This window comes from Salmonella sp. SAL03688, assembly GCF_046551895.1.
GTDB classification, from domain to species: domain Bacteria; phylum Pseudomonadota; class Gammaproteobacteria; order Enterobacterales; family Enterobacteriaceae; genus Salmonella; species Salmonella enterica.
In genome coordinates, this window is sequence record NZ_JBGDVI010000030.1 from 1 (window position 1) to 41460 (window position 41460).

The 41460-nt window shown below is 51.2% G+C and carries 52 protein-coding genes and 5 pseudogenes; 45 read left to right on the plus strand and 12 right to left on the minus strand.

Annotation, left to right across the window (positions count from 1 at the left end):
* The 4 genes from ACLJR2_RS21500 to ACLJR2_RS21515 form a co-directional block, all read right to left on the minus strand.
* The coding region (locus ACLJR2_RS21500; RefSeq protein WP_219828184.1) for a RecE family exodeoxyribonuclease at positions 1-2292 on the minus strand (2292 nt) is incomplete at its 3' end.
* 140 nt (positions 2293-2432) lie between these two features.
* Entirely contained in the window at positions 2433-2603 is a 171-nt protein-coding gene (locus ACLJR2_RS21505) for a YdaE family protein (protein WP_000551856.1), read from the minus strand.
* Positions 2596-2856: a hypothetical protein gene (locus tag ACLJR2_RS21510; RefSeq protein WP_010989055.1), complete on the minus strand. Its 261-nt coding sequence runs from the start codon at positions 2854-2856 to the stop codon at positions 2596-2598. Before ACLJR2_RS21510 ends, ACLJR2_RS21505 begins: the two co-directional genes overlap by 8 nt.
* Before the next feature lie 49 nt (positions 2857-2905).
* A complete protein-coding gene (locus ACLJR2_RS21515; RefSeq protein ID WP_001038966.1) occupies positions 2906-3316 on the minus strand; it encodes a helix-turn-helix domain-containing protein in 411 nt (136 codons plus the stop codon).
* Between the two features lie 119 nt (positions 3317-3435).
* Between ACLJR2_RS21515 and ACLJR2_RS21520 the strand changes: the two genes are divergently transcribed.
* The 16 genes from ACLJR2_RS21520 to ACLJR2_RS21595 all read left to right on the plus strand — a co-directional run bounded on the left by ACLJR2_RS21520 (position 3436) and on the right by ACLJR2_RS21595 (position 10740).
* Positions 3436-3675, plus strand: coding sequence for a helix-turn-helix domain-containing protein (locus ACLJR2_RS21520; RefSeq protein ID WP_000370145.1), 240 nt, complete (start codon positions 3436-3438; stop codon positions 3673-3675).
* Positions 3641-4015 carry a CII family transcriptional regulator gene (locus tag ACLJR2_RS21525; protein WP_001574095.1) on the plus strand — a complete coding sequence of 125 codons (375 nt, stop codon included), beginning with the start codon at positions 3641-3643 and terminating at the stop codon, positions 4013-4015. The genes ACLJR2_RS21520 and ACLJR2_RS21525 overlap by 35 nt, the downstream gene beginning before the upstream one ends.
* Positions 4016-4099: 84 nt before the next feature.
* Positions 4100-4978, plus strand: a complete 879-nt coding sequence (locus ACLJR2_RS21530; RefSeq protein ID WP_043991236.1) for a replication protein — start codon at positions 4100-4102, stop codon at positions 4976-4978.
* A gap of 2 nt (positions 4979-4980) precedes the next feature.
* On the plus strand, positions 4981-5730 hold the full coding sequence (locus tag ACLJR2_RS21535) for an ATP-binding protein (protein ID WP_000800010.1): 750 nt from the start codon (positions 4981-4983) through the stop codon (positions 5728-5730).
* A 10-nt stretch (positions 5731-5740) separates the two neighbouring features.
* The gene (locus tag ACLJR2_RS21540; protein WP_000113629.1) at positions 5741-6088 is read left to right on the plus strand and encodes a DUF977 family protein; all 348 of its coding nucleotides are present in this window, start codon (positions 5741-5743) and stop codon (positions 6086-6088) included.
* The gene (locus tag ACLJR2_RS21545; protein WP_000065108.1) at positions 6085-6396 is read left to right on the plus strand and encodes an ead/Ea22-like family protein; all 312 of its coding nucleotides are present in this window, start codon (positions 6085-6087) and stop codon (positions 6394-6396) included. Before ACLJR2_RS21540 ends, ACLJR2_RS21545 begins: the two co-directional genes overlap by 4 nt.
* Positions 6397-6473: 77 nt before the next feature.
* Positions 6474-6764, plus strand: coding sequence for a hypothetical protein (locus ACLJR2_RS21550; protein ID WP_014343823.1), 291 nt, complete (start codon positions 6474-6476; stop codon positions 6762-6764).
* A 291-nt stretch (positions 6765-7055) separates the two neighbouring features.
* Positions 7056-7289, plus strand: coding sequence for a DinI family protein (locus ACLJR2_RS21555; RefSeq protein ID WP_001217665.1), 234 nt, complete (start codon positions 7056-7058; stop codon positions 7287-7289).
* A 111-nt stretch (positions 7290-7400) separates the two neighbouring features.
* Positions 7401-7622, plus strand: a complete 222-nt coding sequence (locus tag ACLJR2_RS21560) for a hypothetical protein (RefSeq protein ID WP_000807548.1) — start codon at positions 7401-7403, stop codon at positions 7620-7622.
* An 82-nt stretch (positions 7623-7704) separates the two neighbouring features.
* Entirely contained in the window at positions 7705-8307 is a 603-nt protein-coding gene (locus ACLJR2_RS21565) for a DUF1367 family protein (protein WP_000929805.1), read from the plus strand.
* Positions 8307-8513, plus strand: a complete 207-nt coding sequence (locus tag ACLJR2_RS21570) for a hypothetical protein (RefSeq protein WP_001241019.1) — start codon at positions 8307-8309, stop codon at positions 8511-8513. The genes ACLJR2_RS21565 and ACLJR2_RS21570 overlap by 1 nt, the downstream gene beginning before the upstream one ends.
* Before the next feature lie 2 nt (positions 8514-8515).
* Positions 8516-9127, plus strand: coding sequence for a recombination protein NinG (locus tag ACLJR2_RS21575; protein WP_001096550.1), 612 nt, complete (start codon positions 8516-8518; stop codon positions 9125-9127).
* Positions 9124-9270, plus strand: a complete 147-nt coding sequence (locus tag ACLJR2_RS21580; RefSeq protein ID WP_001617856.1) for a YlcG family protein — start codon at positions 9124-9126, stop codon at positions 9268-9270. The genes ACLJR2_RS21575 and ACLJR2_RS21580 overlap by 4 nt, the downstream gene beginning before the upstream one ends.
* The gene (locus ACLJR2_RS21585; RefSeq protein ID WP_001047632.1) at positions 9260-10057 is read left to right on the plus strand and encodes an antitermination protein; all 798 of its coding nucleotides are present in this window, start codon (positions 9260-9262) and stop codon (positions 10055-10057) included. Before ACLJR2_RS21580 ends, ACLJR2_RS21585 begins: the two co-directional genes overlap by 11 nt.
* Positions 10058-10123: 66 nt before the next feature.
* Positions 10124-10441, plus strand: coding sequence for a hypothetical protein (locus tag ACLJR2_RS21590; protein ID WP_010989004.1), 318 nt, complete (start codon positions 10124-10126; stop codon positions 10439-10441).
* 173 nt (positions 10442-10614) lie between these two features.
* On the plus strand, positions 10615-10740 hold the full coding sequence (locus ACLJR2_RS21595) for a hypothetical protein (protein WP_001534733.1): 126 nt from the start codon (positions 10615-10617) through the stop codon (positions 10738-10740).
* Between the two features lie 135 nt (positions 10741-10875).
* On the opposite strand, the gene ACLJR2_RS21600 is transcribed toward ACLJR2_RS21595, so the two are convergent.
* Both ACLJR2_RS21600 and gtgA read right to left on the minus strand, forming a co-directional pair.
* Complete coding sequence (locus tag ACLJR2_RS21600; protein ID WP_000798705.1) at positions 10876-11325, minus strand: hypothetical protein; 450 nt, start codon at positions 11323-11325, stop codon at positions 10876-10878.
* A gap of 360 nt (positions 11326-11685) precedes the next feature.
* Complete coding sequence (gene gtgA, locus ACLJR2_RS21605) at positions 11686-12372, minus strand: type III secretion system effector protease GtgA (protein WP_001141973.1); 687 nt, start codon at positions 12370-12372, stop codon at positions 11686-11688.
* 275 nt (positions 12373-12647) lie between these two features.
* Between gtgA and ACLJR2_RS21610 the strand changes: the two genes are divergently transcribed.
* The 18 genes from ACLJR2_RS21610 (at position 12648) to ACLJR2_RS21695 (ending at position 27672) form a co-directional block, all read left to right on the plus strand.
* On the plus strand, positions 12648-12977 hold the full coding sequence (locus ACLJR2_RS21610; RefSeq protein WP_001574216.1) for a phage holin, lambda family: 330 nt from the start codon (positions 12648-12650) through the stop codon (positions 12975-12977).
* The gene (locus ACLJR2_RS21615; protein ID WP_000984585.1) at positions 12961-13413 is read left to right on the plus strand and encodes a lysozyme; all 453 of its coding nucleotides are present in this window, start codon (positions 12961-12963) and stop codon (positions 13411-13413) included. The genes ACLJR2_RS21610 and ACLJR2_RS21615 overlap by 17 nt, the downstream gene beginning before the upstream one ends.
* Before the next feature lie 17 nt (positions 13414-13430).
* Positions 13431-13910: a lysis protein gene (locus ACLJR2_RS21620; protein ID WP_001534723.1), complete on the plus strand. Its 480-nt coding sequence runs from the start codon at positions 13431-13433 to the stop codon at positions 13908-13910.
* A gap of 207 nt (positions 13911-14117) precedes the next feature.
* Positions 14118-14651, plus strand: a complete 534-nt coding sequence (locus ACLJR2_RS21625; RefSeq protein ID WP_000371784.1) for a DUF1441 family protein — start codon at positions 14118-14120, stop codon at positions 14649-14651.
* Positions 14608-16746 (plus strand): phage terminase large subunit family protein, encoded by a 2139-nt coding sequence (locus ACLJR2_RS21630; protein ID WP_000989241.1) that lies wholly within the window; start codon positions 14608-14610, stop codon positions 16744-16746. The genes ACLJR2_RS21625 and ACLJR2_RS21630 overlap by 44 nt, the downstream gene beginning before the upstream one ends.
* Positions 16743-16949 carry a hypothetical protein gene (locus tag ACLJR2_RS21635; protein ID WP_000196190.1) on the plus strand — a complete coding sequence of 69 codons (207 nt, stop codon included), beginning with the start codon at positions 16743-16745 and terminating at the stop codon, positions 16947-16949. The genes ACLJR2_RS21630 and ACLJR2_RS21635 overlap by 4 nt, the downstream gene beginning before the upstream one ends.
* Positions 16946-18493, plus strand: coding sequence for a phage portal protein (locus tag ACLJR2_RS21640; protein WP_001009206.1), 1548 nt, complete (start codon positions 16946-16948; stop codon positions 18491-18493). Before ACLJR2_RS21635 ends, ACLJR2_RS21640 begins: the two co-directional genes overlap by 4 nt.
* Positions 18417-20498, plus strand: coding sequence for a ClpP-like prohead protease/major capsid protein fusion protein (locus ACLJR2_RS21645; RefSeq protein WP_077905123.1), 2082 nt, complete (start codon positions 18417-18419; stop codon positions 20496-20498). Before ACLJR2_RS21640 ends, ACLJR2_RS21645 begins: the two co-directional genes overlap by 77 nt.
* Positions 20499-20588: 90 nt before the next feature.
* Positions 20589-20912: a DUF2190 family protein gene (locus ACLJR2_RS21650; RefSeq protein WP_001107907.1), complete on the plus strand. Its 324-nt coding sequence runs from the start codon at positions 20589-20591 to the stop codon at positions 20910-20912.
* On the plus strand, positions 20905-21204 hold the full coding sequence (locus tag ACLJR2_RS21655; RefSeq protein WP_000774239.1) for an ATP-binding protein: 300 nt from the start codon (positions 20905-20907) through the stop codon (positions 21202-21204). The genes ACLJR2_RS21650 and ACLJR2_RS21655 overlap by 8 nt, the downstream gene beginning before the upstream one ends.
* Positions 21185-21751: a phage tail protein gene (locus ACLJR2_RS21660; RefSeq protein ID WP_000453192.1), complete on the plus strand. Its 567-nt coding sequence runs from the start codon at positions 21185-21187 to the stop codon at positions 21749-21751. The genes ACLJR2_RS21655 and ACLJR2_RS21660 overlap by 20 nt, the downstream gene beginning before the upstream one ends.
* Positions 21748-22149, plus strand: a complete 402-nt coding sequence (locus tag ACLJR2_RS21665; protein WP_000196703.1) for a phage minor tail U family protein — start codon at positions 21748-21750, stop codon at positions 22147-22149. The genes ACLJR2_RS21660 and ACLJR2_RS21665 overlap by 4 nt, the downstream gene beginning before the upstream one ends.
* Before the next feature lie 11 nt (positions 22150-22160).
* A complete protein-coding gene (locus tag ACLJR2_RS21670) occupies positions 22161-22910 on the plus strand; it encodes a phage tail protein (RefSeq protein ID WP_000132756.1) in 750 nt (249 codons plus the stop codon).
* 45 nt (positions 22911-22955) lie between these two features.
* Entirely contained in the window at positions 22956-23354 is a 399-nt protein-coding gene (gene gpG, locus ACLJR2_RS21675) for a phage tail assembly chaperone G (RefSeq protein ID WP_000478859.1), read from the plus strand.
* On the plus strand, positions 23351-23680 hold the full coding sequence (locus tag ACLJR2_RS21680) for a phage tail assembly protein T (protein WP_010989009.1): 330 nt from the start codon (positions 23351-23353) through the stop codon (positions 23678-23680). Before gpG ends, ACLJR2_RS21680 begins: the two co-directional genes overlap by 4 nt.
* A gap of 79 nt (positions 23681-23759) precedes the next feature.
* Positions 23760-26747, plus strand: coding sequence for a phage tail tape measure protein (locus tag ACLJR2_RS21685; protein WP_010989010.1), 2988 nt, complete (start codon positions 23760-23762; stop codon positions 26745-26747).
* Positions 26744-27076 (plus strand): phage tail protein, encoded by a 333-nt coding sequence (locus ACLJR2_RS21690; RefSeq protein WP_000978295.1) that lies wholly within the window; start codon positions 26744-26746, stop codon positions 27074-27076. The genes ACLJR2_RS21685 and ACLJR2_RS21690 overlap by 4 nt, the downstream gene beginning before the upstream one ends.
* A 98-nt stretch (positions 27077-27174) precedes the next feature.
* Positions 27175-27672 carry an Ail/Lom family outer membrane beta-barrel protein gene (locus ACLJR2_RS21695; protein WP_000725267.1) on the plus strand — a complete coding sequence of 166 codons (498 nt, stop codon included), beginning with the start codon at positions 27175-27177 and terminating at the stop codon, positions 27670-27672.
* A gap of 116 nt (positions 27673-27788) precedes the next feature.
* On the opposite strand, the gene sodC1 is transcribed toward ACLJR2_RS21695, so the two are convergent.
* Complete coding sequence (gene sodC1, locus ACLJR2_RS21700; protein WP_000877926.1) at positions 27789-28322, minus strand: superoxide dismutase [Cu-Zn] SodC1; 534 nt, start codon at positions 28320-28322, stop codon at positions 27789-27791.
* Positions 28323-28411: 89 nt separating this feature from the next.
* Here sodC1 and ACLJR2_RS21705 point away from each other — a divergent pair, with 89 nt between their 5' ends.
* The 8 genes and pseudogenes from ACLJR2_RS21705 (at position 28412) to ACLJR2_RS21740 (ending at position 37424) form a co-directional block, all read left to right on the plus strand.
* Positions 28412-29107, plus strand: coding sequence for a phage minor tail protein L (locus ACLJR2_RS21705; RefSeq protein WP_001152416.1), 696 nt, complete (start codon positions 28412-28414; stop codon positions 29105-29107).
* A 9-nt stretch (positions 29108-29116) separates the two neighbouring features.
* Positions 29117-29854, plus strand: a complete 738-nt coding sequence (locus tag ACLJR2_RS21710) for a C40 family peptidase (protein ID WP_000606354.1) — start codon at positions 29117-29119, stop codon at positions 29852-29854.
* Positions 29752-30456: a tail assembly protein gene (locus tag ACLJR2_RS21715; RefSeq protein ID WP_001576012.1), complete on the plus strand. Its 705-nt coding sequence runs from the start codon at positions 29752-29754 to the stop codon at positions 30454-30456. Before ACLJR2_RS21710 ends, ACLJR2_RS21715 begins: the two co-directional genes overlap by 103 nt.
* 71 nt (positions 30457-30527) lie before the next feature.
* Positions 30528-32976, plus strand: a pseudogene (locus ACLJR2_RS21720) (host specificity protein J).
* A gap of 119 nt (positions 32977-33095) precedes the next feature.
* Positions 33096-33878, plus strand: coding sequence for a phage tail tip protein (locus ACLJR2_RS21725; protein ID WP_231907116.1), 783 nt, complete (start codon positions 33096-33098; stop codon positions 33876-33878).
* Between the two features lie 38 nt (positions 33879-33916).
* Positions 33917-34159 (plus strand): hypothetical protein, encoded by a 243-nt coding sequence (locus tag ACLJR2_RS21730; protein WP_000178826.1) that lies wholly within the window; start codon positions 33917-33919, stop codon positions 34157-34159.
* 53 nt (positions 34160-34212) lie between these two features.
* Positions 34213-36891 (plus strand): prophage tail fiber N-terminal domain-containing protein, encoded by a 2679-nt coding sequence (locus ACLJR2_RS21735; RefSeq protein WP_001534724.1) that lies wholly within the window; start codon positions 34213-34215, stop codon positions 36889-36891.
* A 14-nt stretch (positions 36892-36905) separates the two neighbouring features.
* A complete protein-coding gene (locus tag ACLJR2_RS21740) occupies positions 36906-37424 on the plus strand; it encodes a tail fiber assembly protein (RefSeq protein ID WP_000421115.1) in 519 nt (172 codons plus the stop codon).
* 310 nt (positions 37425-37734) lie between these two features.
* Here ACLJR2_RS21740 and ACLJR2_RS21745 read toward each other — a convergent pair whose 3' ends face one another.
* Positions 37735-37836 (minus strand): PagK family vesicle-borne virulence factor, encoded by a 102-nt coding sequence (locus ACLJR2_RS21745; protein ID WP_223230078.1) that lies wholly within the window; start codon positions 37834-37836, stop codon positions 37735-37737.
* Between the two features lie 35 nt (positions 37837-37871).
* Here ACLJR2_RS21745 and ACLJR2_RS21750 point away from each other — a divergent pair.
* Positions 37872-37982: pseudogene (locus ACLJR2_RS21750) on the plus strand (hypothetical protein); the annotation flags it as partial.
* 78 nt (positions 37983-38060) lie between these two features.
* Here the strand turns inward: ACLJR2_RS21750 and ACLJR2_RS21755 are convergent.
* Positions 38061-38279, minus strand: a pseudogene (locus ACLJR2_RS21755) (tail fiber assembly protein); the annotation flags it as partial.
* A 256-nt stretch (positions 38280-38535) separates the two neighbouring features.
* On the opposite strand from ACLJR2_RS21755, the gene sseI reads away from it, so the two are divergent.
* Both sseI and ACLJR2_RS21765 read left to right on the plus strand, forming a co-directional pair.
* On the plus strand, positions 38536-39504 hold the full coding sequence (gene sseI / locus ACLJR2_RS21760) for an SPI-2 type III secretion system effector SseI (RefSeq protein WP_001534738.1): 969 nt from the start codon (positions 38536-38538) through the stop codon (positions 39502-39504).
* 97 nt (positions 39505-39601) lie between these two features.
* Positions 39602-40020: pseudogene (locus tag ACLJR2_RS21765) on the plus strand (IS66 family transposase); the annotation flags it as partial.
* A gap of 131 nt (positions 40021-40151) precedes the next feature.
* On the opposite strand, the gene ACLJR2_RS21770 reads toward ACLJR2_RS21765, so the two are convergent.
* From ACLJR2_RS21770 to gtgE, 3 genes and pseudogenes are all read right to left on the minus strand, one after another.
* Positions 40152-40778, minus strand: coding sequence for an SOS response-associated peptidase (locus ACLJR2_RS21770; protein WP_000334547.1), 627 nt, complete (start codon positions 40776-40778; stop codon positions 40152-40154).
* A gap of 68 nt (positions 40779-40846) precedes the next feature.
* Positions 40847-41146: a hypothetical protein gene (locus ACLJR2_RS21775; protein ID WP_031603423.1), complete on the minus strand. Its 300-nt coding sequence runs from the start codon at positions 41144-41146 to the stop codon at positions 40847-40849.
* Positions 41131-41370: pseudogene (gene gtgE, locus ACLJR2_RS21780) on the minus strand (virulence effector protease GtgE); the annotation flags it as partial. The pseudogene gtgE and the gene ACLJR2_RS21775, both read right to left, overlap by 16 nt.
* Between the last annotated feature and the right edge of the window lie 90 nt (positions 41371-41460).

Below are 41460 nucleotides of genomic sequence, written 5' to 3' on the forward strand. Positions count from 1 at the left end.
CTGAATCAGATCGGCCTTCGTGCCAGATACTTTCAACGGCGACGATTTTTGCGCTTCCTGAGCGACCAGGTCAGGGTTGATTATTGCCAGTTGCTCCAGCAGCGCGTCACGGCTGCCGCTGGTTTTAACCGGCGCGGGCAGGGTGGCGTTGTACTCTTTGATGCAGGCTTTCATCGCCGTGGCTGTATGTTTGGTGCCGTTTTCAATGCGCTGGAATTCTTCGGGAAGCTGCTCATACGATGCATAGGTTTCATCTACCGAAGCTCCAAGCGGCATCTGCGACGGCAGGGTGGCGTTGTACTCTTCCTGCAGCGCTTTGATATCATCAGCACTCAGCAGCGCTGGCAGGCTGGCGTTGTGCGCGTCGATGAACTCGCGCAGGGTGGCGGTGGTGGTGAAAGCACCCTCAGGGATCTCCGGCTCTACGCTGAACTCCGCTTCGAGGTTTTCCGGCTGTAGAGCCAGAACATGTACCAGGTTGCCCATATCAAGCACTGGAGAGCGCTCTTTGACGATAGTCTTCTCTACGTGACGCGCGTTAAAGTACATCAGCGACACGCGAGCATCTTTCACCTGAGTTGAGCTGATCCCGTTGGCGGCGTGGTAAACCTCGTTTGGTACACCTTCATAGCGGCCCGGCTCGAAGTATTCCGGCCAGGCTGCTTCTGGCTCTTCTTGTTGCGATTCCGGTACGTTTTGTTGCGCCTCAGGTTCAGATTGGCTCACAGAATCGTTGTTCTGGTGCGTCTCAGCCTGATTCTGGTTCTCTACGGTAACTGCTTCTTTACCAGTACCCAGATCGCCTTCGCCTGCCTGCACCGCATCACCAGCCTGTTTTTCATCACTGTCAGCTTTTTGAACCTGCACATTGCTGGTGGTCTCCGGATTCGTTTCTGTGCCATGAGTTGATGAGTTCTGCATTAAAGCGGACACGTCGAAAATACCGTTGCCAACATTTTTAACCAGTTCAGGTTCGGTGGTCGGCTGGCTTGTCCCGGTCTTCACCCATTTTGGGTCGTTCGGGTCGCTGATGCCTTCCACATATTCACCGCGCGCGGCGGCAAGCTGTCGGTTGGCTTCTTCTACCGCGTCTTTTTCCGGAGTGTGTCGGGCAGCCGTGAGAGCTTCCTCGGTGGGGTTCTCGTGATCAGTCTCCGTTAAGTTGGCGTTGATATACCCCTGAAGGCGTCCGGGGTAGTGATAAAACTCAGGGTGTGCGCTTCGGATCAGCGCGAAAATAGCGGCGCGGGAATAATCCAGGATACCGGGCGTTGCGCGAAGTGCTGCGGACCATTCTTTGAACGGACTTTCCTTTTTCTTTACGATTTCTTTTGCGCGACGGTAAACGCTGCCAGGTAGCTCATAGATATTAAAGTCCATAGGCAAAGTGGCCATTGCAATCTCTACGTCCAGAGTATCAAGAGTGTGTTCGTAATCAGGGTTACGGTCAGTCTTATTGCCACCGCCAGCGTTGGCGCCGCTTTCAGTGCGTTGAATAGCCGATACACTGTTGCCTTTCGCCCACTCCTTAACGAGCAAACCGCGATCGATATGCTCCGTCTCGAACCATGTTTTAAGGAACTGGATAACAGTCGCCAGTTCAGGAGTTTTTCCATCGACAGGGAATACTTTTTTAACGGCATTCACTATTTTGTGAATGTCATGTTCAATGGCTTTCTTGAACGCTTCAACATTCTCGGCGGCAAGCAGCAGGTTCTGGACATATGAATTATCGGTGTCCATTTCGAGACGCAGAATTTCTTTTTTCTGGGAGGCGTCGACGTGATAAAGATACTCACCTTCACCTATGTACTGAGCAAGAACGCGGTGACGGAGAGGCATAGTTGCGACAACAGTCAGCTCGTGGGCTGGGGCTGTTGCCTGGGCAGGGCTGTTGCTTTCGTTACCAAAATTTTCGGTGTGGTCTTCCAGCACTTCGCCTGTTTCGGTATCAACACCGTCAACGATGTGCTGGCGGGCCACGGTGGCGGCTTCAGATGATGGCAGGGTGACGCCGGGGATTTGTTCCCAAGTCATGCCATCTTCACCGAGGCGATAATAATTAGTGAAGGTAAAACTTATTTCACCTTCCGGCGGCAGCTCGTTGACTACCGGAAAATTGGTGCGGATCGGCCTTGCATAATCCTTACCGCGGCCGGTTTCAATTTCAGCATCTTCCAGAACGACATCCAGCATAAGGTTGGCGCGCGCTTCTGATTTTGCAGTGAACCAGACCGTCGCATCTTGCTTTCCGGATTTCTGCGTAGCTTTTACTACATAGAAAAATTCCATGTGAGATCCTCTTTTTTAGATGTAAGATCCCCGGGCCAGAGATAGCGCCCATTGGGTGAACTTTGGTTTTTTGTGTAGTTTTCCGGTGGTACTTTGGTCGGTGTCACCGGACGTATGGGCCGCCTTGCGCGGCTTTTACGTTAACTTTCGTGCGCCATCTGGTCGTATGAGGCACAGCGTACAGAGCAGTAATCGCGCTCTTCATGTGTCAGCTGCGCGCCGCGAATCAGCGTCAGCTCGTTTTTTACTTCTTTGCCTTGCTCAATCGGCTTTCCACACAGGTGGTAAGCGCATGTCTTTTGGTTATGCATCCGGATCTCCTTTCTGCGCCAGCAGGTAACAGAGGCGGCGGATTAAAACCTCAATCCGGTTGAGCGGGACGGCCTGCTGTCGAGCTGGTTTACGTGCGAAATCAATCATTCTCACCCTCGTTTGCCTTATCGCCGGCCAGCGGAACGTTTTACACCTGACAACGATGCGCTTGTTGTCGATGAAACTAACAATAAAACCAAAGGTTCGATTTGTAAAGCAAAAAGTGCAACTAAAAGTTCTATCTTGGAGCATAAAAATAGCACCTAAAGAGGTGCTACCTGTATGGATGAGTTCTTTGGTTCTATTTTTTGAGGTCGTTAATTAGATCAAAAACGTTGTTCTTCAGCAGATCCATCTCTTGGAGGACTGCTTTTGTATGGAGGATAACACGCAGTTTCTCTGCTTCCGGGAGTTGATTGAAAAGAGAAAGCAATGTTTCTTCTTTTTCATCAAGGACTCTGGGTTTAGGTTCAGCCCTTTCGCCTTCACTTTCATCCCCTGGCTCCATGAAGAACCAATATTCAGGCCTTCCGGTCACCGCCGATAACCTTTTCAAGCGCTCTCCGCTGGCTACAGACGTGCCAGAGGCCCACTTTCTCACAGATGTGTGAGAAAGCATTACGCGCCGTGAGAGGTCAGCCATAGACCAGCCGTTCTCATCCAGAACTTGCTGGATACGCTTGGCGAAAATGGGATGAAGATTTTTGTTCATATTCACATTTTACAACCTTCAGTTTCTTTATTCATTGGAACTATTAGATTGATTTTTGTTGGAACCTAAAGTTTTACGTGATAATCTCCAGCTACCAACTCGTAGAACTGGAGAGCCAAATGGACAACCAATTAAAAATCAAAATCAGTAACCACATGACTCAAATGAGCATCGGCGAACATTTTGGTATCTCGTCTCAAGCTGTAGGCAAGTGGCTGAGAAAAGGAGTAATTCCTCCCCGTCGCATCCTGCCGTTATGTGAAATTCTTGAATGGAAAGTCACTCCTCACGAGATTGACCCAGCAGCATACCCAAACCCAACCGATGGCTTACCAAGCCAAGAGGCATCAGCCAAATAACCATAGAGGATATTTACCCATGGAGAACGCAATTGCACGAAAGTTAGACCCACCAGAAATCAACCCGATTGAGATAGAGAGCGTCCTGCTCAACCGGCTTGCATCAGTAGGGCAGAAATCATACGCCGAGCATATGGGCATCAGCGAGTCGACAGTCAGCAGGCGTAAAGCTGAGGGATATTTCTGCAACATGGCGAAAGAGCTGGCTTTTCTTGGGATTCAGGCCGCGCCACCGGAAGCGGTACTGGTATCCAGAAACTATCTCACAGCAGTAGAGATTCTCGCTGATGCCGGGCTAAAGGCTGAACGAGCCAGGCCGGATGCGCTGGGGTGGGACTGAAAATGGCAGCAACTAAAAAGGCGAAAGCCGCGGTGAGGGGTCACCAACGGCTTTCTGGTGCAAAAACGGTAGGTAATTGCGGAGATGAGTATGTCAAATACCGCTGAAATATACAAATTCCCTGCGCCGATACCGACGCAACAGGAGTGCCGTATGGCTGATCTGGAAAATGGCTATTTACGTTTAGCTAATCAGATCCAGGACGCCTTGTGTATCGTTGAACTATCGGGGCGTGAGTTCCGTGTTTTGAATGCGATTATCCGGCTGACTTATGGCTGGTCGAAAAAATCAGATCGTATTGCCAACAGCCTCATTGCAGATAAGACAACACTGAAGGTAAAGCATGTATCCGAAGCGGTGCTGAGTCTTGCCTATCGTAACATCATTATCCTGCGCCGTATTGGTCAAACAAGATACATAGGGATTAATACAAACCTGGATAAATGGGCTTATTCCAAGCCACATTGCTCAAAATGTCCGGTGTCTTTTCCTGATGATGAAATTGCCACATGGATTATTTCTGTACCTGAAACCAGGGATAGTTATCCCCGAAAAGAGGGAAGGGCATCCCCGAAAACAGGGAACACCAAAGACATTATTCCAAAGACAAATATAAAAGATCTAACCCCCTTTAATCCCCCTAAGGGAAAAGTGAAGTTTGATCCGTTGAGTATTCCTGTTCCCGAATGGCTGAATGCTGCGTCGTGGAACGAATGGGTCACATACCGCCAGCAATCCGGAAAGCCCATAAAAACCGAACTGACGGTAACAAAAGCTTTCAGGCTTCTGAAGGAGTGCCTGGATGAAGGCCACGATCCGGTAAACGTCATCAACACAAGCATTGCCAACGGCTACCAGGGACTATTCAAACCGAAGTTCGCTCTCAACGACCGAAGAGCTGGCAGAGATGTGAACCACATTTCTGCGCCAGACAAAACCATTCCTACCGGATTCAGGGGGTAACGATGAAAAACGTAATCGGTACTGGCAGTGCGCTTGATCGCCTGAAAAGAATTATCCCAGCCAGTGTGCAGCCGAAATTCTCGACTGCTGATGAGTGGCGGGCATGGCAGGAAGCCGAAGGGCGTAAACGCAGTGAAGAGCTTGACAGGATGAATCAGAAATCCCGCACCGAGAAGATTTTCGGGCGATCTGGCATTCAGGATCTCCATCGTAGCTGTACGTTTGCTAACTACGAAGTAAGCGGGGAGGGGCAGCGAAAAGCGTACACGATGGCAAAAAGTTATGCCCAGAACTTCGGTAGTGGATTTGCGAGCTTTGTGTTCAGCGGTGGTCCGGGAACCGGGAAAAACCATCTTGCGGCGGCAATCGGAAATCATCTGCTGGCCGGCGGTCATAGCGTTCTGGTGGTAACTATTCCTGACCTGATGCTCAGGGTTCGTGAGTGCTACGACGGTGGGCAATCAGAAGCGTCCCTGCTTGATGACCTTTGTAAAGTTGACCTGCTGGTACTGGATGAAGTCGGTATTCAGCGCGGAAGCAGTGGTGAGAAGGTCATTCTCAATCAGGTTATCGATCGCCGTCTCTCATCGATGCGACCTGTTGGCGTTCTGACGAATCTTAACCACGAGGGGCTGTTGGATTCACTGGGCGCGAGGGTTATCGATCGCCTCCAGATGGACGGAGGGATGTGGGTGAATTTTGACTGGGAAAGCTACCGGAAAAACGTTAGCCACCTCCGGATTGTGAAATAAGGGGTTAAAAATGGCCCGACCTAAAACACAAAGCGAACGGATGATTATTCTTGAGCGGATTATCGGTCTGGTGAAAGAGCAGGGGCGCATCACGACGAACGACGTCGTTGCGATTTTTGGCGTGCACCGAACCACGGCGGAGAAATATCTGCGTATCGCGCTGGAGCGAGGCGGCTTCATTCGTCATGGCCGCTGCGGCATTTTCCGAGACCAGCGTGCGGTGATTGATTATGACCTCAGGCGATACAGCAGTAGTCAGGTAACGGGATTTTCAGCGCTGCCGGTGCTGGAGAAAAGCCCGGTAATGCAGGTTTATGGAGCATCCAAAATGAGCATCAACAAGGGGGGAGCCCAATGAGCAACATCGACAAACGGGCGCTTCGTGAAGTGGCTGAGAGGGCTACGCCGGGGAATTGGCGCCGCACCTCATCACTGTTCAATGGCATCACGGTAACGCCATTTTCTCTTTGCGGTGAAGAAGTGACGTTGGCCCATACTGTTGAGAAACGTGACGCGGAATTTATTGCCGCCGCTAACCCCGCCACCGTGCTGGCGCTGCTTGACGTGCTCTATGAGTTTGGAGAGGATGAGGTGGCCATCTCTGAATACGTCACAAATCTTGAAGATGCTTTGCGAGTTGCGGCAGCACCTCAGCAGGAGGAATGATAGCTGGTTAAATCCACAGCAGAAAGCAAAAGCATTATTAGGTACAATCACACTAACTTTTTGTTGTTAATTATTTGATGAATTACGAGGATAAGCTCATGTATCAGCGAATGATTTTTGAAGAAGGAAAAGAGCCAAGGTTGTATTCAAGCCAACATGACTCCAAGTTTATCCCAATAAGTAATAACAATGGAAAAGTTCAAAAGGTTCCTGTTATGGAGTTCAAGGATACCAGAGGAGATGTTTTTTATGCTTACAACTATGCTTATTCTGGTAAAAAACCATCAAATGACGAAATCTATAAGGCTATTGATGAGCTAAAGCCAATCGGTGAAAAATTCGAAATGTCTAAGACTATAAGCGATTAGATAAATCTGTTTTCAACATTGCAGCAAAATCACAGGAAGATCGAGACAAAGTTAGCATGGCGATATATGGAAATGTCGGAGCAGAACACCAAGAAGTAAGCGTAATTTGAATGAATGTGAACCCGCCGAGTACGGGTTTTCTTTTATCTGAACCCGCTGCGGCGGGTTTTTTGCCTAAAATGTGATATGAAACAACACACTAGCCTTTGCAAAAAGTGCTATTCACCCCTTGAATATTCTTTCTAACAGGTATACTGTGTTTATATACAGTGGTTGAATGTAGAGGGAATTATGAGAATTGAACTTGTTATCAGCCGGGCAAAACAGCTTCCGGAAGGTGCCGTTCCTGCGCTTGAAAAAGAATTAATTACCCGTCTCCAGAATCAGTATGAAAACTGCAACTTAACCATCCGTCGAGGCAGTCAGGATGGTCTGAGTATCGTCGGTGCTGCTGATGGCGATAAAAAACGTATACAGAGCATTCTGCAGGAAACGTGGGAAAGCGCTGACGACTGGTTTTATTAACATTGCGCTTAATGCTGGCGCGCATTTTTCAGAATATCGCAATTTGCGTATCCCTTTGATGCTGCTGCCGACAATTTTTAACCGCGTCCGTGTGTCGCTCAGGGGGGTTACGTGGCAGAGGGAGTCCTATCAGATCTTGCTGATAATTTGCGGGTGACTATAACTGATGCTAAGGGAATAGAACTTTTGTCTTTTAGACTTGCATCAGGTGATCGCTATATCCTATCAACCCAAAACGGTTCTGTAACAAACCGAAAGCTATCAAGAGATGATTTGTACTGGTCTAAGGATACCATTATGGAAGTTGTCAGAGAGATGGGCTCTAATAATTGACTTAACAATAAGCACGCAATCATAATTATCGCACTGGCCTGAACAACCAGTAACCTGACAATTATGCGCCACGGAGAATACCATGGCGCACGAATTACAACTCATCAAGCAGTCATCTGGAATTCTGATCCCCGCTACGCCGGAGACCAGCGAAATTCTGCAGTCAAAAATTAAACTCGGTGCCGTGCTGGTGGCTGAGTTCCGTCAGGTTAGGAATCCTGCATTCCATCGCCGCTTTTTCGCGTTGCTTAATCTTGGGTTTGAATACTGGGAACCCACCGGCGGCACCATTTCTGCCAATGAACGCAAACTGGTAAACGGTTATGCAAAGTTTCTCGCTGCATATGGCGGGAATGAGAGCGCATTACTGGATGCGGCTGAACAGTATCTGGAACAGATTGCAAACCGCCGGGTAACAAACGGAATTAGCCTCTGTAAATCTTTCGATGCATACCGCGCATGGGTGACGGTTGAGGCTGGCCACTATGACGCCATCCAGTTACCGGACGGCACCCTTCGCAAACATCCCCGCAGCATCGCTTTTTCCAGCATGGATGAGGTCGAATTTCAGCAGTTGTATAAATCCGCGCTTGATGTGCTCTGGCGGTGGATTTTATCACGTACATTTCGTACTCAGCGCGAGGCGGAGAACGCCGCCGCCCAGCTAATGAGCTTTGCGGGGTGATGGCGATGAAATACTCCTGGTTCCATCATCACGACTGCACAACCGAGCAGGCCGACACGCTGATATCGGATTATCAGAAGCGGGGCGTAAGGACAGAAAAGAGCCTGAACCCTGACTTCATTACCTGGACTGTCAGCGCGAAATTACCTGAATATGCACACCGGGTGCGGACGCCAAAATCCTTACGCCAAAAGGTCTGGGGGTGAACATGGCTAAATTACCGCGCCGTAAGTGCGCAAACAAAGAATGCCGCCAGTGGTTTCACCCGATACGCGAGGGGCAGATCGTTTGCTCGTACCAGTGCGCCAGCGCCGTCGGCAAAGAACAGACCAGAAAAGCTCGCGAAGCCGCGCAACGTAAGGCGCAATCCCTTCAGCGCGCCGCTGAGAAAAAAGAACGCGCCGCCTGGCGCCAGCGGAAAGCCGCGGTTAAGCCGCTGAAACACTGGATTGACTTGACGCAGCGCGCCGTAAATGACATTTGCCGCGAAACCGAACTGGCAGAAGGACTCGGTTGCATCTCCTGTGGAACGAAGACGGCATTCGCATGGCATGCAGGCCATTACAGGAGTACGGCCGCCGCCGGGCATCTGCGCTTCACTCGCTTCAACATCCATCTTCAGTGTGATGTCTGCAACGTCTACAAATCAGGGAACATCGAAGCATATCGTACCGCGCTGGTTGAGCGTTACGGGGAGGCGGCGGTGCTGGCACTCGAGAACAATAACACCCCGCACCGCTGGACGGTCGAGGAGCTGAAGGAAATCAGGCTCGCGGCACTGGCGGATCTGCGTGCGCTAAAAAAGCTGGAGGCCGCATGAAACCAGAACTGATCGAGATACTCCGCATGCGCTGGTTGCGTCTCCGAATTTATCGATACCGGGGATCTTTTCCTGTGGCATATCGCATTCTTCGTAATTACGTCCGCATTGAAGCAAAACGGGAGCATCGAAATGAATCTTGAGTCCTTACCGAAATATTTTTCACCTAAATCCATGATGCCCGGCGCAGTACCATGCGGAATAACGTCTGATACGCTGACTATTACTGACGTAATGGCATCTCTCGGGCTACTTACTGCAAAAGCCGCAGTGGGTATTGAATTGTATCTGGCAAAAGCCGGGGTTTTATCTTCTGAAAATATCATCGCCTACATCAGGCAATTAGCAGAGCAGCGTGCAGAACGGCATGGGGCATTACGGAAAATGGAAAAGGGTAAGCGCTCAAAATTTCTCGACACTATGGCGCGTTATGTATTTCGCGATTATTCCCTCAGTGCGGCCAGCTTGGTGACGTGCAGTAGCTGTCATGGTGCTAAATTAATTGATGCTGAGGTTTTCACGAACAAGGTTACTTACCCGGATGGTAAGCCACCAAAATGGGTAAAAGATACGAAAGGTATTTCTCCGTCCGACTGGGAGGTGTGGAAATCAGTTCGTGAGCAGGTGCGCGTAGTGTGTAAGGCGTGTGATGGCAAAGGCCATGTGAAAAATGAATGTCGTTGCCGGGGACGCGGAGAAATTCTCGATAAGAAAAAATCTGAGTTGCAGGGCGTGCCGGTTTATAAAAAATGCCCAAGATGCAAGGGAAGAGGCTACCCACGTCTCAAAGATACCGAGATTTTTAAAGTACTAGGAGTAACGGAAATGGTATGGCGGTACAACTATAAACTGTTTTTCGATCGGCTGGTGGAGCATTGCCATATTGAGGAATCGTATGCAGAAAAGGTTCTGGGAAACGTGACTCGATGACCAAAATAATTTAGCTATTGCAAAATTAACGGAAAATGGCTAATCTGATTCCAACGATGGGTTATTATGCCTGTGACGTTACAAGAATTAAGAACCTCGCCTCGGCGGGGTTTTTGTTTTTTTTGGTGGTATATTCCCTTGGTGTCAAATCACAGGGGGGGCGATATGGGGTTCTATTACGTTTTTCAATACAAGCCGAAAGGGATGTCGTCGGGTAAGCATTTAAATGTTTCCGAGGAGTTTTCGGACCGGAATGAGGCAAAGAGAGCGAAGTCCAGGCACATGATTAATGATCCAGATTGTGTCTTCTCGGGAATCGTGCAGGCTGATTCGCCGGCAGCGGTACTTCAAGAAGTACAGGCTGAATCTCTTAATAGGCTTTAACGGATTTAACTTGGCAGTATCCACATTACCAATTTCATTAGGTCGCTTCGGCGGCCTTTTTCTTTTTCAGGCACCGGGCATCATCCGCTACGTGCTTGGTTGATAAATCCAGCCCGTGAAGCCTGCCCCTTTCATCACACACTGCGCCATCCGAGCTATCGGAGGTGAGGCTTATGAAAATGCACAACGATCCCCATTCAATGGACTCACAATCTATTTTTGCTGGCTCACAATTACTGCCAATGGAAAAAACTTCTCATTTGGCTCTGAGCGTCGGATTTCGCTCTCACTTAGCGTGAGTCCACGTCCGATTTCAGTTGCAGTTATTGTGAGCCAAAATTTGCGCTGATTGCGAGTCTGACTTTTTTCGATTGTGAGTCGTTACAGATAGCCGCCGGGCCAGACACCACAACGGTACCAGGTGGCGTTATGTGCTAGAAACCGAAATTCTTGAACATCTCATTACTACTCATATCGTTGGCTGGCGCACGGTTCATCGACTCCATCTGCTTAATCAACCCTATGCTAGCACCAACAGGCCCCCCGACGCTGAAACCGACGCTGCTGGAGCGGGTTTTGCTGGTGCTACTGCTGTGGGTTTGACTACGGGTGTTACAGTTGCTTTGGTGTGTCCGTGTGAGACCATTTTCGTTGAGCTGGCTATCTTCACTTTGGGTGCAGTTTCCCTGTGACTGGCTGTGACTGTCTCCTGTGGTGTGGTTGCGGCTATCCGTGTGCCACTCGCTATAGCCTCCCGCCGGCGCAATGATTCCGACCGATGTACCGTGGGTGGCATAGGGAGGCATGACCATGCCACTACAGCCACCGAGCAGTAACGCGGTGCCGACGATAAAAATGAACTTACCCAGAGCGGTGTTTTTCATTAGTTCCTACCTATTTCTTCTCGTTGGTTATTTCTATGCCCTGCCTTGGCAGGGCTCGCTATTATTCATTCTTCAACTGTGAGATCAAGTTATTTTAATTAAATCGGTATTATTCTTAATTGTGTTCTTTATGAATAAATATCCTCCGGCTATGCCGGAGGATATTTATTATTTCCCCTCATAACTGAGAGGCCCCACACAACCAGAGGGGGATGAATGTCCGAATCGATTTCTGGTACTGGGTTAGCAGGTGGCATCCTGACAGGAGCCAGTGTCTATGGACTGCTGACCTGTATTAGCTCAGACCTGAACTGGTTACTGTGTTGTAGCATCGTGGGATTTTGCATTTTTTGATGAGTGTCAATTACTAAATTCGTAGGCGATTCTTGGTGGTGATGTGTGACCCATCTCTTTTAAAATGATATTGGTATACTCGACTACCGGGCCTCTTGGATTACTGTCTTCTTTGTCCTGAAGGTGAGTCAACGCGTGTACAACTTCATGAATAAATGAGCGTGTTGTATCAAATTGTTGTGGGCCATCATTACTTTCATAGTACTCTGGTATTGAATCATCGTCTGTATCATCCAGGTTGAGGGCAATCACTTTTCTGCCTTCTGAACTCTCCAGGTCCTCATCAGTTACGGTAGTACCAAAGTTTTCTCCGGCTCCCAGCAACCAGCGTTGTTCTACATCATGCAATTCCTGGTCGTAGGCATAATTCATCAGTCTGCGGAATGTCCCGCTTTGAGTGTATGCATCTTCAAGTATGCGTGATAGCACCTCACGGCATTCATCATAGGTATCATCATCAATTTCGATATCAGGATCCATTCCTCCTGGTCCAGAGATAAGGTATTCAGCAAGACACATTGGTTCCAGCCTGGCTTTATCATCGGTAGCAAGACCATCATGTTGGAGGCGTAATTGAGAAGGATTATCTTGGTGTTCTGGAAGGTCTGGAAATACCTTGCTGTCATGAGGATGGGATAATCCATATGTTGACATCATATTATTGATAAATATTGGTTTAATTCCCGTTGGCATGATGAGTTACACATCCTTTTTATTACATGGAATTAACATTCTATAAATAGCATGTTTTTGTCAAACAGAATTCACTCAGCACGCAATCAATTAAGCTAAAAGCTAAATTTGCAGTATTTGTGCCTCACCTCCATTAAAATTGTACTCTGCGTGATTTTACTTTCAGATTCTGCAACCACAGGCAATCCTGTTTTACAAGATATTAAACCCTGCAACCCAACCATTTCACTCACTCTAGTTACCATCCGAAATCATCGGAGGTGAGGCTTATGAAAATGAATGACAAGACTCCTGAATTCTGGGCTGCGGTTTTGACCGGACTCAAAAATGCGTGGCCCCAGATACTTGGGGCGTTAATGGCCGGACTCATTGCCTACGGCCGACTGATATACGACGGCGCCACCCGTAAAAATAAATGGCTTGAGGGCGTCCTGTGTGGCGCTCTTTCCTTATGTGTCACCAGTGCGCTTGATGTGGTAGGCCTGCCGGTTTCCATTTCGCCTTTCGTTGGCGGAATTATTGGCTTTGTCGGTGTGGACAAGCTGCGCGAAATCGCAATTAGCGCACTCAAAAAACGTGCAGGGGTTAATGATGAGAATCAGTGAAAAAGGCATTACCCTAATCAAAGAGTTTGAAGGTTGTAGCCTGACAGCTTATCCGGACCCGGGAACGGGGGGAGATCCCTGGACGATTGGTTATGGCTGGACCCACTCTGTTGACGGTAAGCCAGTTAAGCCCGGAATGATGATTGACGAGGCTACTGCCGAGCGCTTGCTTAAAACTGGTTTAGTCGGTTATGAAAATGATGTGTCCAGACTGGTTAAGGTCAAGTTGACGCAAGGCCAGTTTGATGCGCTGGTGTCGTTCGCGTACAACCTCGGCGCCCGGACATTATCCACATCAACTCTGCTGCGGAAGCTAAACGCTGGTGATTACGCTGGTGCCGCTGATGAGTTCCTGCGCTGGAATAAGGCTGGTGGGAAAGCCCTGAACGGGCTTACCCGTCGGCGTGAGGCGGAGCGTGCTCTGTTCCTGTCATGATGTTCAACTGGAAAACGATGTTTGTTGGCCTGTTGCTCGTCTCGCTAATTGTTGCCGGTCTGCTGGCAAATCACTACCGAAATAATGCCATCGCCTACAAAGAGCAGCGCGACACCGTTACTCATAGGCTGACGCTGGCGAACGCGACAATTACCGACATGACTAAGCGCCAGCGTGACGTTGCCGCCCTCGATGAAAAATACACGAAGGAATTAGCCGATGCGAAAGCTGAGAATGATGCTTTGCGCGATGATGTTGCCGCTGGCCGCCGTCGCCTGTACGTCAACGCAACATGCCCCGCAGTGCCGACAGGTAAATCCACCTCCACCGCCCGCATGGATAATGCAGCCAGCCCCAGACTGGCAGACTCCGCTCAACGGGATTATTTCGCCCTCAAAGAGCGAGTGAAGACGATGCAAAAGCAACTGGAAGGGGCGCAGGCGTACATTCGCACCCAATGCCACGGTAATGCAGGAAAAACTAGTAACCAATGGTGACTGTATTAAAAAGGTACTCCCGGGCAGGGGGCGCCACGGGTGGCTTCGGGCTCGCGGGAATCGGCTGATTTTTGATTTTTTAGTCTCTGTCAGCACTGAAAAATAACCTTAAAAATCAATACATTTACTGTTTTCAGTGTCGAAGTGGTACGTTTTTTGTTCGACACTGAACGCCATTTTCACCGTATACAGGAAAAGAGCACGACTGTGGATCAGGAAATTAAAAGCCTCGAATTAAACATCACACAGCTTTCGGCCATCACTGGTGCACACCGACAGACCATCGCCAGCAGGCTGAAGGGCGTAAAAACCTCAGGTGGGAACGGTAGTAACCTGAAAATCTACCGGCTGGTGGATATTCTGACCGCCATGATGACGATGCCGGCTGTTACCGGGGAGAATGACCCCAATAAGATGAAACCCTCAGATCGACGGGCATGGTTTCAGTCGGAAATGACGCGTATTGAGCTGGAAAAGGAGATGAGAACTCTGATCCCGGCCAGCGAGGTGCTGAGCGTTTATGCTGTCATGGCAAAAACGGTCGTCAAGACACTGGAGATACTGCCGGACTTACTGGAAAGGGATGCGGCATTGCCGCCTGATGCGCTGGAAATGACACAAAAAATTATTGATCAACTCAGGGAAGATCTGGCCAGCATGACATACCAGGCCTGCGCGGATGCTATAAACGGAGATGATGATGACAACGGTGACGAAGGGCAAGAGGAAGAGCAGGAATAGTTTAGCCTCTGCCGTTGTTGCCGGATGTGATATCTCATCGATGTTCAGGCCGCCGCGCAGGATGAAAATATCGGATGCGGTCAGAAAATATATGCGCGTACCACGCGATGCGGGAAATTCTGTGGCATGGGAATCCACCCTGACCCCCTATGTGGTGGAAGCCATGAACTGCCTGTCATCACGCAGCTACGATGCCGTGGTATTTGTCGCCCCGGCAAGAACCGGTAAGACGCTGGGGCTGATTGACGGCTGGATTTCCTACAATATTGTCTGCGATCCGTCTGACATGCTGGTGGTTCAGATGACTCAGGACAAGGCGCAGGAGCACTCAAAGCGGCGTCTGGCAAAGATGTTTCGCCACAGTCCGGCGATAGCAAGAAGACTCAGCCCTCACCGTAACGATAATAATGTGCATGATAAAACGTTTCGTGATGGCTCGTTTCTGAAAATTGGCTGGCCATCAATCAATGTTTTTTCGTCTTCGGATTTTAAATGTGTGGCGCTGACTGACTACGATCGGTTCCCCGAAGATGTTGATGGTGAGGGGGATGCATTCTCGCTGGCGTCGAAGCGTACCACAACGTTTATGTCGCTGGGTATGACACTGGTGGAGAGCTCGCCGGGGCGGGAAATTACCGATACCAGATGGAAACCGTCATCACCGCACGAAGCACCGCCGACCACAGGAATACTTTCCCTGTACAACCGTGGCGATCGTCGTCGCTGGTACTGGCCGTGTCCGCATTGTGGCGAATATTTTCAGCCATCAATGGCGAATATGACCGGCTATCGCCATATTGCCGACCCTATGGAGGCCAGTGAAGCAGCGCGGATTCAGTGCCCACACTGCCATAAGTTGACTGAACCACAGCAGAAGCGTGAGCTGAATAATCGTGGCGTCTGGTTGCGGGAAGGTCAGCACATTGACCGCGACGGCAATATTACCGGCGAAGCCCGCCGCTCACGTATCGCCAGTTTCTGGATGGAGGGACCGGCGGCGGCTTATCAGACCTGGGCGCAACTGGTTTACAAGCTGCTGACCGCCGAAGAGGAATACGAACGAACCGGCAGCGAGGAAACCCTGAAAGCCGTCATCAATACGGACTGGGGATTACCCTATCAGTCCCGTCGCTCGCTGGAGGCACGCAGCGGTGACGCGCTGATGGCACGCGCTGAGGACGTATCAAAACGTACCGTTTCTGACGGGGTGCGTTTTATTGTGGCAACCGTTGACGTACAGGGCGGTAAAAAGCGGCGCTTTGTGGTCCAGGTAGTGGGCTATGGCGCATATGGTGAACGCTGGATCATTGACCGCTACAACATCCGTTATTCCCTGAGAGTGAATGAGGATGGCGAAAGCCAGCCTGTCAATCCGGCTGCAAGACCGGAAGACTGGGATTTGCTGAAAACGGATGTGCTGGAAAAGACGTATCCGCTGGCGGCAGATCCTGAACAGTTTATGCCGGTACTGGCAATGGCGGTGGACTCAGGTGGTGAAGACGGTGTTACCGATAATGCCTACGCGTTCTGGCGAAGGTGTAAGCGAAAAGGCGTTGCCGGGCGCGTTTATCTGTTCAAGGGAGACAGTACCCGACGCGAGAAGCTGATCACCAAAACCTATCCCGATAACACCGAACGCTCAGAACGTCGGGCAAAAGCCAGGGGGGATGTGCCGTTGTATCTGTTACAGACCAATGCCCTGAAAGACAGGGTAGCTGCCGCACTGGAGCGTGAGGAGCCGGGGGCGAATTACATTCATTTTCCTGACTGGCTGGGGCCGTGGTTCTACGAGGAACTGACCTATGAAGAGCGCAGCGCAGACGGAAAGTGGAAAAAACCGGGACGCGGTAATAACGAGGCGCTCGATCTGATGTGTTACGCCCACGCGCTGGCTATTCTCCGTGGCTATGAGCGAATCAACTGGGAAAAACCACCAGGATGGGCTCGCTTACCGGAAAAAGACGCCGCAAAAACCACGCAGCCTGTTGAGGTTCGCCAGCAGGAGCAACACGAAGGAGGAGAGAAAGCCGTGAAAGCCAGGAAGAAAAAAATTTTACCCGCCTGGGGCGGTGGTTCCGGAGGAGGGTGGTTATGACCAGGGCAGGGCTACAGGAGTTGTACAACGCCTATCTGGAGGCCGAGCTTGCTGTACTGAAAGGCAAGTCCATCATGCTTAACGGTCAGTCAATGACAATGGAAAGCCTGGAGGAAATCAGGAAGGGGCGCCGCGAGATTGAAGACAGGTTACAGCGGTTAAATAATCCGCGACGGCTTTTCACCCGGGCGAGGTTGTCATGAATTTTATCGATAAAGCTATCAGCATGATGTCGCCGGGATGGGCTGTATCAAGACTCCGATCGCGGGCAGTAATAAAAGCTTACGAGGCTGCAATACCCACCCGGACACATAAAATTAAGCGTGAAAACCGCAACGCCAATCAACTAAACCAGATTGCCGGAAAGTCCCTGCGGGAGCAGGCCCGCTGGTTCGATAACAATCACGATCTGGTGGTGGGGGCGCTCGATAAGATGGAAGAGCGCGTTATCGGGGCTAAGGGGATCATCGTTGAGCCACAACCACTGACGGTGGCCGGAACGCTGAATAACGCGCTGGCGGAACAAATCCGCGCCAGATGGGCAGAGTGGTCCGTGTCGCCGGACGTGACCGGACAATATACGCGCCCGGTACTGGAGCGCCTTTTGTTACGCACATGGTTGCGGGACGGGGAGGTGTTCTCCCAGATGGTGGCGGGAAAAATGCCGGGGCTTGAGCCGGTGGCGGGCGTACCGTTCTGGCTTGAGGCGATGGAACCGGATTATGTCCCGATGGAACAGACGGACAGTACAAATAATCTGATTCAGGGGATCTATTTTAACGACTGGCAAAGGCCAAAAAGTTACATCGTCTGTAAATCCTGGCCGGGATTTGCCACCGCTATGGTGGCCACCAAGCTTATCGATGCAGAAAATATGCTGCATCTTAAATTCACCCGTCGCCTGAATCAGGCGCGGGGCGTCACGCTGCTGGCGCCGGTTATTATCCGGCTGCTGGATCTGAAGGAGTATGAGGACAGTGAAAGGCTGGCCGCGCGTATTTCGGCGGCTTTTGCCATGTTTATCCGGCGCAGTGACGCAATGGTACAGGATGGTGACGCGCCAGATTATGCGGATAAAGACCGCGATCTGGATATTGAACCCGGCACCATTCTGAAAGACCTGTTGCCGGGAGAGGATATCGGCACCATCAAATCTGACAGGCCAAATGCCAACCTGGAGTCTTTCCGTATGGGGCAACTGCGGGCGGTTGCCGCAGGTGTACGCGGAAGTTTTTCTTCTATTGCCAGAAACTACGACGGCACCTACAGCGCTCAGCGTCAGGAGCTGGTGGAGGCGCAGGAGGGATACGCCATTCTGCAGGATAATTTTATTGCTGCCGTCAGTCGCCCGGTTTACCGGCGATGGCTGGCGACGGCGATTACGGCGGGTGTGATAGATGTGCCGCCGGACACGGACATGGCGACCCTGTTTAATGCCGTGTATTCCGGTCCGGTTATGCCTTGGATAGATCCGCTGAAAGAGGCGAATGCCTGGAGGATACTGATACGCGGCGGGGCGGCAACAGAGAGTGACTGGGTGCGTGCCCGTGGCGGCGCACCTGCTGAAGTGAAACGCCGCCGTAAGGCGGAAATTGACGAAAACCGTAAGCTGGGACTGGTATTTGATACTGACCCGGCACATGACCCGGGGGAACAGGATAATGCCGGAAGTGAAGACAACAGTGGCGGCGATAAAAATGCCGCCGGTGATGACAGCAGGGAACGGACGCGGGGAGGGAAGCAGTAATAGCTGGTATTCCATCAGGGCTGCAGCCAATAACACGGCGGAAGTCCGCATTTATGACGAGATTGGTGGATGGGGAATTTCGGCTCGCTGGTTTGCAGAAGAACTGGCTGCACTGGGACAGATTAACCGGATAAATCTGCATATTCATTCACCTGGCGGAGCAGTACTGGACGGAATAGCCATTTATAACCTCCTGAAAAATCATCCGGCGCAAAAAACGGTGTATATCGATGGAATGGCCTGCTCAATGGCATCCGCTATTGCGATGGTAGGTAATCCCATCATTATGCCGGAAAACGCCATGATGATGATTCATAAGCCGCGCGGAGTGGCGGGGGGGGAGGCGGAGGATATCCGGGAATATGCTGACCTGCTTGACAAGATCGAAAGCGTCATTATCCCCATCTATACCGAAAAAACTGGAAAAATGCCTGAAGATATTGCTGCCATGCTGGCAAAGGAGACCTGGATGAGCGGCGCGGAGTGCGTCAGTGAAGGGTTTGCCGACAAACTGATACAGCCTGTAAAAGCAATGGCCTGTATTCATTCAAAACGTGTTGAGGAGTTTGAGCATATGCCACAGAGCATTAAAGGTATGATTATCGCCCCGCAGGGCAATGCAGGCGCGCAACCGCAGCCACAGGCAAAAGCCCCTGAGTCACAGATTCAGTCGCAGGCTCAGTCGCCGGTGACTGTAGATGAAAATGCCATTCGCGCACGCCTGCAGGAAGAACAGCGTAACCGTATCACCGGCATTCAGAATGTGTTTTCACTTTCCGGCGATCGTTATGCCTCGCTGATGGCAAAGTGCATTGCTGATGTGGATTGCTCTCTGGAAATGGCGAAGGACAGACTGTTGGCCGAGATGGCGAAAGGTATTACGCCGACTAACCAGCTGAATGGTCCGCAGAATCGCGCAGAGTTTCATGCCGGGATGTATACCGGAAACGGTAATATTACCGGCGACGCCGTTCGCGCTGCCGTGATGGCCCGCGCAGGCTATGAAGAAGCGCAGAAGGATAACCCGTACAACTGTATGACCCTGCGTGAACTGGCGCGAATTTCGCTGGTGGCGAGGGGTACAGGCGTGTCCAGCATGAATCCCATGCAGATGATCGGCATGGCATTTACGCACAGCACCTCCGATTTCGGTAACATTCTGCTGGATGTTGCAAACAAGTCCATTCTGCAGGGCTGGCAGGAAGCGCCGGAAACCTTCGATGCCTGGACCAAAAAAGGACAGTTGTCTGATTTCAGGATTGCGCACCGTGTGGGTATGGGGGGATTCAGTTCACTGCGTCAGGTTCGTGAAGGAGCGGAATACAAATACGTCACCACAGGGGATAAACAGGCGACCATTGCGCTCGCTACCTATGGGGAGCTGTTCAGCATTACCCGCCAGGCCATCATCAATGATGATATGAATATGCTGACGGATGTCCCGATGAAGCTGGGACGTGCGGCAAAAGCCACCATTGCCGATCTGGTTTATGACGTTCTCATCAGTAACCAGAAACTGTCCAGTGATAATGTGGCGCTGTTTGACAAGACGAAACACGCAAACGTCCTTGAAAAAGCCGTTATGGATGTGGCGTCCCTGGATAAAGCGCGCCAGCTAATGCGGATGCAGAAAGAGGGCGATCGCCACCTCAATATCCGTCCGGCATTTGTACTGGTGCCGACGGCGATGGAGTCTGTTTCAAATCAGGTGATTAAATCTGTCAGTGTCAAGGGGGCGGATATTAACGCCGGGATCATTAACCCGGTGAAAGATTTCGCCACGGTGATCGCGGAGCCTCGTCTTGATGACGCCAGTCAGTCCACTTTCTATCTTACTGCAGCAAAAGGCAGCGATACCGTTGAGGTGGCTTACCTTAACGGCGTGGATGAGCCGTATATCGACCAGCAGGAAGGATTCACGGTGGATGGCGTAACCACGAAAGTTCGTATTGATGCGGGCGTTGCGCCGGTGGATTATCGCGGCATGGTGAAATGCACCGTATAACCCACTAAAAGCAGACATTAAGCGATACGGCCCTGACGGGCTTTTTTTATACCTGAAATCCGGCACGGCGTGCCGGAAAGGAGAATAACCGTGGCTAAGAATTACGTGGAAGACGGCAAAACGATTGAAATTGTGGCGACCACGTCACTAAAGAGCGGAGATCTGGTACAGGTCGGCGATATGTTCGCTGTGGCTGTTACCGATATTGCCGCCGGGAGCGCCGGAGCCGGCATCGCAGAAGGGGTATTCAGCATACCAAAACTGACAACAGAGGATATTGCCGTCGGGAAAAAAGTGTATCTGAAGGATAACGTGGTTCAGACGGATGCAACCGGCAGCCTGCCGTATGTCGGGGTGGTATGGGCGCCAGCGGCAAACGGTGATGAAACCGTTCCGGTAAAAATTAATGGCTGACCTTTTTGACGGGATGAAAAGGCGCATGGATGCACTTATCGCAGAACGCTTCGGCATGAAGGTCAACATCAACGGGACTGACTGCATAGTGGTGGAGTCTGATTTTCTGGCTGAACTGGGGCCTGTTGAAGGAAACGGAAAAAACGTAGTGGTGTTTTCAGGCAACGTTATCCCGCGCCGGGGAGACAGGGTGGTACTGCGGGGCAGTGAGTTTACCGTGACCCGTATCCGGCGTTTTAACGGTAAGCCACAACTGACTCTGGAGGAGAACAATGGAGGTAAAGGGGCTTAAAGAGGCCATTTCAGTACTTAAAGAAATTGATCGTGGATATGTGACCCGGGCAAAAATTCGGGCCATTAACCGGGTGGCAAAACGGGTGGTCAGCGTGTCAGTTCGCAGTGCTGCTGCTTTGGTGGTGGCCGGAGACAACCGACGGCAGGGTATTCCCGTCAGAACGGTAAGACGTCGCGCCAGAGTCAGGCTGGCCAGAGCGGACAAGCCTTTTGCCAACATTTATGTGAACTGTGATCCGCTGACTGCCATCAGGTTACTGAGTTCGCCACCATCAACCCCGATGAGGGGGAGAAAAGGTAAGCCGCTACGTATAGGAAAATACCGTTTTGACCGGGGGTTTATTGCGCAGGCTCCGAACGGATGGTGGCAGGTATTTGAGCGTTCCGGTGCCGGAAGATACCCACTTAATGTGGTGAAAATCCCGGTTGCTGATGCATTGCGCCATGCGTTCAACACGCAGGTTGTTTTACAGATGAAAACGGAGATGCCCAAAGAGCTGAAGCATGAAATCAGTTATGAACTGAGGAGATTCACTAAAAAATGACCCGACACAGTGCAGTACGGCAGGCCATTATTGCCGCATTAAAAAAGACCGATGATGGCTCCACCACGTTTTTTGACGGTCGTCCGGTCGTGGTGGAGGAGGATGAGTTACCTGCGGTGGCGGTGTACCTGAGTGATGCTCAGTATACCGGTACTGAGGTGGACGGTGATATCTGGAGCGCGGTGCTACATGTGGAAGTATTTCTGAAAGCCACTGCACCGGACAGCGCCCTGGATGAACAGATGGAGAACAGGGTGTATCCGGCACTGGGGAGCGTGGCGGGACTGGGTGACATCATCCGGACAATGTCGGCGCAGGGGTATAACTATCAGCGAGACGATGAAATGGCGATGTGGGGGTCAGCCGATCTGAGTTACGACATCACCTATTCCATGTAGAGGAAAAGAGAATGACAGACACGACAATTCCTAATCCACTTGCGCCGGTAAAAGGCGCAAATACCACATTCTGGATGTACAACAGCGAGGGTGATCCGTTCGCCAGCCCGCTCAGTGATAATAACTGGCTGAGGCTGGCAAACGTAAAAGACCTGCAGCCGGGAGAACTGACGGCAGATGCAGAAGATAATAACTATCTTGATGACGAGAACGCTGACTGGAAAAGTACCACACAGGGACAGAAGTCTGCCGGGGATACTTCTGTGACGCTGGCGTGGAAGCCAGGTGAGGACGTACAGAAAAAGCTTATTCAACTGTTCACGACCGGGCAGAAGCGCGGATTCCGGATCAAGTATCCGAACGGCACTGTTGATGTGTTCAGAGGCTGGGTGAGCTCGCTGGGGAAAACGGTGCAGAGTAAGGATGAGATCGCCCGTACAGTAAAAATTACCAGTGTGGGCCGTCCGTACATGGCTGAAGAGGATGCACCGGAAGTGGTTAGTGTTACCGGACTGACAGTGGAACCGACAAATGCCACCGTGAAGGTCGGCGCCACAACAGCGGTTACGTTCACGGTGAAACCGGATAACGTGACAGATAAATCACTGCGTATCGCAACGTCAGATCCGACTACAGCCACCGTCACGCAGGCGGAAAATATTGCCACTGTAAAAGGTGTTAAGGCAGGTACAGTGAAAATTATTGGCATGACAACAGACGGTAATTTTACCGCTATTGCGGATATTACTGTTCAGGCATAACCCACCTCTCGTCCTGTTTTGGGGCATTTTTTTCAGGAATAAATCATGTTTTTAAAGAAAGAGACGTTTACCCGGGGGGATGCGTCGGTGGCATTGTTCGAGTTATCCGGCCTGCAACGTATTGAGTACCTGGAGTTCATCCAGAAACGTACTGCGAAATATGACACGGATATGGATGGTACGACGGAAGCGGATAAGCGCGTGGCTTATATGCAAATGGCACTGGAAATTAATGCCTGGCTGGTATCCCGCTCGCTTCTGAATGGTGATTCTTCTCAGGATGCAGACACGCTTTATCAGTCAGTACAGGCGAAGTGGTCGTATGAGGCGCTGGACGCAGGCGCAGAAAGTGTTCTGATGCTCAGCGGGCTGTCTGCGGATAAGAAAGATAACGCCAGTGATTCAGGTAATGAATCAGAGGACATGACGCCGGAAAAGTCCTGAATAATGAGCTTCATTTTGTCCGGCAACTGGCCCGGGAGTTCCGGCGGCCTGACTGGCGCCGGATGCTGGACGAAATGAGTTCAACTGAACTTAGTGAGTGGGCTGATTTCTTTCGGGAAAACAGTTTCAGTGATGCCCTGCTGGATGCGGAGTTTTCCACGCTGAAAGCGCAGGTGTTCATGCTGGTGACGGGGAAAGAAATCGATGCAGCGGACTTCAGTTTGCTGACATTACCCGGAGCGGTACAGAGCATGACGGAGCAGGATCTGCTTGAAGTGGCAGTCGGTATTCCGGGAGGAGTGAGATTTGAGCCAGAAAGTCGGTGATATCGTCATCAACATGGATGTTGATACAGCTAAAGTTGCCGCCGGTCTTCAGACTGCCAGTAACGGGCTGGGGAAGCTGGTGGACAGCAGTGATCTCGTTGAAAAACGCATCAAGCGATGTATGGAGTCCAGCGCCAGAAGTGTGGCGGCATCGGCAAAAAGTATCAGTGCCGCTATGGCGCAATCACAGGTTGCCACACGCACACAGAGTGACGCTATGGCACAACTGGCGCGTGAGGCGAACGAGGCCAGAGAAAGGGCTGTCGACCTGAATCAGAAGTTAAGGGCGGAAGCTGCGCAGGCAGCGGTGGTTGCACAGGCTCAGGATGCAGCCGCAGCGGCATTTTACCGTCAGATTGACAGTGTAAAACAGTTAAGCGGTGGTCTGCAGGAGTTACAGCGTATCCAGGCGCAGGTACGACAGGCGAAAGGACGCGGAGATATTTCACAGGGCGATTATCTGGCGCTGGTGTCTGAAGCTGCTGCAAAGACACGCGAACTTACCGATGCGGAGGCGCTGGCCACGCAGAAAAAAGCACAGTTTATACGTCGACTGAAAGAGCAGACGGCGGTACAGGGCCTCTCCCGTACTGAGTTGCTGCGGGTGAAGGCGGCTGAACTGGGGGTTAGCAGTGCCGCCGATGTCTATATCCGCAAACTGGATACCGCAACAAAATCCACTCATGCACTGGGACTGAAATCAGCAATGGCGCGCCGCGAGATAGGCGTACTGATTGGTGAACTGGCACGGGGAAATTTTGGCGCCCTTCGCGGTTCCGGTATCACGCTGGCCAACCGGGCCGGGTGGATTGAGCAACTGATGTCGCCGAAGGGCATGATGCTCGGCGGGCTGGTTGGCGGTGTGGCTGCGGCGGTTTACGGACTGGGTAAGGCGTACTATGAGGGGGCGAAAGAAAGTGAGGAGTTCAATAAACAGCTTATTCTGACCGGAAGTTACGCCGGAAAAACCACAGGCAAGCTTAATGAAATGGCGAAGTCGCTCGCCGGAAATGGCGTCACGCAGCACGACGCGGCAGGAGTACTGACCCAGGTGGTCGGTAGCGGAGCGTTTACCGGGCAGGCAGTGGCAATGGTATCCCGTACCGCGGCCAGAATGCAGGAAAACGTGGGGCAGTCAGTGGATGAAACCATCCGCCAGTTTAAACGGCTGCAGGATGATCCGGTGAACGCGGCGAAAGAACTGGACAGGGCACTGCATTTTCTGACTGCCACCCAGCTTGAACAAATCAGGGTGCTCGGTGAGCAGGGAAGAACGGCTGATGCTGCGAAAATTGCCATGTCCGCGTATTCGGAAGAGATGAATAAACGGGCGGGTGACGTACATGATAATCTGGGCTGGATCGAGAAGGCATGGAATGCCGTGGGTGATGCGGCGAAGTGGGCGTGGGATCGGATGCTGGATATCGGGCGGGAAGATACGCTCGATGAAAAAATCGCGACACTGCAGGAAAAAATCGCGCGCGCCAGAAAAACGCCATGGACAGTGTCTTCCTCCCAGACTGAATATGATCAGCAGCAACTGAACGAACTTCAGGAACAGAAACGCCAGAAGGACCTGCTGGATGCGAAGGCGCAGGCAGAGCGTAATTATCAGAAGACTCAGAAGCGCCGGAACGAGCAGAACGCCGCGCTGAACCGGGATAATGAAACTGAATCCCTGCGGCATCAACGGGAGGTGGCGCGCATTACCGCCATGCAGTATGCCGATGCAGCGGTACGCAATGCCGCGCTGGAGCGTGAAAACGAACGCCATAAAAAAGCAATGGCACGGCAGAAGGAAAAGCCAAAGGCTTACTACAACGACGAGGCCGGGCGACTGCTTTTGCAGTACAGCCAGCAACAGGCGCAGACTGAAGGGCTGATTGCCGCCGCGAAGCTTTCCACGACCGAAAAAATGACGGAAGCGCATAAGCAGCTTTTGTCATTTCAGCAGCGCATCGCTGATTTGTCCGGTAAAAAACTGACGGCGGATGAACAAAGCGTACTGGCACATAAGGATGAAATAGCGCTTGCGCTACAGAAGCTGGATATCTCACAACAGGATTTGCAACACCAGAATGCCTTTAATGAACTGAAGAAAAAGACGCTCACATTAACCAGCCAGCTCGCTGACGAAGAATCCCGCGTCAGGCAGCAGCACGCACTGGCGCTGGCCACAATGGGTATGGGCGATCAGCAACGTGGCCGGTACGAAGAGCATCTGAAAATTCAACAGCACTACCAGGAACAACTGGAGCAGCTTAAGCGCGACAGCAAGGCAAAAGGGACATACGGTTCTGACGAATACCGTCAGGCGGAGCAGGAACTTCAGGCCAGTCTCGATCGCCGACTGGCTGAGTGGGCGGATTATAACGCGAAAGTGGATGCTGCGCAGGGAGACTGGACGCAGGGCGCGTCGCGGGCGCTGGATAACTTTCTGGCGCAGGGGGGCAACGTGGCAGGCATGACGGAGAATGTTTTCACAAACGCATTTAACGGCATGGCGGACAGTATCGCGAATTTTGCCGTGACCGGAAAGGGCAGTTTCCGGAGCCTGACGGTCTCCATCCTGGCTGACCTGGCAAAAATGGAGGCACGTATTGCGGCTTCTAAACTGTTGGGTTCAGTACTGGGTATGTTCGTCTTTGGCGCATCAGCAGGCGGAAGTACACCATCCGGGGCATACAGTTCAGCGGCGCTGTCGGTCATTCCAAATGCGGACGGCGGCGTGTACCGCTCAGCAGGACTCAGTCAGTACAGCGGCAGTATTGTTAACAGACCGACGTTCTTTGCATTTGCCAGAGGGGCGGCAGTAATGGGAGAGGCCGGTCCGGAGGCTATACTGCCGCTTCGTCGCGGTACTGACGGTAAGCTGGGGGTTGTGGCAGCAGGTTCCGGAGGGATGGCGATGTTTGCACCGCAGTATCATATTGCAATCAGCAACACGGGGCCGGAACTGACGCCGCAGGCGCTGAAGGCGGTTTATGATCTGGGTAAAAAGGCGGCGGCTGATTTCGTGCAGCAGCAGGGGCGTGACGGCGGCAGGCTGAGCGGGGCATATCGATGATGAAAACCTTTCACTGGAAAGTTGACCCGGACATGGGGGTGGATTCGGAACCACAGGTGTCGGTGGTGAGGTTCGGTGATGGCTACGAGCAGCGGCGTGCATCCGGGATCAATAATGACCTGAAAAAATACAGTGTGACTATCCGCGTTGACCGGGAGGATGGTCCGGCACTGGAGGGCTTTTTGTCACAGCATAACGGTGTGAAGGCGTTTTTGTGGACTCCGCCTTACGGATACCGGCAGATTAAGGTTGTCTGCCGGAAATGGAGTGTGAAAGCGGGATTGCTGAAAACAACATTCACCGCGACATTTGAGCAGGTTATTTCTTAGTATTTTTGATCGAAACGATCGATAAATATGATTGAACTTTCTAACCTGCTGCTGTTTCACTGAGCCCGCACAGTCAATAATCAAAAAAAGGAAATGTTATGAAAAAGATTGTCGTGGCGGTTTTAGTTGGTCTGGCGTTAGGTAGCATCGGCGTGGCTAACGCAGCAGGGTATAAAAATACCGTTTCAATTGGATATGCCTACACAGATTTAAGCGGCTGGCTTTCCGGTAATGCGAACGGTGCCAACATCAAATATAACTGGGAAGATCTGGACAGTGGATTCGGGGCGATGGGTTCAGTTACATACACCTCGGCTGATGTTAATAACTATGGGTATAAGGTAGGTGATGCTGATTATACCTCCCTTCTTGTTGGTCCTTCATACCGTTTTAACGACTATCTGAATGCTTACGTGATGATTGGTGCAGCAAACGGACATATTAAGGATAACTGGGGAAATTCTGACAATAAAACCGCCTTTGCTTATGGGGCAGGTATTCAGCTTAACCCGGTTGAAAATATTGCCGTTAATGCGTCTTATGAGCATACAAGTTTTTCCACTGATGCTGACAGTGACGTCAAAGCTGGAACCTAGGTGCTTGGCGTAGGTTACAGCTTCTGACCTTTAACATCGATACAGATTTAATGCCCTCCAGTGAGAGGGCTTTTTTATGGGTAAAACGAAATTATGACGATATGGCTATGTTGCTGTTATTTCTCAATGACACCACAGGCAAAACGTGCACCGCCACCACCCAGTGGAGCAGGTTTATCGGAGTAATTGTCACCGCCTTTATGGATCATCAATGAGTGACCTTTCAGTTCTGACAGTGATTTAAGGCGTGGTGCCAGTAACGGATACGTGGCTGTACCATCTGCATTGACAACCAGTCCAGGCAGATCCCCCAAATGCCCTTTGTCATTATATGGGCCAAGATGTTTCCCGGTTTTTTCGGGGTCAAGATGTCCTCCGGCCATGAGCGCCGGAACCTCTTTACCGTCTTTCATTCCCGGCATACAGCTTGGGTTTGTGTGGACATGGAAGCCGTGAATTCCTGGCGTAAGACCATTTAGGTGAGGAGTGAAAAGCAGACCGTAAGGTGTCTCTGAAACTGTGATTTCACCTATGTTTTCTCCTGTTCCGCTGGACAGGGCATCGTTCATCTTTACAGTCAGGGTATTCTCTGCCATTGCTGAACAACTGATGAGCGCACCAGCTACCAGCGACAATATTGTGTATTTCATTAGTTACCTCGTTTTTTGGTTGTATCGTAAATACCATTAATAAAAGCAGGTATATTTTTGCAAGATAAATAATAAAGGATCTCTCATATATGCAGGATATACCACAGGAAACCCTGAGCGAGACCACCAAAGCGGAGCAGTCCGCGAAGGTGGATTTGTGGGAATTTGATTTAACCGCGATTGGCGGTGAGCGCTTTTTCTTCTGTAACGAACCGAACGAAAAAGGCGAGCCGTTAACCTGGCAGGGGAGGCAGTACGAACCGTACCCGATACAGGTACAGGATTTTGAGATGAACGGGAAAGGCGCATCTCCCCGCCCGAACCTCGTTGTTGCCAATCTCTTTGGTCTGGTCACGGGGATGGCGGAGGATTTGCAAAGTCTCGTCGGCGCGTCAGTGGTAAGGCATCAGGTTTACAGCAAGTTTCTTGATGCGGTGAATTTCAGTAACGGCAATCCGGGCGCTGACCCGGAGCAGGAGGCGGTAGCGCGCTATAACGTGGAGCAGTTGTCAGAACTGGATTCATCAACTGCTACCATTATTCTGGCATCACCGGCAGAAACCGACGGTTCTGTGGTGCCGGGGCGTACCATGCTGGCGGACTCCTGTCCGTGGGATTACCGGGATGAAAACTGCGGATACGACGGCCCGCCCGTGGCCGATGAGTTCGATAAGCCCACCTCAGACCCGAAAAAGGATAAATGCAGCCACTGCATGAAAGGCTGTGAAATGCGTAACAATCTGGTGAATGCCGGATTTTTCGCTTCCATCAACAAACTGTCTTAACAGGTTCCCATGATTAACGATGACATTCTGGCACATGCCCGACAGTGTGCGCCTGCGGAATCGTGCGGTTATGTGGTCAGAACGGCACAGGGAGAGCGGTATTTTCCGTGTGAAAATCTGTCTGCTGAACCCACGATGTATTTTCGTATATCCCCGGAGGATTACCTGAATGCCCGGAACCGCGGCGACATCGTGGCGCTGGTACACAGCCATCCTGACGGTAAGCCCTGTCTCAGCAGTGCGGATCGTACCCTCCAGATACAAAGCGGGCTGGACTGGTGGCTGGTCTGTGATAACAGGATACATCAGTTCCGCTGCGTGCCACACCTGACCGGGCGGCAGTTTGAGCATGGCGTGACGGACTGCTACACGCTGTTTCGTGATGCCTACCATCTGGCCGGGATTGATATGCCGGATTTCGATAGGGAAGATGACTGGTGGAGTCAGGGTAAAAGCCTCTATCTGGATCACCTGGAGGCGGCGGGATTTTACCGGGTGAATCCGGAGGATGCGCAGCCCGGCGACGTGCTGATTTGCTGTTTTGGTTCACCGACGCCCAATCATGCGGCGATTTACTGCGGCAACGGTGAACTGTTGCACCATATTCCGGAGCAGTTGAGTAAACGAGAGGGGTATAACGACAAATGGCAACGACGGACACACTCAATATGGCGGCACCGGCAATGGTGCGAATCTGCCTTTACGGGGATTTACAACGATTTGGAAAGCGCATCAGCCTCAGCATAAAGACAGCGGCGGAAGGCATACATGCGCTGGCGATACAACTCCCCGGATTCCGGCAGCGAATGAATGAGGGCTGGTATCAGGTCCGGATTGCCGGGAGCGATATGGCGCCGGATACCCTTACTGCCAGACTGAACGAATCGTTACCGCCGGGGGCAGTGGTTCATATTGTACCGCGTATGGCGGGAGCGAAAAACGGTATCTGGCAGGTGGTAGCCGGGGCAGCGCTGATTGGCGCGTCATTTATTCCCGGTCTGAATGCTGTAGCGGCGGCAGTATTGTTTTCCGCAGGAACCAGTATGGCGCTGGGTGGTGTGGCGCAGATGCTGACACCTGTACCCAAAACACCGACGGTGGGTCAGACAGATAACGGGAAACAGAACACGTACTTTTCTTCCCTGGAAAATATGGTGGCCCAGGGGAACCCGGTGCCGGTGTTGTACGGTGAAATGAAAATCGGGTCACGGGTGATATCGCAGATGATGAGTACCCGGGATGAGAGCACGTCGGGAAAAGTTGTGGTGATCGGCTCCCCGTTACAGGCAAACACCACGTCGCGGCAGGACGGCGGGATTACCAGACCGTCTGTCGTCATCCGGCAGTGATAATCATGACAACATGAGCTGATACACATGACCGCCATTACGGCGGTTTTGTTATTTATGGAGCCAGGAGAATGAGCAAAGGTGGAGGGAAGGGGCATACACCACGTGAGGCGAAGGACGATCTGAAGTCCACACAACAACTGAGCGTGATTGATGCCCTCAGTGAGGGACCGATAGTCGGCCCGGTGAACGGTCTGCAGAGCGTGCTGATTAATAACACGCCGGTGGTGGACGCGGACGGTAACAGTAATATTCACGGCGTGACCGTGGTATATCAGGTGGGGGAGACACCACAGGCACCGCTGGAAGGTTTTGAGGCTTCCGGCGCGGAAACGGTGCTGGGTGTGGAAGTGAAACACGATAATCCCGTTACCCGTACTGTTGTCTCAGAGAATGTCGACCGGCTACGCTTCACCTTTGGTGTACAGATGCTGCAGGAGACCACGGACAAGGGGGACCGTAACCCGTCCTCCGTGAATCTGCTGATACAGTTTCAGCGTAGCGGGATCTGGAACACAGAATTTGATATCACTATTAACGGCAAGATCACAACACAATATCTGGCATCGGTAGTGGCTGATAATTTACCGCCGCGCCCGTTCAGTGTCCGCATGGTCAGGGTGACACCGGACAGCACCACCGACAGGCTTCAGAACAAAACGCTGTGGTCGTCGTATACGGAAATCATCGATATCCGGCAGGGTTATCCTGGCACAGCGGTTGCCGGTCTGCTGGTGGATGCGGAACAGTTCGGCAGCCAGCAGGTCACGCGTAACTACCACCTGCGCGGACGTATTTTTCAGGTCCCCTCAAACTATGACCCGGATACCCGCACATATACCGGCCTGTGGGACGGGGCGTTTAAACCGGCGTACACGAATAACCCGGCGTGGTGCACGATGGATAAACTGACCCACCCCCGTTACGGGCTGGGCAGGCGTATCGGGGGGGCGGATGTGGATAAATGGGCGCTGTACGCCATCGCGCAGTACTGCGATCAACCGGTGCCGGACGGATTTGGCGGCACGGAACCCCGCATGACGCTTAATGCGTATATTACCACCCAGCGTAAGGCGTATGACGTTCTGGCGGATTTCTGCTCGGTGATGCGTTGTATGCCGGTATGGAATGGCCGCAAAATGACCTTCATCCAGGACCGCCCCTCCGATAAAGCATGGACCTACACCAACGGTAACGTGGTGGGCGGGCGCTTTAAATACAGCTTCAGTGCCCTGAAAGACCGCCATAACGCGATAGAAGTGAGATACACCGATCCGCTGAATGGCTGGCAAACCTCCACGGAGCTGGTGGAAGACCATGCCTCACAGGCCCGTTATGGACGCAATCTGCTGAAAATGGACGCGTTCGGCTGTACCTCACGTGGACAGGCGCACCGGACGGGGTTGTGGGTGATGATGACGGAGCTGCTGGAAACGCAGACCGTGGATTTTTCTGTCGGTGCGGAAGGTCTGCGTCATACACCGGGCGATATTATTGAGGTCTGCGACAACGATTACGCCGGGGCGTCGGTCGGTGGGCGTATCACTGACCTGGATATTTCCACCCGCACGCTGACGCTTGACCGGGAAATAACACTACCGGAAAGCGGCGCCACCACGCTGAATATTGTCGGGCCTGACGGTAAGCCGTTCAGTACGGAGATTCAGTCGCAGCCCGCACCGGATCGGGTGGTAACGAAAGTCCTGCCGGAAACCGTGCAGCCATACAGTATCTGGGGGCTGAAACTGCCCTCCCTGAAGCGCCGCCTTTTCCGTTGCGTGCGTATTAAGGAGAATGACGACGGCACATACGCCATCACTGCCTTGCAGCACGTTCCGGAAAAAGAGTCCATCGTGGACAACGGGGCGCACTTTGACCCGTTACCGGGGACCACCAACAGCATTATTCCGCCCGCTGTGCAGCATCTGACAGTCAGCACGGATAACGACAGTACCCTGTATCAGGCCAAAGCGAAGTGGGGCACGCCGCGGGTGGTAAAAGATGTGCGTTTTGTGGTGAGGCTGACCACAGGCAGTGGGAACGAGGGCGATCCGGTTCGTCTGGTGACAACGGCGACGACCAGCGAAACGGAGTACGCCTTCCACGAACTGCCACTGGGTGACTACACGCTGACAGTCAGGGCAATAAACGGTTACGGGCAGCAGGGTGAACCGGCGTCCGTGGCATTCAGTATTCAGGCACCGGAAGCGCCATCCACGATTGAGATGACGCCGGGTTATTTTCAGATAACGGTGACGCCGCACCAGACTGTCTACGATGCCAGTGTGCAGTATGAGTTCTGGTACTCCGCCACGCAACTGGCGACTGCCGCCGATATTCAGTCAAAAGCACAGTATCTGGGCGTCGGGTCATTCTGGATAAAGGATGGACTGAAACCACTGCATGATGCCTGGTTTTACGTGCGCAGTGTAAATCTGGCTGGAAAATCAGTATTTGCGGAAGCATCCGGACGTCCGGGGGATGACGCGAAAGGGTATCTGGATTTTTTTAAGGGACTGATTACGGAGACGTATCTTGGTACGGAGTTGCTGAAAAAAATTGACCTGACGGAGGATAACGCCAGCAAACTGCAGCAGTTTTCGAAGGAGTGGCAGGACGCTAACGATAAATGGAACGCCATGTGGGGCGTCAAAATAGAGCAGACCAAAGACGGCAAATATTATGTGGCCGGACTTGGACTGAGCATGGAAGACACGCCTGACGGGAAGATAAGCCAGTTCCTGGTGGCGGCGGATCGCATTGCTTATATTAACCCGGCAAACGGAAACGAGACGCCCGGATTCGTCATGCAGGGCGACCAGATAATCATGAACGAGGCGTTCCTGAAATACCTGAGCGCGCCGACCATTACCAGTGGCGGGAATCCTCCGGCATTTTCCCTGACGCCGGATGGAAAGCTGACTGCGAAAAATGCGGATATCAGCGGCCATATCAACGCTGTATCTGGCTCGTTTACGGGAGAAATCAATGCCACCTCCGGTAAGTTTTCTGGCGTGATAGAAGCAAGAGAGTTTGTCGGTGATATCTGCGGCTCAAAAGTCATGCAGGGCGTGAGCATCAGGGCGACGAACGACGAACGCAGCACCTCAACACGGTATACCGACAGCGCCACCTATCAGATTGGGAAAACCATCACGGTGATGGCTAACTGTGAGCGTAATGGTGGCTCCGGTGCCATCACCGTCACGATAAATATTAACGGCCAGGTGAAAACGGCGGAGGTTATGCCGTATACCGCAGGTATTCCGGCCATGTATCAGACCGTCGTCTTTTCGGTCTACACCACTTCACCTGTCGTGGATATCAGCGTCTCTCTGAGGGTTCGTGGGCAGTACACCACGTCTGCTTCCGTCTGGCCGCTGGTGATGGTTTCCCGGTCGGGGAACAACTTCACAAACTGACCGGATTTCCGGTCCCTTTCGTTTAACAAGGAACAGATATGACTATGTCGCGCTTAATTTCGCTGGCGGCAGGGGTTTCCCTGTCCGTTTTATTCTCCACTGCTGCCGTTGCCGATAACGGAAGAGGAAGCGGCAACAGCAATATTGAAAACCAGACCCGGATTTATACCGGCACCGACCGTGGGCAGAAACAGCACCGCGAGGCAAAGGGAAAAACAATCACGCGGAGCGTCCAGTGTTCTCTGCCGGCATATTTACGTGACCCGGATAATCAGTGCTGAGATGTGAATGAATCTGAAGCCTGCCTGCGGGCGGGCTTTTTTATGGAGGTAATATGCCAGTACTTATTTCCGGCGTACTGAAAGATGCTACGGGAACGCCGGTACAGAACTGCACCATTCAGCTGAAGGCCTGCCGGACCAGTACGACGGTGGTCGTGAATACGGTGGCATCGGAAAATCCGGATGACGCCGGGCGCTACAGCATGGATGTGGAGCAGGGGCAGTACACTGTCACGCTCCTGGTGGAAGGGTATCCCCCGTCACATGCCGGAGTTATTACGGTTTACGATGATTCAAAGCCGGGCACCCTGAATGATTTTCTGGGGGCCATGACGGAAGACGACGTCCGCCCGGAGGCGCTGCGGCGTTTTGAGGCGATGGTGGAAGAAGTTGCCCGCCAGGCATCGGAGGCATCGCGGAATGCCACCGCCGCAGGGCAGGCATCTGAACAGGCGCAGACATCAGCAGGTCAGGCATCGGAAAGCGCCACGGCAGCAGTGAATGCAGCCGGAGCGGCAGAAGTATCAGCCATACAGGCAGCCTCATCCGCAGCATCTGCGGAGAGCAGCGCAGGTACGGCGACCACAAAAGCCGGGGAGGCATCAGCCAGCGCGGCGTCGGCTGACACAGCCAGAACGGCGGCAGCCGCATCGGCAGCCGCATCGAAAACATCTGAAGCGAATGCAGATGCCTCCCGTACTGCCGCCGGAGATTCAGCTGCTGCCGCAGCCGCCAGCGCGACGGCGGCGCAGACATCAGCAGCGCGCGCCGGAGCATCCGAAACCGCCGCGAAGACGTCAGAAACGCAGGCGGCTTCCAGTGCCGGTGATGCAGGTGCGTCAGCCACTGCGGCGGCAGCGTCGGAAAAGGCGGCAGCCGCATCGGCAGCCGAAGCAAAAACATCTGAGACAAACGCAGCAACGTCAGCAAGTACATCAGCGGCCAGCGCAACAGCCGCCTCGTCATCAGCATCGGAGGCATCCACTCACGCCGCCGCATCTGATACCAGCGCATCACTGGCGGCGCAAAGCAGTACTGCTGCCGGAGCAGCAGCCACCAGAGCAGAAGATGCCGCAAAACGGGCAGAAGATATCGCGGACGTGATTTCCCTGGAAGATGCCAGCCTGACGAAAAAAGGTATCGTTAAGTTAAGCAGCGCCACGGACAGTGACAGCGAAGCGCTGGCAGCCACGCCAAAGGCGGTCCATGCTGTCATGGACGAGGTACAGACCAAAGCGCCGCTGGACAGTCCGGCACTGACTGGTACGCCAACAGCACCAACGCCGGAAACCACAGCTGCAGGTATTGAAATTGCCACGGCAGCGTTTGTGGCTGCGAAAGTGGCACAGTTGGTTGGTTCTGCGCCGGAAGCGCTGGACACGCTGAAAGAACTGGCTGACGCGCTGGGTAACGATCCTAATTTTGCCACCACTATCACTAACATGATTGCGGGCAAGCAGCCGCTGGACGATACACTGACGGCGCTGTCAGGAAAAAGCGTTGACGGTCTTATCGAATACGTTGGTTTACGGGAAACCATAAATAGCGCCGCCGGCGCCATGCAAAAATCGCAGAACGGCGGTGATATTCCTGACAAAACGCGATTTGCGAGAACTATCGGCGCTGTGACTTCTACCAGCGTTACATTTGGTGAATCGGGATGGTTCAAAATCGCCACTGTTTTCATGCCGCAGGCCACATCGACAGCAGTAATTAAGCTTTACGGAGGTTCGGGGTATAACGTTGGATCATTTGAGCAAGCGGCTATCAGTGAACTGGTTCTGCGTGCCGGTAATGGTTCGCCTGTTGGAATAACCGCCACATTATGGATGCGTTCACCTTCTTCTGCTAACGAGGTCGCATGGGTTAATACATCAGGCGACACCTACGATATTTATATTAATATCGGCCAGTATGCGTACTGGTTAATTGCGCAATATGATTACACCGGTAATGCAAATGTCACACTATATAGCGCTCCAGAATATTCAGAAACAAAGCCTGCCAACGCTACGAACGGTCAGACATATACGCTGTATAACAGCATGATGAAACCCACAGCCGGTGACGTTGAGGCACTGTCAGTTAATGGAGGACGGCTAAACGGTGCGTTAGGCATTGGTACTGATAATGTGCTGGGTGGAAGCTCAATTGTATTTGGCGATAACGATACCGGGTTTAAACAGAATGGCGACGGGATACTGGATACGTTTGCGAATAGCCAGCACACCGTTCGTGTCGCTCCCGGTGAAATGCAGGTTCTGGGGGCCATTCGCGCAGGCAATGCCAAACGAATGACCATGACTAGCTCAAATAACTCCGTGCTGAATGCTCAATTTAATTTGTGGGGTGACGGAAATCGACCAACAGTTATTGAGCTGGATGACGACCAGGGATGGCATTTATACAGCCAGCGTAATACCGATGGCAGTATTCAGTTTGTTGTTAATGGACAAGTTATTCCGGATAATTACGGTAATTTCGACGCCCGTTATTTAACATCAGGAAACGTATATACAAAAGGCGAATCAGATAATCGTTATGTCCAGAATATCCAGCGTGGCGCCCCAGTATGGCCGGGCAAAGTAGATGAATATGGACCTGCAGAAGCGCCTGCTGGTTGCTTTTTAACACAAGCCAGACATGACCCAACAACAGCATACGGTGTGACATTTGCGTATCGACCGTTGCAAATGTGGGTGGGTAATGGCTGGCGTACAATTAATGGATGATTAAGGAAACTATAATGGAATTAAAAAACGTAACCAGATACACTCCTGATGACCCGGATTATGATAACAACTTTCTGTATTTTCGTAGTGAAGATGGTCAGGATTTTTATGAGTCGCTGAGTAAATTCACGAAAAAATATAAGTTGTGTATTGACTCCGAAAATATAATCCGTTCCGTATCAGAAGATGTCTCTCGTCTTTATCCGGCTGGTTTTTCAGTTGTTGAGGTTAACAAGTTACCTGCAGGATTTAATATCTATGGCGACTGGAAATATTCGAACGGCGCTGTTGTCGCTGTTCCCGTTGATTATCATGCAAAAGCCGAAACCACACGTCAGAAGCTACTTACCGATGCTAACAGCACCATTGTCGACTGGCGAACCGAACTGGCGTTGGGGGATATCAGCGACGATGATAGGGCAAGCCTGACTAAATGGATGGTCTATATCAGGGCGCTGAAAATGCTGGATTTGAGCGATGTGAAAGATGAGGCCACCTTCACAGCAATCAGGTGGCCTGCATTACCACAGTAATAACTACTGGCTGGTTTCTCAGGAGGCATGGGCCAGTAAGTCAGTAATATGACGTTGTGAAAAAACAGGCTGGCGTTAATAAAATACACCAGCCTGAAGTAATATTCAGTTCAGGAGGAACTGATGAAGCATAATAACCAGATATACCATCAGTACTGATATGGTTGTTACAGCCTTCTGTAAAAATTAACAACCACAAATCTGACACCACTCCGGTGGTTTTTCTATATCTGGTGGCCAGTTGTCACACCAGGGGGGACGAATAAATGGGGCGGGTATTGGCGGCAGTCCACTGGAGGCGGATTTTGTATTATCTGGTGGGGGGTTTTGTATCACTAGCGGCCATCGCCGATGCCGAAAAGGCTGTAGCCGACAACACCAGAAGCAATGGGGAAAATATACGATGTCTCATAATATCACCCGTGAATATTCAGACTATCCTTACTGTTGACTTCCTTCATTTCCAGCATAGTTCATACTTCATTGTCATTGAATAAACAACTAAGTTTATTGAGCGAAAATTTACTTAAAGAAAAAATAATAAACATTAATATTTTTGCAATATTTCAACTCAGCCAGAATGAATGTGTGTAGATGACCTAAAAATGATGAACAGGAATATCGATAGCCAGTAAATCACTCCTGTGGTAATGAAGGCCACCTGATTGCTGTGAAGGTGGCCTCATCTGAAACACCTGTTAAGTCCAGCGATTTAAGAACATTGATATAATTCATCGGCAGAATCAAAGCTGCTTTATTTTCATCACTGATAATCCCCAGCGTTAATTCTGTGCGCCAGTCCTTAATGGCATTATCTGAATCGTTAAGTAATTTCTGCCGGGTGACTTCTGCCTGCCAAAATTGAACGCCGGGCGTTGATACCGGATGATCTGGTCATCGTGGAAAGCGACCCTGAAAAAATCGACACTTAGCTGTAAAATGACAGTCCCGCCATCCGGTCATCATAACGGATTTTTCTTCTGCACCTTCTGAAGCCCGCCATGGCAGGACGACCATGAATCCGCCGATAACCTTATTGTGAAATTAAGACCAGGAAGAGATGATGTCTGTCGGACAGATACTATATGTAAATTTATAAAGGTTTTTTGTTATGCCCTTTCATATTGGAAGCGGATGTCTTCCCGCCATCATCAGTAACCGCCGCATTTATCGTATTGCCTGGTCTGATACCCCCCCTGAAATGAGTTCCTGGGAAAAAATGAAGGAATTTTTTTGCTCAACGCACCAGACTGAAGCGCTGGGGTGCATCTGGACGATTTGTCACCCGCCGGCCGGAACGACGCGGGAGGATGTGGTCAGCAGATTTGAACTGCTCAGGACGCTCGCGTATGACGGATGGGAGGAAAACATTCATTCCGGCCTGCACGGGGAAAACTACTTCTGTATTCTGGATGAAGACAGTCAGGAGATATTATCAGTCACCCTGGATGACGTCGGGAACTATACCGTAAATTGCCAGGGGTACAGTGAAACACATCACTTAACCATGGCAACAGAACCGGGAGTGGAACGCACAGATATAACTTACAACCTAACCAGTGATATTGATGCTGCGGCCTATCTGGAGGAATTGAAACAGAATCCAATTATAAATAATAAAATAATGAATCCGGTAGGGCAGTGTGAGTCATTAATGACTCCTGTAAGCAATTTTATGAATGAAAAAGGGTTCGATAATATTCGTTATCGAGGTATATTTATCTGGGATAAACCAACAGAGGAAATACCAACAAATCATTTTGCAGTGGTTGGAAATAAAGAAGGAAAAGACTATGTGTTTGATGTTTCAGCCCATCAGTTTGAAAATAGAGGTATGAGTAATCTGAATGGCCCATTAATTCTTTCAGCAGATGAATGGGTTTGTAAATATAGAATGGCAACAAGAAGGAAACTTATTTATTATACTGATTTTAGTAATTCAAGTATAGCAGCTAATGCCTATGATGCATTACCACGAGAATTAGAATCAGAATCTATGGCAGGGAAAGTTTTTGTTACATCACCGAGATGGTTTAATACCTTTAAAAAGCAAAAATATTCCTTAATAGGTAAAATGTAAGCGCACCGTGGAGGACGTCTGTCAGAACCCTGTCAATCCGGCGATGATAGTGTCCACTTAAATTTTGATGGACACTATCACAGATGACAGAGTCCACAGCCCGGCGCAAACACGGCTGTCGGTCAGGAAAGAGAAAAGCCAGTCGCTGTACGACTGGATACAGGCGCAGTTGAAAACGTTGTCGGTGCATGCGGAGATGGCGAAGGAGTTCGGTTACATGCTGAAGCAGTGTGATGCGTTGAGCGTGTCCTCTGCTGCGACGGTCGGGTGGAGATCGACAACAACATCTGTGAAAACGCCTTACGGTGCGTGGCGCTGGGCCGACGTAACTATCTGTTCTTCGGCTCAGACAGGAGCGGCGAGGCAGCGGCGATCATCTATAGCCTGCTGGGTACGTGCAAACTAAACGACGTGGAGTCCGAGGCATGGTTACGCGACGTGCTGTGGAAAATCAGCGACTGGTCATCGAACCGGGTGCACGAACTGCTGCCCTGGAACCTCGAAACCGTAAAATAATCCTTACGCTACGTCCTAAACGGGACGCTTACTGAGTTATGAGGGTGAGGTGGTTTTCTTGATGAGCATCTGAACGCCGGTTTGTGGGATAGGGCAGGTGGGACGGATTCGGGACAGTCATCCGTTTTTAACTATTGGCATGGATTGGTATCTTTTCGCATCATGGGACGTGTGAGCGCAGGTATGACGCGGTATGTTATTGACTTAGAATGTGGTTCCAGGAACTGGCGCATCCATACCCGAGCAGTTTCCGGTGTCAGTGCCAGCGGGCGACGATCGTGAATGTCTACCAGACCTTTATCGGCTGCGGAGGTAACAATCAGAAATCCCTCTGCTTCATCACCGCGCTCAAACGGCGTACTGCCAATGGCAGCCATGAATATCGGCTTCCCGTCCTTTCTGTGAATGAAATACGGCTGTTTTTTGTCGCCTTCCTTCTTCCACTCGAACCATCTATCGGCAAAACAGATAGCCCGGCCATGCTGCCATAGTGGCTTAAACATTCTGCTGGAGGCCGCTGTCGCGACACGGGCGTTAATAAGTGGAGCTTTATCCCACCATCCGGGAGCGTAACCCCAAATCACCGGGTCGAGATGTAATTGCTCGTCGCGTTCGCTCAATAGCAGGACTTTAGTCCCGGGCGCCACGTTATACCGGCCTATAGGCTGAGGGTCATAAGCAATATTACGATCGGCTTCGTCGGCCAGATATGCCAGATATTCTTCACGGGTCTGTGCTTGTGCAAAGCGTCCACACATATGAAACCGCCAGTCGTCAGGCTGAAAGTATAGGGCAGGGGGAAAATGTGGCGCGCTCCGGTAATGATTTACAGGGAATTTATACAGTAATTCGAAATGAAAATTTGTGTATTGATGAATTCCGAAACTGAGCAGTGAGCAAACTGATGAATCAATCGCAAATTGCGTCGAATCTCGACGGCTTTATTCCCCAGTTTCACCCCATAGCTTCCCCGTAGGAAATTGAGCCATAAAAAAAACAGCCCTGACAGGCTGGTTTTTAAGGGGAATTTTGGTCGGCACGAGAGGATTTGAACCTCCGACCCCCCATGTTGGCGGTAGCCTGAATAATTATCTTGGTAAAGGTTAACTATCATAAAATGGTACACCAGTCTTTCCAGGAGGAGGAGTGTAAAGGTTTTGGCTCATAAACACCGTCATAGTAAAGACCACAAATACTGCAATCTTCATTTTTATATTTATCATTGAATGCTAAGGTAAGCTTGTCATAGACATCAATATTTGATTGCCATTCAGGTGAGGTATTCATTGAATCATAAATTAATACTTTTTTCACTTCACTATCATAGCCTACAATGCACTCTGATCTTACCCAGCAATAGTGGACACGCGACTAAGTGAGTAAACTCTCAAGTAAGAGGTGACTCACATGACAAAACCTGCATCAACCACTAAAAAGCCA

Bases quoted from the DNA above. Each gene is read 5' to 3' on its own strand.
- ACLJR2_RS21505 (WP_000551856.1), bottom strand. From the start codon at position 2,603: ATGCATAACCAAAAGACATGCGCTTACCACCTGTGTGGAAAGCCGATT.
- ACLJR2_RS21510 (WP_010989055.1), bottom strand. From the start codon at position 2,856: ATGCTCCAAGATAGAACTTTTAGTTGCACTTTTTGCTTTACAAATCGA.
- ACLJR2_RS21515 (WP_001038966.1), bottom strand. From the start codon at position 3,316: ATGAACAAAAATCTTCATCCCATTTTCGCCAAGCGTATCCAGCAAGTT.
- ACLJR2_RS21520 (WP_000370145.1), top strand. From the start codon at position 3,436: ATGGACAACCAATTAAAAATCAAAATCAGTAACCACATGACTCAAATG.
- ACLJR2_RS21525 (WP_001574095.1), top strand. From the start codon at position 3,641: ATGGCTTACCAAGCCAAGAGGCATCAGCCAAATAACCATAGAGGATAT.
- ACLJR2_RS21530 (WP_043991236.1), top strand. From the start codon at position 4,100: ATGAGTATGTCAAATACCGCTGAAATATACAAATTCCCTGCGCCGATA.
- ACLJR2_RS21535 (WP_000800010.1), top strand. From the start codon at position 4,981: ATGAAAAACGTAATCGGTACTGGCAGTGCGCTTGATCGCCTGAAAAGA.
- ACLJR2_RS21540 (WP_000113629.1), top strand. From the start codon at position 5,741: ATGGCCCGACCTAAAACACAAAGCGAACGGATGATTATTCTTGAGCGG.
- ACLJR2_RS21545 (WP_000065108.1), top strand. From the start codon at position 6,085: ATGAGCAACATCGACAAACGGGCGCTTCGTGAAGTGGCTGAGAGGGCT.
- ACLJR2_RS21550 (WP_014343823.1), top strand. From the start codon at position 6,474: ATGAATTACGAGGATAAGCTCATGTATCAGCGAATGATTTTTGAAGAA.
- ACLJR2_RS21555 (WP_001217665.1), top strand. From the start codon at position 7,056: ATGAGAATTGAACTTGTTATCAGCCGGGCAAAACAGCTTCCGGAAGGT.
- ACLJR2_RS21565 (WP_000929805.1), top strand. From the start codon at position 7,705: ATGGCGCACGAATTACAACTCATCAAGCAGTCATCTGGAATTCTGATC.
- ACLJR2_RS21570 (WP_001241019.1), top strand. From the start codon at position 8,307: ATGGCGATGAAATACTCCTGGTTCCATCATCACGACTGCACAACCGAG.
- ACLJR2_RS21575 (WP_001096550.1), top strand. From the start codon at position 8,516: ATGGCTAAATTACCGCGCCGTAAGTGCGCAAACAAAGAATGCCGCCAG.
- ACLJR2_RS21580 (WP_001617856.1), top strand. From the start codon at position 9,124: ATGAAACCAGAACTGATCGAGATACTCCGCATGCGCTGGTTGCGTCTC.
- ACLJR2_RS21585 (WP_001047632.1), top strand. From the start codon at position 9,260: ATGAATCTTGAGTCCTTACCGAAATATTTTTCACCTAAATCCATGATG.
- ACLJR2_RS21590 (WP_010989004.1), top strand. From the start codon at position 10,124: ATGCCTGTGACGTTACAAGAATTAAGAACCTCGCCTCGGCGGGGTTTT.
- ACLJR2_RS21595 (WP_001534733.1), top strand. From the start codon at position 10,615: ATGAAAATGCACAACGATCCCCATTCAATGGACTCACAATCTATTTTT.
- ACLJR2_RS21600 (WP_000798705.1), bottom strand. From the start codon at position 11,325: ATGAAAAACACCGCTCTGGGTAAGTTCATTTTTATCGTCGGCACCGCG.
- gtgA (WP_001141973.1), bottom strand. From the start codon at position 12,372: ATGCCAACGGGAATTAAACCAATATTTATCAATAATATGATGTCAACA.
- ACLJR2_RS21610 (WP_001574216.1), top strand. From the start codon at position 12,648: ATGAATGACAAGACTCCTGAATTCTGGGCTGCGGTTTTGACCGGACTC.
- ACLJR2_RS21615 (WP_000984585.1), top strand. From the start codon at position 12,961: ATGATGAGAATCAGTGAAAAAGGCATTACCCTAATCAAAGAGTTTGAA.
- ACLJR2_RS21620 (WP_001534723.1), top strand. From the start codon at position 13,431: ATGTTTGTTGGCCTGTTGCTCGTCTCGCTAATTGTTGCCGGTCTGCTG.
- ACLJR2_RS21630 (WP_000989241.1), top strand. From the start codon at position 14,608: ATGATGACAACGGTGACGAAGGGCAAGAGGAAGAGCAGGAATAGTTTA.
- ACLJR2_RS21635 (WP_000196190.1), top strand. From the start codon at position 16,743: ATGACCAGGGCAGGGCTACAGGAGTTGTACAACGCCTATCTGGAGGCC.
- ACLJR2_RS21640 (WP_001009206.1), top strand. From the start codon at position 16,946: ATGAATTTTATCGATAAAGCTATCAGCATGATGTCGCCGGGATGGGCT.
- ACLJR2_RS21655 (WP_000774239.1), top strand. From the start codon at position 20,905: ATGGCTGACCTTTTTGACGGGATGAAAAGGCGCATGGATGCACTTATC.
- ACLJR2_RS21660 (WP_000453192.1), top strand. From the start codon at position 21,185: ATGGAGGTAAAGGGGCTTAAAGAGGCCATTTCAGTACTTAAAGAAATT.
- ACLJR2_RS21665 (WP_000196703.1), top strand. From the start codon at position 21,748: ATGACCCGACACAGTGCAGTACGGCAGGCCATTATTGCCGCATTAAAA.
- ACLJR2_RS21670 (WP_000132756.1), top strand. From the start codon at position 22,161: ATGACAGACACGACAATTCCTAATCCACTTGCGCCGGTAAAAGGCGCA.
- gpG (WP_000478859.1), top strand. From the start codon at position 22,956: ATGTTTTTAAAGAAAGAGACGTTTACCCGGGGGGATGCGTCGGTGGCA.
- ACLJR2_RS21690 (WP_000978295.1), top strand. From the start codon at position 26,744: ATGATGAAAACCTTTCACTGGAAAGTTGACCCGGACATGGGGGTGGAT.
- ACLJR2_RS21695 (WP_000725267.1), top strand. From the start codon at position 27,175: ATGAAAAAGATTGTCGTGGCGGTTTTAGTTGGTCTGGCGTTAGGTAGC.
- sodC1 (WP_000877926.1), bottom strand. From the start codon at position 28,322: ATGAAATACACAATATTGTCGCTGGTAGCTGGTGCGCTCATCAGTTGT.
- ACLJR2_RS21705 (WP_001152416.1), top strand. From the start codon at position 28,412: ATGCAGGATATACCACAGGAAACCCTGAGCGAGACCACCAAAGCGGAG.
- ACLJR2_RS21710 (WP_000606354.1), top strand. From the start codon at position 29,117: ATGATTAACGATGACATTCTGGCACATGCCCGACAGTGTGCGCCTGCG.
- ACLJR2_RS21715 (WP_001576012.1), top strand. From the start codon at position 29,752: ATGGCAACGACGGACACACTCAATATGGCGGCACCGGCAATGGTGCGA.
- ACLJR2_RS21725 (WP_231907116.1), top strand. From the start codon at position 33,096: ATGTGGGGCGTCAAAATAGAGCAGACCAAAGACGGCAAATATTATGTG.
- ACLJR2_RS21730 (WP_000178826.1), top strand. From the start codon at position 33,917: ATGACTATGTCGCGCTTAATTTCGCTGGCGGCAGGGGTTTCCCTGTCC.
- ACLJR2_RS21735 (WP_001534724.1), top strand. From the start codon at position 34,213: ATGCCAGTACTTATTTCCGGCGTACTGAAAGATGCTACGGGAACGCCG.
- ACLJR2_RS21740 (WP_000421115.1), top strand. From the start codon at position 36,906: ATGGAATTAAAAAACGTAACCAGATACACTCCTGATGACCCGGATTAT.
- ACLJR2_RS21745 (WP_223230078.1), bottom strand. From the start codon at position 37,836: ATGAGACATCGTATATTTTCCCCATTGCTTCTGGTGTTGTCGGCTACA.
- sseI (WP_001534738.1), top strand. From the start codon at position 38,536: ATGCCCTTTCATATTGGAAGCGGATGTCTTCCCGCCATCATCAGTAAC.
- ACLJR2_RS21770 (WP_000334547.1), bottom strand. From the start codon at position 40,778: ATGTGTGGACGCTTTGCACAAGCACAGACCCGTGAAGAATATCTGGCA.